34 protein-coding genes and 1 pseudogene are annotated in these 41,867 nt (G+C 70.5%); 15 read left to right on the plus strand and 20 right to left on the minus strand.

The annotated features are described in order from the left end of the window. The 9 genes from D7Y15_RS18365 to sppA form a co-directional block, all read right to left on the minus strand. Positions 1-417, minus strand: a 417-nt coding sequence (locus D7Y15_RS18365) for a hypothetical protein (protein WP_121753414.1), incomplete at its 3' end; no start/stop codon positions are given. A gap of 1 nt (position 418) precedes the next feature. Then, positions 419-1,195 carry an enoyl-CoA hydratase-related protein gene (locus D7Y15_RS18370; RefSeq protein ID WP_121753389.1) on the minus strand — a complete coding sequence of 259 codons (777 nt, stop codon included), beginning with the start codon at positions 1,193-1,195 and terminating at the stop codon, positions 419-421. Between the two features lie 23 nt (positions 1,196-1,218). Further along, positions 1,219-2,067: a 3-hydroxyacyl-CoA dehydrogenase family protein gene (locus tag D7Y15_RS18375; RefSeq protein WP_121753390.1), complete on the minus strand. Its 849-nt coding sequence runs from the start codon at positions 2,065-2,067 to the stop codon at positions 1,219-1,221. Positions 2,068-2,126: 59 nt separating this feature from the next. After that, positions 2,127-2,582 (minus strand): hypothetical protein, encoded by a 456-nt coding sequence (locus D7Y15_RS18380; RefSeq protein ID WP_169827851.1) that lies wholly within the window; start codon positions 2,580-2,582, stop codon positions 2,127-2,129. A 4-nt stretch (positions 2,583-2,586) separates the two neighbouring features. Continuing rightward, on the minus strand, positions 2,587-3,096 hold the full coding sequence (locus D7Y15_RS18385) for a hypothetical protein (protein WP_121753391.1): 510 nt from the start codon (positions 3,094-3,096) through the stop codon (positions 2,587-2,589). Between the two features lie 27 nt (positions 3,097-3,123). Then, positions 3,124-4,209 (minus strand): iron-sulfur cluster carrier protein ApbC, encoded by a 1,086-nt coding sequence (apbC, locus tag D7Y15_RS18390; RefSeq protein WP_120579926.1) that lies wholly within the window; start codon positions 4,207-4,209, stop codon positions 3,124-3,126. A gap of 154 nt (positions 4,210-4,363) precedes the next feature. Further along, a complete protein-coding gene (locus D7Y15_RS18395) occupies positions 4,364-4,966 on the minus strand; it encodes a hypothetical protein (RefSeq protein ID WP_121753392.1) in 603 nt (200 codons plus the stop codon). A gap of 83 nt (positions 4,967-5,049) precedes the next feature. Then, the gene (locus tag D7Y15_RS18400) at positions 5,050-5,799 is read right to left on the minus strand and encodes a zf-TFIIB domain-containing protein (RefSeq protein ID WP_158627141.1); all 750 of its coding nucleotides are present in this window, start codon (positions 5,797-5,799) and stop codon (positions 5,050-5,052) included. A 52-nt stretch (positions 5,800-5,851) separates the two neighbouring features. Then, positions 5,852-7,543 (minus strand): signal peptide peptidase SppA, encoded by a 1,692-nt coding sequence (gene sppA / locus D7Y15_RS18405; protein WP_121753394.1) that lies wholly within the window; start codon positions 7,541-7,543, stop codon positions 5,852-5,854. Positions 7,544-7,622: 79 nt separating this feature from the next. Here sppA and D7Y15_RS18410 point away from each other — a divergent pair, with 79 nt between their 5' ends. Next, complete coding sequence (locus D7Y15_RS18410) at positions 7,623-7,976, plus strand: hypothetical protein (RefSeq protein WP_121753395.1); 354 nt, start codon at positions 7,623-7,625, stop codon at positions 7,974-7,976. Positions 7,977-7,994: 18 nt separating this feature from the next. On the opposite strand, the gene D7Y15_RS18415 is transcribed toward D7Y15_RS18410, so the two are convergent. Then, the gene (locus tag D7Y15_RS18415) at positions 7,995-9,071 is read right to left on the minus strand and encodes an RNA 3'-terminal phosphate cyclase (RefSeq protein WP_121753396.1); all 1,077 of its coding nucleotides are present in this window, start codon (positions 9,069-9,071) and stop codon (positions 7,995-7,997) included. Positions 9,072-9,174: 103 nt separating this feature from the next. Further along, on the minus strand, positions 9,175-11,109 hold the full coding sequence (locus D7Y15_RS18420) for a CocE/NonD family hydrolase (protein ID WP_121753397.1): 1,935 nt from the start codon (positions 11,107-11,109) through the stop codon (positions 9,175-9,177). 295 nt (positions 11,110-11,404) lie between these two features. Between D7Y15_RS18420 and D7Y15_RS18425 the strand changes: the two genes are divergently transcribed. Continuing rightward, positions 11,405-12,997, plus strand: coding sequence for an ADYC domain-containing protein (locus D7Y15_RS18425; RefSeq protein ID WP_121753398.1), 1,593 nt, complete (start codon positions 11,405-11,407; stop codon positions 12,995-12,997). Between the two features lie 9 nt (positions 12,998-13,006). Here D7Y15_RS18425 and D7Y15_RS18430 read toward each other — a convergent pair whose 3' ends face one another. Both D7Y15_RS18430 and D7Y15_RS18435 read right to left on the minus strand, forming a co-directional pair. Beyond that, positions 13,007-15,631: a bifunctional serine/threonine-protein kinase/formylglycine-generating enzyme family protein gene (locus D7Y15_RS18430; RefSeq protein WP_121753399.1), complete on the minus strand. Its 2,625-nt coding sequence runs from the start codon at positions 15,629-15,631 to the stop codon at positions 13,007-13,009. After that, complete coding sequence (locus D7Y15_RS18435; protein WP_233605001.1) at positions 15,628-17,412, minus strand: sigma 54-interacting transcriptional regulator; 1,785 nt, start codon at positions 17,410-17,412, stop codon at positions 15,628-15,630. Before D7Y15_RS18435 ends, D7Y15_RS18430 begins: the two co-directional genes overlap by 4 nt. Before the next feature lie 127 nt (positions 17,413-17,539). On the opposite strand from D7Y15_RS18435, the gene D7Y15_RS18440 reads away from it, so the two are divergent. From D7Y15_RS18440 to D7Y15_RS18460, 5 genes are all read left to right on the plus strand, one after another. Further along, positions 17,540-18,034, plus strand: coding sequence for a peroxiredoxin (locus tag D7Y15_RS18440; protein ID WP_120578434.1), 495 nt, complete (start codon positions 17,540-17,542; stop codon positions 18,032-18,034). A 123-nt stretch (positions 18,035-18,157) separates the two neighbouring features. Continuing rightward, complete coding sequence (locus D7Y15_RS18445; protein WP_121753400.1) at positions 18,158-19,633, plus strand: hypothetical protein; 1,476 nt, start codon at positions 18,158-18,160, stop codon at positions 19,631-19,633. A gap of 113 nt (positions 19,634-19,746) precedes the next feature. Beyond that, on the plus strand, positions 19,747-21,201 hold the full coding sequence (locus D7Y15_RS18450; RefSeq protein ID WP_233605002.1) for a hypothetical protein: 1,455 nt from the start codon (positions 19,747-19,749) through the stop codon (positions 21,199-21,201). A gap of 105 nt (positions 21,202-21,306) precedes the next feature. Then, positions 21,307-21,948, plus strand: a complete 642-nt coding sequence (locus D7Y15_RS18455; RefSeq protein WP_120578437.1) for a hypothetical protein — start codon at positions 21,307-21,309, stop codon at positions 21,946-21,948. Positions 21,949-21,953: 5 nt separating this feature from the next. After that, positions 21,954-22,430, plus strand: coding sequence for an SMI1/KNR4 family protein (locus D7Y15_RS18460; RefSeq protein WP_121753416.1), 477 nt, complete (start codon positions 21,954-21,956; stop codon positions 22,428-22,430). A 130-nt stretch (positions 22,431-22,560) separates the two neighbouring features. Here the strand turns inward: D7Y15_RS18460 and D7Y15_RS18465 are convergent, their stop codons facing one another. After that, the gene (locus D7Y15_RS18465) at positions 22,561-24,861 is read right to left on the minus strand and encodes a S8 family serine peptidase (protein ID WP_121753402.1); all 2,301 of its coding nucleotides are present in this window, start codon (positions 24,859-24,861) and stop codon (positions 22,561-22,563) included. 236 nt (positions 24,862-25,097) lie between these two features. Between D7Y15_RS18465 and D7Y15_RS18470 the strand changes: the two genes are divergently transcribed. From D7Y15_RS18470 to D7Y15_RS18485, 4 genes are all read left to right on the plus strand, one after another. Beyond that, on the plus strand, positions 25,098-26,516 hold the full coding sequence (locus D7Y15_RS18470; protein WP_121753403.1) for a hypothetical protein: 1,419 nt from the start codon (positions 25,098-25,100) through the stop codon (positions 26,514-26,516). A 69-nt stretch (positions 26,517-26,585) separates the two neighbouring features. Further along, positions 26,586-27,398 (plus strand): STM4013/SEN3800 family hydrolase, encoded by an 813-nt coding sequence (locus D7Y15_RS18475; protein WP_121753404.1) that lies wholly within the window; start codon positions 26,586-26,588, stop codon positions 27,396-27,398. Next, positions 27,395-28,708: an STM4012 family radical SAM protein gene (locus D7Y15_RS18480; RefSeq protein ID WP_121753405.1), complete on the plus strand. Its 1,314-nt coding sequence runs from the start codon at positions 27,395-27,397 to the stop codon at positions 28,706-28,708. The genes D7Y15_RS18475 and D7Y15_RS18480 overlap by 4 nt, the downstream gene beginning before the upstream one ends. Then, a complete protein-coding gene (locus tag D7Y15_RS18485; RefSeq protein WP_121753406.1) occupies positions 28,705-29,604 on the plus strand; it encodes an STM4011 family radical SAM protein in 900 nt (299 codons plus the stop codon). Before D7Y15_RS18480 ends, D7Y15_RS18485 begins: the two co-directional genes overlap by 4 nt. Here D7Y15_RS18485 and D7Y15_RS18490 read toward each other — a convergent pair. The 3 genes from D7Y15_RS18490 to D7Y15_RS18500 all read right to left on the minus strand — a co-directional run bounded on the left by D7Y15_RS18490 (position 29,571) and on the right by D7Y15_RS18500 (position 33,346). Further along, the gene (locus D7Y15_RS18490) at positions 29,571-30,707 is read right to left on the minus strand and encodes an STM4014 family protein (protein ID WP_121753407.1); all 1,137 of its coding nucleotides are present in this window, start codon (positions 30,705-30,707) and stop codon (positions 29,571-29,573) included. The two genes, D7Y15_RS18485 and D7Y15_RS18490, sit on opposite strands and share 34 nt — an antisense overlap. A 9-nt stretch (positions 30,708-30,716) precedes the next feature. Next, on the minus strand, positions 30,717-32,060 hold the full coding sequence (locus tag D7Y15_RS18495) for a WGR domain-containing protein (RefSeq protein WP_121753408.1): 1,344 nt from the start codon (positions 32,058-32,060) through the stop codon (positions 30,717-30,719). Positions 32,061-32,122: 62 nt separating this feature from the next. After that, a complete protein-coding gene (locus tag D7Y15_RS18500; protein WP_233605003.1) occupies positions 32,123-33,346 on the minus strand; it encodes an OmpA family protein in 1,224 nt (407 codons plus the stop codon). A 298-nt stretch (positions 33,347-33,644) separates the two neighbouring features. Between D7Y15_RS18500 and D7Y15_RS18505 the strand changes: the two genes are divergently transcribed. Continuing rightward, positions 33,645-34,367 carry a biotin/lipoyl-containing protein gene (locus D7Y15_RS18505; RefSeq protein WP_158629069.1) on the plus strand — a complete coding sequence of 241 codons (723 nt, stop codon included), beginning with the start codon at positions 33,645-33,647 and terminating at the stop codon, positions 34,365-34,367. A 7-nt stretch (positions 34,368-34,374) separates the two neighbouring features. Next, positions 34,375-34,938: a hypothetical protein gene (locus tag D7Y15_RS18510; RefSeq protein WP_121753410.1), complete on the plus strand. Its 564-nt coding sequence runs from the start codon at positions 34,375-34,377 to the stop codon at positions 34,936-34,938. On the opposite strand, the gene D7Y15_RS18515 is transcribed toward D7Y15_RS18510, so the two are convergent. Both D7Y15_RS18515 and D7Y15_RS18520 read right to left on the minus strand, forming a co-directional pair. Beyond that, positions 34,926-36,503, minus strand: coding sequence for a ribonuclease H-like domain-containing protein (locus D7Y15_RS18515; protein ID WP_121753411.1), 1,578 nt, complete (start codon positions 36,501-36,503; stop codon positions 34,926-34,928). The two genes, D7Y15_RS18510 and D7Y15_RS18515, sit on opposite strands and share 13 nt — an antisense overlap. Before the next feature lie 16 nt (positions 36,504-36,519). Beyond that, entirely contained in the window at positions 36,520-38,940 is a 2,421-nt protein-coding gene (locus D7Y15_RS18520) for a DEAD/DEAH box helicase (RefSeq protein ID WP_199745944.1), read from the minus strand. A gap of 184 nt (positions 38,941-39,124) precedes the next feature. Between D7Y15_RS18520 and D7Y15_RS18525 the strand changes: the two genes are divergently transcribed. Beyond that, entirely contained in the window at positions 39,125-40,372 is a 1,248-nt protein-coding gene (locus tag D7Y15_RS18525; protein WP_121753412.1) for an SLC13 family permease, read from the plus strand. Here the strand turns inward: D7Y15_RS18525 and D7Y15_RS18530 are convergent, their stop codons facing one another. Continuing rightward, positions 40,373-41,203, minus strand: coding sequence for a hypothetical protein (locus D7Y15_RS18530; RefSeq protein ID WP_172808442.1), 831 nt, complete (start codon positions 41,201-41,203; stop codon positions 40,373-40,375). Positions 41,204-41,294: 91 nt separating this feature from the next. On the opposite strand from D7Y15_RS18530, the pseudogene D7Y15_RS18535 reads away from it, so the two are divergent. Beyond that, positions 41,295-41,867 (plus strand): annotated as a pseudogene (locus tag D7Y15_RS18535) (hypothetical protein); the annotation flags it as partial.

The following is a 41,867-nucleotide window of genomic DNA, read 5'->3' on the forward strand; positions in this document are numbered from 1 at the left end:
CTTCCCGTCTCCGCCCCACACGCCCGCCCCCTCGGCCAGCACGCCGAAGCGGTACGCGTCCGGGAAGGCATACACGCGAGCCCCGGCGAGCATGCGGAAGGTGGACGGCCGCAGCCTCAGTTGGGGCTCCACGAAGGGCGACAGGATGAGCGTGGGACCCAACACACCGGGTACGTCCAACGGAGGCGTGGCCCACGGGTGGATGGGCCAGGACAGCACCCAGTGGGCGCCATCGCCCCACTCGCGGCGCAGGTCCGGGATGGCGGGCTCCAGGAAGCACAACGTGTAGAGACACAGCGTGCGCTTCCAGGACACCAGGGCCGGGGCGCGGGGCTCCTGCTCGGAGACCTCCTCCGCCCGGGCCGGCGGCGCGGCCAGGAAGCACATCAGGCTCCCGGCCGCGACCGCGTGCTTCACGTCACTTGCCCTGGAAGTTGGCCGGACGCTTGGCCAGGAACGCGGCCATGCCCTCGCGCTGATCCTCCGAACCGAAGAGGACCGCGAAGCCCTGGCGCTCCAGCTCATTGGCGGCGCGCAGGTCCTGATCCGCGCCGTACTCCACCACGCGCTTGGCCTGGGCCACCGCGAGCGGGCCGTTCTTGAGGATCTTCGCGGCCACCGCCTTGCAGTGCTCCATCAGCTTGTCCGCGGGCAGCACCTCCAGGACCAGGCCGATCTCCTTCGCCTTCGCCGCGTCGATGCGGTCCGCGGTGAAGAGCAGCTCCTTCGCGCGGGCACGTCCCAGCAGGCGCGTGAGGCGCTGCGTGCCGCCGAAGCCCGGGATGACGCCCAGGGTGACTTCGGGCACGCCCAGCCTGGCCTTCTCCGACGCGTAGATGAGGTCGCAGCCCAGGGCCAGCTCCAGTCCTCCGCCCAGCGCGAAGCCGTTCACGGCCGCGATGGTGGGGATGGACAGGTTCTCCAGGGACGCGAAGACGTGGTGCCCCAGCGCGGAGAACTCACGGGCCTGCGCGGCGCTGATGGTGGACATCTCCGCGATGTCCGCGCCCGCGACGAAGGACTTGTCCCCGCCGCCGGTGACGATGAGCGCGCGCGTGTCCTCCTTCAGCGAGCGCAGCGCGTGGTCCATCTCGTGGAACGTGGCGCTGTTGAGCGCGTTGAGCGCCTTGGGCCGGTCCACGGTGAGGATGGCGAGCGCGCCGTCCTTCTCGAACTTGATGTTCTGGTAGTCCATGTGCGTGTGGCTCCTGAAGAGGGCTAGTACTTGTAGAAGCCGCGGCCGGACTTCTTGCCGTACCAGCCGGCGTCCACGTACTGACGCAGCAGCGGGCACGGGCGGTACTTGGAGTCACCCAGGCCCTTGTGCAGGACCTCGGCGATGTAGAGCACCGTGTCCAGGCCGATGAAGTCCGCCAGCTGCAGCGGGCCCATGGGCTGGTTGGTGCCCAGCTTCATCGCGGTGTCGATGTCCTCCGCGGTGCCCAGGCCCTCCATCAGCGCGAAGCAGGCCTCGTTGAGCATGGGGATGAGGATGCGGTTGACGATGAAGCCCGGGTAGTCCTTGGAGACCACCGTCGTCTTGCCCATGCGCTCGGCCATCGTGCGGATGGTGGCGTAGGTCTCGTCACTGGTGGCGGCGCCGCGGATCAGCTCCACCAGCTGCATCACCGGCACCGGGTTCATGAAGTGCATCCCGATGACGGACTCGGGGCGCTTCGTGGCCGCGGCGATGCGGGTGATGGGGATGGAGGAGGTGTTGGTGGCGAGGATGCCGCCCGGGCGCACCACTTCGTCCAGCTCCAGGAAGATGCGGCGCTTGAGGTCCTCGTTCTCCGTGACGGCCTCGATGGCGACGTCCACGTCCTTCGCGTCGCGCGCGTTGGTGAAGGTGGCCAGGTTGGCTTCCGCGGTCTGCTGCTTCGCCGCGTCCAGCTTGCCCTTCTCCACCAGCTTCTTCAGGCCGGCCTTGATGCGGTCCGCGCCCTTGGCGAGTCCGTCCTTGTTGACGTCCACCAGCGACACGCGCAGGCCCGCCTGGAGCGCCACCTGCGCGATGCCCGCGCCCATCTGCCCTGCACCGACGACGACGATGTGTTCCGTTGCCATGGCGTCTTCTCTCCTGTGCCGGCGGCCATAACGCACGCCCCCAGGAGGGTCAACGCCGGTCAACGACTGGCGGCGGGCAATCGCAGCTGGCGGACGATGGCCTCACCCTCGCCCACCGTGAGCCGCTCCTCCAGGCGCACGCGCGGCTCGCGCCCCTCCACCTTCACGAACAGGAGCGCGCGGACGGTGCCCTCCGGCAGGCGCATCTTGAACGTCACCTCCGGGGGCGGGCCGTTCGCGAAGAACAGCTCCTCGCGCTTGAGGATGTGCTCCTCGTCGTCCACCACCTGGAGGTCCACGGCGCGCACGCTGCTCCAGCCGTCGCCGGTAAACTGGAAGATGAGCTGACGCTCCGGCAGGTCCGTGGCCTTCCACAGCCACAGCCCCACCGCCACGATGGCGATGAGCGCCAGCCGCTTGGGCAGCGGGTGTGTGCGCCAGCCAGGCCGCGGCTTCTCTGGAGCGGGAGGCGCTGGGGCTTCCGGCGCGGGCGATGCGGTGACTTCCTCCGCCACGTCCTTACTCCCGCTTCGAGCGCTTGGAGGCCGGCCGGCGCGCGTTCACGTCCGTGATGACCACGCGCGCGGTGGGCGCCTCCGCGGCCTTCTTGCTGGCCTTGGGGGGATGCTCCGGCGCGGGCGCCTCTTCCGCCTTCTCCGACGGCACCAGGCGGATCTGCGCCTTGACCTCCACCGTCATGCCGGAGAGCAGCTTGAGGAACTCGTCACGCAGCTTCTCCGACTGCATGAAGCGGCGCAGCTCCTCCGTGACGACGCGGCTGATGTCGTCCTTGGTCTTCTCCGCCTGGGACAGGAGGAAGCCCAGCGCCTCCTTGGGCAGCTTGAGCTGGCCGGCGAGGGCCCGGATGCCCTCCTCGCCCATGAAGACCGCGCCCATGCCGGCCACCGCCATGCGCCGCACGAAGTCCGGCACGAAGCCGCCCGAGCGGTTCTCCCGTCCGGACTGCTGCTCCGAGTCGTCATCGAACAGCGGATCAGGCGGGAGGTCGTCGTTGCCGGCCGGGGCCATGCGGTCTCCTTACACTTCGGTTGAGCCCTACCGGGCCTGCATCACCGGCAGGGGCACGCTCTTCATGGACTGCGCGGACACGCGGCCCGCGATCGCGCGAGCGACGTCCTGGAAGGCCTTCGCCTCCGGGCTGTCCTTGTGCCCCACCACCACCGGCACGCCGGAGTCTCCCGCCTCACGCACCTTGAGGTCGAGCGGGATCTCCCCGAGGAATGGGATGCCGAACATCTCCGCCGCCTTGCGCCCGCCGCCGTGGTTGAAGATGGGCGTGCTCTTGTTGCAGTGCGGGCAGATGAACTGGCTCATGTTCTCCACGATGCCCAGCACGGGGATGTGGACCTTGTCGAACATCTGCTTGGCGCGCACCACGTCCGCCAGCGCCACGTCCTGCGGCGTCGTCACCAGCACCGCGCCCGCGGCCCGCACGGACTGGGACAACGTCAGCGCCACGTCGCCCGTGCCCGGGGGCAAGTCCAGGATGAGGTAGTCCAGCTCCCCCCAGTTCACGTCGCGCACCAGCTGCATGAGGGCGCCGTGGAGCATGGGGCCGCGCCAGATGAGCGCCTGATCCGCTTCCACCAGGAAGCCGATGGACATGATCTTCATGCCGTGGGCGACCAGCGGATCCAGCGTCTTGCCGTTGGGGCTCACCGGGCGCTTGTCCGCGGTGCCCGTCATCAGCGGCACGGAGGGGCCGTAGAAGTCCGCGTCCAGCAGGCCCACCTTGGCGCCGTGCTGCGCGAGCGACGTGGCCAGGTTCACCGCCACCGTGCTCTTGCCCACGCCGCCCTTGCCGGCGCCCACGAGCAGGATGTTCTTCACGCCCGGCAGCAGCGCCCCGCCGCCGGAGCCCCCGGCGACGCCGCGCACCTGGGCGCCCCACTCGATGTCGAAGGACTTCAGGCCCGGCACCGCCTTGAGCGCCGCCTCCGCGTCCGCCTGGATCTTCCCCTTCATGGGACACGCGGGCGTGGTCAGCTCGATCTTCAACTTCACCGTGTCGCCGGTGACGCGCACGTCCTTCACCATGCCGGCCTTCACCAGGTCGACGTGCAGCTCGGGGTCGATCACCTTCGACATGGCCGTCATCACATCGGCCTGGGACACGCTCATCGGAACACCTGAAACCTTTTGAAAACGGGCGCTTGCACGCTCGAAGGGGGGCGGAGATTGCCAGCACTCCGGGGGCTGTCAACGTCGTTTAACGCACATGTCCGGAGGCCGCCCGGCCTTCCTCCAGCACTGGATCGCGCCCGGCTTCTGGCCCTCATTCGATGGCTGCCACCCGGTACTCGCCATCCTCCAGCACCAGCCGCACCGCGCGCTCGCCCCCCAGGGGGAACAGCGCTTCACCCGCCGCCACGCGCACGTGGGTGTTGAGGGCCAGCCGGGCTCGGCGCAGGCGCTCCCGGGCCAGGGGCTCGCGCTCGAAGTCCTCTTTCAGGCGCTCCGGGGTGTAGCGGGCCCTCAGCGGCGAGGCGAGCAGGCCCCATGCGCCCTTCCAGTCGCGGGACTCCACCTGGTCCAGGAACCTCTTCAGCGCCGCTCGGGGCACGTCCGCGGGGCGGGACTCCACCACGCGCCAGTCCTCTCCCTGGCGGGCCAGCGTGACGGACGGGGCCCGGGCCTCCAGCACCCCCGAGCCTGCCCGGACGGCGGCGGCGCGCTCCTTCCGGGCGGCCTCGACGGAGTACTCGTCCAGGAAGGCCCCCTCGCCCTCCGGGGTGCCGGTCGTCAGGCGGTAGGCGTCCGACAGCCGGTTCTCCTCCAGTGCCTTGGCGTACGCCTCCGCGACCGAGGCCGGTTCACGGGACATGGTGGCACAGGCGGTGCCCAGCAACAGGAGGCTCAAGGGGGCAAGACGGGTCATCACTGGCGCGGCAGGGTAGACGCCGGCTCCGGGGCCGGCAATGCCCGGACGTCCGCCCCGTTGGTGCTCCCGCGGACGAACGGTCAGCGGCGCAGCAGCCGGAATAGCCAGACGACGATGTCCGCCAGGTCGACGCCGTCCGACGCGGCTTCCAGGTTCGGGTAGTTGGACGGGTCCCGGTCCCTGGGAAGGCTGTTGCCCGACACGGCGCCCTTCGGGCGGTGCTCGCGGCAGTAGAGGTCGCCGTTGAACGCGTACGCCTGGGGCACGGAGACCTGGATGCCGCAATGGACGCAGGCCAGCGGGGAGAGCACGCCCAGTCCGCCCGTGGGCGAGTCCGACGGCGGCAGCGCGGCCGTGGAGCCTGGACCCTTCCATGGGTCCGCGCCCCCATCCGTCGCCGCGGCGACCTCCCAGCCCCTGGACGTCGCGGGCGTGGGCTTGGGGGCCGTCACCTCGGCCTTCTCCAGGGCCTCGAACTTGCCCGCGTCCAGCCAGGTGCCGCCGCAGTGAGTGCACAGGTCCACGTTACACACGCGTGCGTTGACCATCGCCAGCCGCGCGCCGCAGCCGGGACAGCCCAGGGGTGCGCCGGAGCAGGTGGCACAGACGGCCATGGCGCGCGGGACGAGGTGCCCGCCGGTGCGGCAGCGCGATGCGGCCTGCCTCGCCGCGGTCAGCAGCGGCTTGAGCGAAGGCCGGTCCGGAAAGCGCTCCAGCTCTCCCCGGTCGAAGTACAGACCGTGGCAGCGCGGACAGACGTCCACCTCCACGTCGGAGGCATGGACGACGTTCATGGGCTGGCTGGGGCAGACCGGGCAGGAGCGGGCCATGCCGCGCATGCTAAAGGTCCGACTCTCCCAGTGAAAGGGCGCGACGCCGCTCTCAATCGTCGAACCGGCGGAAGGCCCTGGAGCGCTGGAGGCTCCACGCCGTGGTGCAGAAGGCGTACGTGGCCGGGTGCGCAGCGCCCATCAGCAGCTTGAGCAGCGACAGCCTCGCGCGAGCGTCACCGTAGCGCACCAGCTCGAAGTCGTCCGACGGGACGCGCGCCTCGTCCAGCGCGTGGCGGCAGACCTCCTCGAAGCCTCCGATGCGGTCCACCAGCCCCGCCTCCTTCGCGCGCAGCCCCGAGTAGACGCGCCCCTCCGCGCGCTGGTGGATCTCCTCCTTCGTCCGGCCGCGTGCCTGGGCCACCAGCTCCAGGAAGGACTGGTAGCCCTCCTCCACCTCTCGCTCCAATGCGGCGCGCTCGTGCGGCGTGAAGCCCCGCGACGAGGAGAAGAAGGCCGCGTTCTCGCCCCGCGCCAGCGTGGTGCGGTGGATGCCCAGCTTCTCCAGCAGCTCGCCGTACTCGAACTTGCCCACGAAGATGCCGATGGAGCCCACGACGGCATGGGGCGCGGACCAGATCTCCTTCGCGCCGATGGCCGCCATGTAGCCGCCGCTCGCGCAGATCTGATCCACGTACGCGATGACGGGCTTCTGCTTCGCCACGCGCTTCACCGCTTCCAATATCTGCTCGGACGCGAGCGCTGATCCGCCGGGGCTCCCCACAGCCAGCACCACCGCCTTCGCGCGCGGATCCCTCCCCGCCTTCCGCAGCGCCTTCACCACCGAGTCCGCCGCCGCGAACCGGCCCGCGCCGCCGCTGCCCGGGATGATGATGCCCGCCACGTCCACCACCGCCAGCCGGGGCTTGCGGCGCAGCCGGCGCCACTTCACCGGCGGGAACGCGAGCGTCGCCAGGTACGCGTCATACGTGGGCACCGGGGGCTCCTCGTCCTTCTTCGCCTCCAGGCCCAGGTGGGCGCCCAGGTCCGCCTCGTGGACCAGCCCATCCACCAGCCCCGCCTCCAGCGCCCGCTTCGCGCTGTAGGGCCCCGAATCGATGAGCGCCCGCGCCTCCTCCGGCGTCTTGCCCCGGTCGCTGGAGATGGCCTCCACCAGCACGGCGTAGCGCTCGTCCAGGAAGGACTCCAACGTCTGGCGCTGGATGTCGGACACCTTGCCGTCCGTGAAGAGCTCCGGCGCCGTCTTGTAGTCGCCGCGCCGCGCGAAGTGCGCGTGGATGCCCACCCGTCCGAAGGCCTCGCCCAGCACCGTGGCCTCGGCGGCGTAGCCCACCAGCTCCACCCGGCCCATGGGGGCGAGCAGCACCTCGTCCGCCGCGCCCAGCACGGGGTAGGCGTCCGTGTCCACCATCACCGCCCAGGACACCACCCGCTTGCCGGCGGCCTGGAAGTCCGACAGCAGGGTGCGGAGGGCCTCGCGCTTGGCGTCCGGGATGCCCAGGCCCTCCAGCTCCAGGAGGATGCCCTCCACCTTCGGGTCAGCGGCCAGCACCTTGAGTGCACGGCCCAACGCTTCCAGTGACGTCACCGTGGCGGGCTCCACCGTGGCGCCGCCGAAACGAAATCGTTGCACGGGGCGCGGGCGGTACGGGAGCTCGCCCGCGAGCCGGAAGCGGATCCACGTGGGTCTTTTGCGCGCCGCCATCAGACGAAAGGGCAGGCCCAGGAGGAGTCGCAGCCCCAGGAGGAGGTTCGCCAGGAGGAGGAAGGGAAGGCGGAGCATGCGCCGCCCGTAACGCCCCGCGCCGGGCGAAGCAACCCCTGTTCACCCGCGCCGGGAGGCTCTGTTAGGCTGAAGGCCCATGCCCTCCCCCTCCCTCCCCCGGCTTGTCCTCGTCCTCGCCCTTGTCTGGGGCGGCGCTGTCCTGGCGCAGCCCCAGCGCCGGCAGCCTCAGGAGTTCCAGAACCGCAAGGAGTTGACCCAGGAAGAGAAGGACGCCGCCAAGGCGCGCGCCATGGGCAACAACCTCAACGGTTACGGCAAGGACGTGCAGATCAAGGAGACGCCCATCCCCTGGATGGCCATTGGCCTCGTGGGCATCGTCTTCCTCGTCGCCGCGCCCTTCGCCATCCGCGCCTACCGCGGCACCGTCAGGGACATGTCGGACACCAACACCTTCGGCGCCCGCGGCAACGCCACCGAGGACGAGGCTTAAGCGCCTCGCCCTTCCCCCTCACCCCGGGCGGACCTCCACGCTTCCGCCCGGATCCACCTGAAGGTGCACCGGCAGGAAGCGCCGCAGCACCTCCGCCTGGACCGTCAGCTCGTCGGTGATGCGAGCGGCGGTGAAACGCGTGGTGCCCGGCGTCACGGCCCCCAGCCTCCCTGACGCCAGGAGCGCCGCCGGCAACAGCAGCTGTTCCGCCAGGTGTTCGTCGAGCGCGCCGCCCGTCTCCATGAAGCGGGTCAGCGCCTCCGCCGCCTCGCGCCCCACCCCTTCGGCGTCCAGGCCCCGCTCGCCCAGCGACGTGAAGCCCGCCACGGTGTGCTCGAACTGCGCCAGCACGAGCGTCGCGGAGCCCTGTGAGCGCGTCACCGCCAGCGGCCGGTTGTCCGCCTCCGCCAGGATGCCCCGCTCGCGCAGCGCGGCCACCGCGGCGCGGGACTGACGCTCCGCCACCGCGAAGGGCAGCCCGCCCACGACGGACATCACCCGCACCTCCCGCAGCACGCCGCGCGCGGGCAGGTCCACGCGCACGGGCGGTTCGGCCGGGGCGCCCACCTCCGCGGTGAACTCGCCCGCGCCCTCCGGAAGGAAGCCCGCGTGGGTGAGCGACAGCTGAACGGGCAGCCCGTATGCGCGCGCCACCGACTGCCACGCGCCGACGAGCTCGTGGAAGCTGGGCCCGCCCCTCAGGTGCGTGGCGCCTCGCAGCGTGAGCCGTCCGCCGCCCGCGAGCGCCAGCGGGTACACCAGACACTGGAAGAGCCGGGGCGTGCTGCCGGACGCGCCGGCCTCCAGCAGGTAGTCCCCCGCGCGCACCGGGCCGGGCGTGAAGCGCAGCTCCGTGGAGCCCACGGAGGCGCCCTCGCTGGTGCCGCCGCTCAGCGCGTCCGCGCCGCGCACGTAGGCCAGGTGATGGGGACGCAGCCCCGGCGGGTCGCGGTGCCCGCGCAGCCCGCTGAGATGGAAGGGACGGCCGGTGATGAGCGACAGGGACAGCGCGGAGCGGAGGACGTGGCCGCCCCCCTCCCCCAACTTTCCGTCGAGCAGCACCCGCCCGGCGTCGGGCCGGTCGTGACCGGTCATGTCCCTCCCGTCATGGCGTGTCGTGGCGCGCGGCCCGGTGAAGGGCCACCCGCGTGGTGGCGGGCGCGCAGCCTAGCAGACCGCGCGCGAGCGAACCGGGGATCTACTCGTCCAACGCGGGCAGGACGTTCACCTTCAACGCACTGGGCTGGGCCGCCGTGTGGTGCAGCCGGTGCATCGCACGCACGAAGTCGGTGGGCTTCGCCTCGTAGATGCTGGACACGTAGGTCTGCGGGTTGCGGTCGATGAACGGGAACCAGCTCGACTGCACCTGCACCATCAGCCGGTGGCCGCGCTGGAAGGTGTGGAACACGTCGTTGATGACGAAGCGCACCTTCGTCACCTCGTTGGGCGTGAAGGGCTTGGGCTGGGAGTAGCTGTCGCGGAAGCGGCCGCGGAACGGCTCCCCTCGCACCAGCGTCTGCTGCGCGCCCCGGTTGTGCTCGCCGGACTGTTCCTGCTCCTTCGTCCAGCCGGGCACCTTCCCGGGGTTCACGTCCACCAGCTTCACCACCCAGTCCGCGTCACTGCCCGTCGTGGAAACCCACAACTCCGCCTCCAGCGGGCCCGCGAGCGTGAGGTCCTGGGTCAGCGGCTCCGTCTGGTACGTGAGCACGTCCGGCCGGCGCGAGGCGAAGCGCTGATCCTCCGTCATGTACGACTTGGACCAGCCGGGGCTCAGGTCCTGCGTGTACGGCACGGGCTTCGCCGGGTCGCTCACGTATTCGTCGAACGACGGCGCCGCCGCCTTGGGGGCCTGGAACGCCAGCGCGCCCTGGGGCTGGAAGTACAGGCGCGCCTCCTTTGTGCCCTTGGGCGGCCAGGCGTCCAGCTGGCGCCAGCGGTTGGCGCCGCCTTCGAAGACGAGCGCCTCCGGCACGGCCGCGTCCGGGCCTCCCTTCAGGTGCTGCTTGAAGAAGGCCAGCACCAGGTCCTGATACGTGGCGCTGGTGGGGAAGCCGAAGTCCGCGTCTCCCAGCGACGCGCCCTCCCCGCGCATCCATCCGCCGTGGGGCCACGGGCCCATCACCAGCGTGTTGGCGATGCCGGGGTTCTGCTTCTCGATGGCGGCGTACGTGCGCAGCGGCCCGTAGAGGTCCTCCGTGTCGTACCAGCCGCCCACCACCATCACCGCCGCCTTGATGTTCTTCAGGTGCGGCAGCAGGTTCCGCGCCTGCCAGAAGGCGTCGTAGTTGGGGTGCGCGGTGATGTCCTTCCAGAAGGCCACGTCCCCGTGGAAGTGCTTCGCGTCCGCGTTGGCCACCGGGCCCAGGTCCAGGAAGAACTGGTAGGCGTCCGGGGTGCCGAAGTCGAAGGGCTTCCACTCCACGTCATCCGTGGGCGCGGGCCGGGGCTTTCCGAAGACGGAGAAGAAGCTGAACGCCAGCTGGAGGTTGAGGGCGCCATGCCGGTGCATGTCGTCCCAGAACCAGTCCGCGATGGGCGCCTGCGGCGACACCGCCTTGAGCGCGGGGTGCGAATCGATGGCGCCCGCGGACGTGTAGAAGCCCGGATAGGACACGCCCCACATGCCCACCTTGCCGTTGTTGTGGGGCACGCGCTTCACCAGCCAGTCGATGGTGTCGTACGTGTCGCTGCTCTCGTCCACCTCCTTGCCCTTCTTGGTGTCGCGGTGGGGGCGCACGTTGACGAACTCGCCCTCGGACATGTACCGGCCGCGCACGTCCTGGAAGGCGAAGATGAAGCCCTCCTTCTCGAAGCCGGGCAGGCCCAGGGTCCTGGGATAGCGTCCCGCGCCGTAGGGGTTGATCGAGTACGGCGTGCGCATCATCAGCACGGGGTAGCGCTTCTGGGGGCTCGCGTCGTTGGGGACGTAGAACGTCGTGAAGAGCTTCACGCCGTCGCGCATGGGGATGCGCACCTCGTACTTCGTGAAGTGCGACCGGACGAACGCGGCGCGTTCATCCTCTGGACTCGCGGGCGGCTTGGGCGGCGCGGCGGGGGCCTGCGCGAGGGCGGGACCGGACAGCGAGAACAGCGCGAGCGCGGCCACGAGGCCGCGGGGGTGGAAGGCCATGCTCCCCTCCTCTTTGCGGAAAATGCGGGGGAAATTCGGAAGGAAATGCATCTTGGGCGATGCCGACCGGGCACGGAAGCTGGATCGCCCGCCGCATCGCGCCGCGCTCGGAGCGTGCAAGGCTTGCACACGCTCCTCGCATGCGCGGCACGGCAATCCTTGCATGCACGGCAAGGTTTGCGCGCTCCGCACAAAACAGAAATCCGTAGCCAACTTCACGCGCACGGTCCGTTCCATATGCAGCGGGGACGCGATGGTGCGCCCCACGGATTCGAAGGCCTGTGGAGATGGACACATGAAGGCGAGCGGCAGGACGTTGACGCGGTGGTGCCTGGCGATGGGGCTCCTGACGGCCCTGGGCGCAGAGGCGGATCCGCCGCCGGTGAACAGCGCGCAGGGAACGAAGCTGCACGGCTCGGGGCGCTTCGAGAACGTGAACATCCCGTTGAACTCCATCGAGGTCTCCGCGCCTCCCACCGGGCTGGTTTGCGAGCCACCCATGGCGGCGATGTCTGGCGGGCGGCTGGTCGGCGTCCAGATCTGTACGGGTGGCAATCCCCCGATGCCGGTGCGGGTCCTGGAGGGGGTGGGCCTCGTGGGCACGTCCTTCCGCGCGCCCTTCGAGGGGCGCTCGGTGAAGCTCACCATCGATCAGGTCCGGTGCCACGTCGGCATCACGGCGCCCACCTTCCCGTGCACGGACCAGAACGTGGCTGACGGCAAGGCGTTCTGGGAGTACCGCGTGACGGCGTCCACGGAGGACGCGGCGCCCCAGGCGCTGTGCCCCACGGGCAGCGGATTCGCGCTCGCGGTGCCGCATGCGTGGTCCACGGGCGGCGAGCTGATCCCCAACTACGAGTACTTCACCTTCGCCTGCGCGCCGAAGGACGAGGGCACGAGCCAGCCGTTCTTCGTGGGCGGCGGCGTCATCGCCAAGTGCATCGACTGGGGCTATCCGCCCTGGAACGCGACGTCCTCGCAGGGCGTCGCGCGGGAGTACCACCAGCTGTGCACTCGCATGGCCACGGCGGACTACTGCGGCGAGGGCCGGAGCAACACGCTGGACGGGACGCCGCTGAAGTTCATGGGCCCGAACGACGCGATCCAACTGGACGGAGGAAAACTGCCGGTCGCCCTGGAGGGATACTCCCTGGAGGCCGTGTGGAAGGTGGATGACTGCGGTGGTGTGCGGCCGCTGTGCCTGAGCAAGAAGCGCTGGGACACGCTGCCCCTGGAGGCCACGTGCGTGAACCGCAAGCTCCTCCTGGCCCCGCGTGCGACGCGGCCCTGCGAATCGATGAACCTGTCGGCCTATGCCAGCTCGACGCTGCTCGTGTCCTATTCGCTCTTCATCGACCGGTCGCTGGTGATGTTCAAGGACGTCGCCAACAACAGCTACGTGACGACCACCGCGGTGACGGTGGATGAGTCGACCATCGAAGGCGGCAGCAGCGTGACCGGCGTCCACCTGGACCTGGATGCGGACGGAGCGGCGGACGTGACGCCGTTCACGCCGCAGCGCAAGGAGGGGCCCATCCTCTCCTCGAAGCTGCCGGCCGACATCCGGACGCGCATGGGCAGCCTCATCAAGCCGCTGTACCGGTGCGCGAACAGCAACGGGCGCTACCTGCTCACGGACGATCACCAGTGTGAACGCCTCGCGGGCTTCGCCCTCCAGCCCCTCAACGGAGACCAGGGCATCGAAGGCTTCGTGTACAGCTCCGTGGACGTCACCAGCGCGGGTCAGCGCCGGCCGCTGAAGCTGTGGCGGTCCCTGCTGACGCCGGGCGTCTTCGCGACGTCCACGCAGGCCCAGCCCGGGTTCATCCTCGTCCGGGAGCTGGGCTACCTGCCGGCGGTGGGACAGCTGCCGGCGCGCGATCTCTGAGTCATGGCGTCAGGGCATGGACGCGCACACGCGCATCCCGATGAAGGGGAAGCGTGTGCGCGGTTCGCCGTCGCCGTGGTTGAGGGCGCGGGCGGTGAGCGCGTCCTGGTAGAACGAACCGCCGCCGTACGCAGGCGTGCTGTTCGTGTCCGTCACCAGCCATTCCCACACGTTGCCGGACAGGTCGGCCACGCCGAAGGGGCTGTCCGACGCGGGATGCGAACCCACCGCGTCCGGCCCGAAGGCGCGCGGCTTGCGGCCGTAGGTGGCGTCGAAGTTGGCGTCATCCGGCGCGAGCACCGGGCCGTGCGGGTAGTCGCGTCCATCCGCGCCCCGGGCCGCGCGTTCCCATTCGCGTTCGGAGCACAGGCGTGCACGGGGCAGCCGGCCGGTGGCATCCAGCCACGCGGTGTACGCGCGGGCGTCCTCCCAGGAGATGCCGGACACGGGGAAGCGGCGCCAGTCCTGTTCGGCGCGCAGGGTGCGGTCCTGGTAGCGCAGCGGCTCCCCTTCCCTCGCCTGGTACGTGACGCCTTCGTGCTCCAAGTGGAAGGTCCAGGTGCTGTCGTTGGCCGGGCGCAGCTCGATGGTGCCGAAGTAGTTGGTGCCCCGGGGCCTGCGCGCGGCGCGCTCGGAGGCGGGCAGTTCGCGCAGCCAGGCGAGCCAGTCCGCATAGGTGACTTCGTGGCGCGCGATGAGGAAGGCGCCGGTGGTGAGCCGGTGCATCGGGCGCGTGCGGATGACGGTGCGGCGGATGGTCTCGTCGTCGCCGCTGCCGTAGAGGAAGCGGCCGGGGGGCACGTAGACGTAGCCGTCCGGGACGCGTTCGGGGATGGGGACCTTCGCCTGGAAGGTCTCTCCGCGCGTGAGCATGACCGGGTAGTGGACGGGCGGCCGGTCCGGGAGCGTGAAGGTCAGCCGGTGCGATCCGGCCTCCAGCGTGAGGCCGGAGGTCATGGGCGTCTTGTCGAAGGCCCTGGGCTCGGACCAGCGCGGCGGGCCGCCGGGCTGGGGCTCGAAGGATTCAACCTGGATGACGGCGCCAGGGGGTTCGCTGTCCAGCTCCATCCGGACGGGGGCGGTCAGCTTCCGGCTCGTGCGGGCGCTCGGGTCCAGTTCGTTCAGGCGTTGGGTCAGCGTGGTCTGGACGCCGGCTTCGCGGTCGCGCTCCGCGAAGAGGATCCGCTGGAGGAGGACCTCCGCGACGCGTTGATCCAGGGCGAGGTTCGAGCCCCGGCCCACGCGTGTCTGCGCGGCTTCGAGGACGGTGCTGGCGTCCTCGTAGCGGCGGGCCTGCTTCGCGCCCAGCTCCAGGGCCTGGGCCCAGGAGGCCTCCGCTTCGGAGGAGCGGTCGGTGTCGAACGCGGTGAAGGCCTCCGTGCGGAGGACTTCGATGCGGGTGTCCAGGGCGCGGCCTTCGTCGAGGATGGAGGAGGCGGAGGCCATGGCCTTCTCCGCGTCGATGCGCCGGGAACGTTCGCCCCACCAGTTGCCGCCAGCGAGGATGGCCACCGCGAGCCCCGGGAGCGCGAGCACGCGGGTGATGCGCAGCCACCGTGGACGCGGGGGCGCGATGGCCGGAGTGGCGCCGCGCGAGGTGATGGACTCCAGGGCTTCGCGCAGGGCGTCCGCGGATTCGAAGCGCGCGAACGGATCATGCGCGAGGCAGCGGGCGAGGATGGCGGCGAACGTCGCATCGGCGCCGGGGACCACGACGTCCAGGGGCTCGAAGCTCCGGGGGAGTCGCGGGGCCTCCGCGAGCGGTCCGGGCGTGGGGCCGCCGCACAGCTCGTAGAGGAGCACGCCCAGCGAGAAGAGATCGCTGCGGACCGTGGCCGGTTCTCCTCGCCAGACCTCCGGGGCCATGTAGAGCGGTGTCCCGATGCGGCCCGTGGCCAGCAGGTCCGCGGGACCGAGGAGGCGCTCCGGTGGGAGTGGCGTCGACGTCGCGGTCCGCAGTGCGAGGCCAGGATCCGAGGCCGCCGTCCCTGGACGGCCCGTGGCGGCCCCCTGCCTCGGCACATCGACGGTCGAGGTCCGTCGCGAATCCTCCACGCCGGGCAGATCCACCGTCGCCGCACCCTCCACGAGCAGGGCACCTGCTCCTTCCGGTGGGCGCACGGGCCCGACGGGCGCCATCGCCACGTCGAGCAGCTTCGCCACGCCGAAGTCGAGCAGCTTCACCTGACCGTCCTCGGTCAGCAGCGCGTTCGCGGGCTTGAGGTCCCGGTGCAGCACCCCCTGCCGATGCGCCGCCGCGAGCCCCTTCGCCAGCCCGATGCCAATCTCCAGCACCCGCGTCCAGGGCACCGGCCGGGCCAGCCGGTCCAGGCTGTCCCCTCTCAAGAACTCCGAGACGAGATAGGGCCGGTCCTTCACCTCGCCCACGCGGTGGATGCCCACCACGTTCGGATGCTGCACCCTCGCGATGGCCCGCGCCTCCGTGCGGAAGCGCTCGCGCTGCACTTCATCCGGCGCGACGCCCGCGATGAACTTCACCGCCACCAGCCGGTCCAGCACCGTGTCGTGCGCGAGGTACACCTCCCCCATCGCGCCCCGCCCCAGCGGCTGCAACAGGCGGTACTCCCCGAACGTCGCGGGCGGCTGCCAGGCTGGAAGCGGCTCGCTCCTCATTCACCCGCCGCGCCCCGGCCTCGTGAGGGTGAGATGCGGTGCTGCTTCAGCTTGAACGCGAACGTGCGCAGCGGCATCCCGATGAGCTGCGCCGCACGCGTCTGCACCCCACCCGTCGCCTCCAGCGCCTCCACCATCCGCTGCCGCTCCAGCGTCCGCAGCTCCTCCGCCAGGTTCTGGAACACCCTCGGCGCCTCCGTGCCGCCCTCCTCGGCGCGCACCGCCTCCGGCTCGGGTGGAGGCAGCGCCCGCAGGGACTCCGGCAGGTGCGATGGCTCCACCACCGGCCCCGGAGACGTGGCCACCGCGTACTCCACCGTGTTCTTCAACTCGCGCACGTTGCCCGGCCACGCGTGCGCGCCCAGCACCTCCATGGTCGCGGCGGACAGGTGCAGCGGCGGGCGCCCTGCCCTCGCGCAGGCGTCCTCCAGGAACGCCCGCGCCAGCAACGGCAGCTCGCGGGGCCTGTCTCGCAACGGCGGCAACATCACCACCGCCGCGGACAGGCGGAAGAACAGGTCCTGCCGGAAGCGCCCCGCCTTCACCTCGTCCGCCAGCACGCGGTGCGTGGCCGCCACCACGCGCAGGTCCACGGGCCGCTCGCGCGAATCGCCCAGCCGGGTGATCACCTGCTGATCCAACGCGCGCAGCAGCTTGGCCTGGATGGGCAGCGACAGCTCCGCCACCTCGTCCAGGAACAACGTGCCGCCACTGGCCCGCTCCAGCAGGCCCGCGCGCGCCCGGTCCGCGCCTGAGAACGCGCCCCGCTCGTGGCCGAACAGCTCCCCTTCCACCAGGCTCTCCGGCAGCGCCGCGCAGTTGAGCGCCACGAAGGGCTGCGCCGAACGCGGCGACCAGTGATGCACCGCCCACGCCGCGTTCTCCTTTCCCGCCCCCGTCTCGCCGTGGATGAGCACCGGCAGGGGGCTCGCCGCCAGCCGGCGCAGCAATTCGAACAGACGCATCAGCGCCGCGTCCGCCACCACCACTGAACGCTCCCCCAGCGCCAGCCGGTACATCGAAGGCCCGCTGACCCGTGTCTCTCCGGGCGCCGCCGCCAGGGCCGCCGCCTTCGCCGAGCCCAGCAGCGCGTCCCCCTGCATCCCGCCCCCCGGCGCGGACGCCAGCCCCGCCCGTCCCCGCCCGGCCAGCGGCGTGAGCACCGACACCAGGTGCGCCGCCGCCGCTTCCGCTTCCTCGCCGGACAGGTCCGGCAGCAGCACCATCAGCGTGCCACCCACCTGTCCCACCCCGTCCATCAACCGCAGCGCGCCGTGCAGCGCCCGCACCAGCTCCACCTGCGGCACCCGCGCGGACTCCACCTCCAGCGCGAGCACGCTCACCGCCAGACCCGAGCTGTGCACCCGGTCCAGCTCCTCGGAGAGCCGGGCCCGCAGCCCTTCGGTCTCCAGCGCCCGCCGCTCCGGCAGGGGCCGCTCGCCCCGGTGGAACACCAGCGTCACGTTGCCCAGCGTCACCACGTCGCCGCCGTCCAGGGGCCGCGTCCCCTGCACCCGCTCGCCGTTGACCCGCACGCCGTTGTGGCTGCCCAGGTCCGCGATGAACGCCTCGCCCTCCGCCACGCCCACCTTCGCGTGCTGGCGGCTCACCGACGCGTCCTCCACCACCACGTCCGCCCCCACCGCGCGGCCAATCACCACCGACCCTTCCCGGGGCAACGGCACCAGCGTGGAGGTGTTCCCCTGCAGGAGCAGCAGGTACAGCCGGTCCGCCGGGGCGGCGCGGGAGGGCCCCCTGCGGGAGTCCTCGGTGTCCATCATGTCGCGTGGCTCCATTCCTCGAAAGAATGCCCAGGCCCTTGAATTCCGGGCAACCCGGTTGCCCTGATTGATTTGCGGGTCAGGCCGTGCGCGGTCCATGCTCCCACCCGGGAGGAGAGGGACTTTCATGGCCAAGATGCTGAAAGAAGGGGATGCGGTTCCGGATGTCACACTGCAGGGGCCGGGCGGCGCGCCGGTGCGCCTGCGCGACCTGCTGGGTGACAAGGCGATGGTCATCTACTTCTACCCGAGGGACGACTCCCCGGGATGTACGGTCCAGGCCTGCAGCCTGAGGGATCAGTACCAGGACTTCACGGACGCGGGCGCGGACGTGGTGGGCATCAGCAGCGACTCCGCGGAGTCCCACGAGAAGTTCGTCGCCAAGTACCGCCTCCCCTTCCGGCTCCTCAGCGACCCGGATGGCGCGGCGCGCAAGGCCTTCGGGGTGGGCACCAACTTCCTGGGGCTATTGCCCGGCCGGGTGACGTTCGTCGCGGACAAGGGCGGCACCATCCGCTACGCGTTCGAGTCGCAAATCCAGGTGAAGAAGCACGCCGAACACGCGCTGGATGTCGTCCGCTCGCTCACGGGCCAGGGAGCCGCTCCCACCCGTTCTGCCTGACACACGTGTTTGCCGTGCGTTTCCCGGTAGACTGATTCCCGTCGTCCCGGCCGTGGGAGCCGGGACGCCGCACCCCCGCCGCTAGCAACATCGGAGCACATCGGGTGGGCCGGAGGTCATGCCATGCGGTTTCACTGGTTGCTGGGACTGTCGTTGTGCGTCGGCGGCTGCGCGAGCCTGACGAAGGACCTCCATGACGACACGCCGGAGGACGAGGAGGTCCCCACCGAGGAGACGGTGTACCTGGTCCCGCTGGACGAGGCGCTCTTCACCATGCGGCGCGTCTTCGAGTCGCAGCGCTACGACGTCTTCGAGCGCGAGGGCCACCACGAGCTCTACACGTCCGCGCACGAGCCCGGGGTGAACCTGCCCGGCAACCGCACCTACGAGCGCTACTTCGTGAAGGGAGCGTCGCTGGGGCCTCGCCAGTCGGTCATCCGCGTCTTCCGGCTGAGCTACCGCGAGCAGGACACGATCATCGAGGTGAAGCCCAAGTGGCTCAACGAGCGCATCGCGGACGAGGAGAAGTACCTCTCCCGGAAGACGTTCGAGCGCTTCACGTTCGAGGGCGTGCCGGACATGGAGGGCTTCAAGATGGTGCGCGGCACGCGCGACCTGCCCCTGGAGCGCAAGCTGCTGGCGAAGCTGGAGATGGTGCCGTCGCTGGAGCTGGTGGGCGGCAGGACGAACGCGCCCGTGCGCGCCGTGCAGGTGGAGGGCTGGGATGACGACACGGCCCAGCCGCCGCCGGTGAAGTGCGGGGCGCCGCTGCAGGGCGTGGGGCCGCTGCTCACGGCGGGGAACACGGTGCTGGTGGGAGATCCACTGGGCACGCGTGAGCTGCCGGAGATCGCCACGCGGATGCTCTGCGACGCGGTGGAGAAGAAGCTGTCCGTGGCGTTGGCGCTGTCCATGCCGTCGGAGGATCAGGGCGCGCTGGACGACTACCTGGCCAGCGAGGGCCACGGCCCGGACCTGGAGCGGCTGCTGGTGGTCAGCTCGTTCTGGCGCCGCGTGTATCAGGACGGCCGCAGCAGCGGCGCCCTGCTCCGCCTCATCGAGCAGGCGCGGAGGCTGCGTGCACAGGGGCACTCCGTGACGGTGCTGGCGTTCGATTCGAACAACGCCTCTGGCAACGCGCGCGAGGCGGAGATGGCGAAGAATCTCATCGCGTACCGCCAGGCGAATCCGGACACGTGGCTGCTGGCGCTCGCGGGTGACGTGCACGTGCGCACGAAGCCGGTGAGCTGGAACAAGGACTTCGAGCCGTTGGGCTGGCGGCTGACGAAGGCGCTGCCCGCGTCGCCGGTGAAGGCGCTGGAGGTGGGCTTCGCGCGAGGTTCGCAGTTCTCCTGCCGGTTCAACGTCTGGGAGCAGGTGGACTGCAACGTCTTCGCGCTCAGCCCGACCCCGGAGCTGCGCCAGGAGCCGGGCACGCCGCGCAAGGTGGCCATGTTCGATGCGCCCAGCGACACGGGCTTCCACGGCCGCCTCTGGGTGGGAGCCCTCAACGCCTCACCCCCGGTCATCCAGCGCGCCGCGCCGCCCGTGGCCCAGCAACAGCAGGGCGCCGCGAAGCCCGCGGACGCGGAGCACTGATACGGGGTTGCGCAATTTCCATACCCGGAGTGCTAGACTCAGGCGTCCGGGGATGGTGCTGCCTTGGGCCGTCCCCTTCCACGAAAGGGGGCAGGACCATGCGGATGCACTGGATGCTGGGACTTCTGTGCATGACGGGTTGCACGGGCATCTCACGTGGGCTGGATGGGGATCCTCTGGACACGGAGCCCATCCCCACCGTGGAGCGCGTGTACCTGGTGCCTCTGGATGAGGCGATGTTCGTCGCGCGCCGCCTGCTGGAAGAGCAGCGACTGGACATCTTCGAGAACAACACCACGCATGAGCTGTACTCCCAGTCCTGGGAGATCGGCGTGAACGTGCGCGGCAACCGCACCTTCGAACGCTACCTGGTGCGCCCCGAAGAGGTCGGCCCGCGCCAGTCCATCGTGCGCATCTTCCGGCTCCAGTACCGCGAGGCGGAGGACGCCGTCACGCAGCAGACGCCCGAGCCGGGCAGCCAGAAGCGGAACGACCACTACTACAACCACAACCGCGAGGTGTTCGCCCACGAGACCTTCGAGGCCGTCCCGCAGATGGAGGGCTTCCGGCTGCGCCGCGGCATCCGCGACCTGCCCCAGGAGCGCAAGCTGCTGATGCGCCTGGAGATGGCCCCCTCCCTGGAACTGGTCGGCGGCAAGGCCTCCATCCCCGTGCGCGACGTGAAGGTCGCCGGCTGGACCCCGGAGACCCCGGAAGCCGCGCCCCGCTGCGGTGACCCCGTGGAGGGCGTGGACGCGCTGCTCACGCAGGGCGGCACCGTGCTGGTCGCGGACCCCATGGGCACGCGCGAACTGCCGGACGCCGCCTCGCGGATGCTCTGCGACGCCACGGCGAAGAAGCTGCCGGTGGCGCTGGCCCTGTCCGTGCCGTCCGTGGATCAGGGCGCGCTCGACGAGTACCTCACCAGCGCCGGCACCGACGCGGACCTGGAGCGGCTGCTCGTGCTGAGCGACTTCTTCCGCCGCGTGGATCAGGACGGCCGCAGCAGCGCGGGCGTCATCCACCTGCTGGAGGCCGCGCGACGCCTGCGGCACCAGGGCCACGCCGTGTCGGTGGTGGCGTTCGACTCCAAGCAGGCGGCGGGCAACGCGCGCGAGGAGGAGATGGCCGCGAACCTCATCGCCTTCCGCAAGGAGAACCCGGACGCGTGGATGCTCGTGCTCGCGGGCGACGTGCACGTGCGCACCGGTGGCGTGAACTGGGATTCGAAGTTCGAACCCATGGGCCACCGCCTCACCGCCGCCCTGCCCTCCTCACCCGTGCGGGCCCTGGACGTGGGCTTCGCGCGCGGGGCCCACTTCGCCTGCCGCTTCAACGTCTGGCAGCAGGTGGACTGTGACGTGCACGGCATCAACCCGGCGGCGGACGCGCGCCAGGAGCCGAACACGCCGCGCAAGGTGGCCCTCTTCGACGCGCCGGGCGAGACAGGCTTCCACGGCCGGCTCTACCTGGGCACGCTGAGCCCGTCCCTGCCCGTCCTCCAACGCGCCGCGAAGCCCGTGGTCCAGCAGCAGGCCCCGGCGAAGCCCGCGGACGCCCCGCACTGACCGCGACGGCGCGGGCCCCGGACCCGCCGGAGCCCGCGCACGGAAGCGACCAACAGGGCACGCCGCGCCTCTCAACCTCAACTTGCCGTGTTGTCATGGATTGCAATGGCAGCCACTTTCACCATCCGCAGCCTCGCGAGCGCAGCCGTGTTCCTCGCCCTCGTCGGGTGCGGCTCGGCAACTGTCGGTGGGGGCGGCAGTCCGGCGCGCGCGAAGTGGGTCGGGTCGGTCGTCAGGACGCCGGACGGAGGGCAGCTCCGCACGACCATCTACTACGGGCCCTGGCAGTGCAGCGCCGCGTTCCTGTCCCGGTGCGAGTCGAAGTGCGCAGCGCAGGGCTACCCGCTCATGGGCTGCATGTGGCTGGCGGACATCAAGGGGGACTGGCAGGGGCGCTACCTCTTCATGCCCGCGGAGGCCGGCGGCCGCCTTGCCATCACCCACTGCTGCTGCGACTACCCGAAGGTGTCGGACGGGAAGTGGCGCCGGGACACATGGAAGAACTCTCGTAACGCGTTCCGCGATGAGTGGGGCCGCGAGTTCGGCGGCTGGCCATCGACGGGCGGTGCCAACTGGCAGGGGCACCATATTTTTGACCTGGGGCACGGAGGGGCGCCGGTGGCCCGCGACAACGTCCTCCCGGTGCCCGACAACGTGCACGGCGTGCTCAACCGCGAGTATCCCGCCTGCTACGCGCCGGGTGGCCAGTGGCTGAAGCCGGGCCCCGAGCGGCCCTACGTGGATTGACGGCCATGCCCATGGACCCACTCCTGGCCGAAGTCTCCCGGCTCCACTTCCCCAACGCGCCCGCGACGCTCGCGCAGTTGGCCGCCTTCGAGGCGCGCGTCGGGTGGGAACTGGACGAGGACCTGCGCGCCTTCTACCTGCACTGCGACGGGTGCACGCTCTTCGCGCCACGGGTCGATGCCCTCTACCGCGTCTTGCCGCTCGCGGAGATCCGCCGCGCCCGCCTGGCCATCCGAGCCAGCGACGAGGACCGGGACGGGGCGCCGTCCGTATTCACGCTGGTGGACATGCAGGACTCCGACTACGTCGTCCTGGACAGCACCCAGCGCGAGGCGGGCCAATACCCGCTGTTCGACGCCTTCCATGAGACATTCCCGGAGGAGATGGAGCGCATCGCATCCAGCTTCGCGGAGTTCCTGGAGCGGGCGCTGCGCAGCGGCAACCGTGCATTCTGGTTGAGCGGCGAGTCACCGAGTCGCTGAGATGGGCCTGAAAATCCAGCGCGCCGCGAAGCCCTTGGTCCAGCAGCAGGCCCCGGCGAAGCCCGCGGACGCCCCGCACTGACCGCGACGGCGCGGGCCCCGGACACACCGGAGCCCGCGCACGGAACGACTACGGCGCCTTCGCGTTGAGGTTCACGCCGCTCACCACCAGGGCGTAGTTGGCGTCCACCGCCGCCGTCGCCGTGTGGGCGTCCTGGACCACCTCATCCGCCAGGACCTCCACCTTCCACGTGCCCGCGGCGGGGTTCGCGAGGAAGACGTTCTCCACGGTGTCCACCTTGTTGGACACGCCGCCGGACGTGGAGACGTTGCCCGCGGTCAGGCCGTTGTTGCCCCAGTACACGGTGCCGTTGGGCGCCGTCACGCGCAGGGACAGGTCGTTGATGCGCGCCCGCGCCGCACCCACCGTGCCCATGGGATCCGTGTAGACCATCGTGACGTTGAGCTCCGGCTCGCCGCTGGCCACGGTGAAGGAGTACGTCCTGGAGCCGAGCGGCGCGAGCACATCCGTCTCGTCCACGACGAACGTCTTCGCGGCGCGGTCATACAGGCGCTTGACGTCAGACGTTCCCCAGCCCTGCTTGTTGCGGTCAATGTCCGCGTTGGCGCCGCCAGCCAGCCAGTTGTACTTGGACGCGCCGTTGATCATCAGCGCCTTGGCGGTGGCCATCTTCGGGCGGCTGGTGAAGACGTCCGCCTTCTTGCCGTGGCCGGCCCACACGCCCTCGTGCCACATCTGGTGCAGCAAGCCGAAGAAGCCCGCCGTCTGCGGCGTGGCGGAGCTGGTGCCGCTGAACTCCGTGTACGCGGTGTCCGAGGAGCCGTACGCGCCCCGGACGTTGTCGTAGTAGAAGGCCAGGTCCGGCTTGATGCGGCCGTCCGCCGCCGGGCCGATGCTCGCGCCCGACGACCAGCGATCATCCGTGCGCGCCTGCGTGTTGTAGTGCCGGATGCCGCCCACGGAGACGATGTTCTTCGCCCACGCCTGCGGCCGGGAGTTGCGTGAGCCGTTGTTGCTCTGCGACTGCGTGCTGAGGAGGGGCGCCTTGAACAGGTAGTCGTCCACCTCCGCGGAGATGGTCGTGTACGCCGTCGTCAGCGTGCTGCCCACGCTGGAGGTCTGGAACACCGCGCGGTAGGGGCCGTTCGGGTTGAGCAGCTCCTGGTTCATCGCGAGCCGGGACTTGGTGCCGCCGAACTGCGTGGACTCCGAGTAGAGGAAGAAGATGCCCTGCCCGCCCGGCAAGATGCCCTTGGCCAGCGGATCCACTCCACTGGCGAAGTTGTGGCTGTAGCAGCTGGTGCCGTGCAGCGAACCGGAGGACGTGCCCGTGCTGTGGATGATGGGCGTCGTCGGCCACTCACGGTGGGTGGTGCGCAGCTCGGTGTCGAAGATCTCCCCGCGCACGCCCTGCCCGTTCCAGCCCTTGAGCCCCTGGACGTAGTTGGCGCCGCCCGTCTCGCGCACGATGTCCATGTCCACCTCGCCGGGGCCACCCCAGCGGTCGATGAACTGCACCTCGTTGGCGCGCGCGACCGAGGCCAGCTGCTCCTGGTTGAGCGTGGCCTCCACGCGCAGGCCGCCCGGCTCCACCAGATCCACCTTGCCGCCCAGCCGCTCCACCAGCGCCGTCACGCGGGCCTGGCGGGCCGCGCCGCCCTCACCCAGCATGATGGAGTAGCGTTGGGGCGCCAGCGCCGCCGCCCGTCCGAGCAGCGCGTCCCGCAGCACCGGCTCCACGCGCCACTCCGGGTGGTAGTCCCCCACCCAGCGCACGGCCGGAAGCTGGGACACCCGGGCGCGGACCTCCGACGGCATCTCCACGAGGTACGTGTGGTCCGACAGGAAGCGCAGCACCTTGCCGCCCGCGTTCTCGATGGTCTCGCGGTACTCCGGCAGCGGCGTGCCGTGGAACTGCACCAGCGACAGGGTGTTGTCCCGGTCCGCCACCAGCGCGTTGCCCAACAGCGGCGCGGTGCGAGCCAGCGGGTCGAACGACGCCTCCGCCAACCGGATGAGGTACTCCTCCTGCTGCACGCGGCCCAGCAGCTCCGAGCCGCCGCGCGTGTACGCGGAGAAGGCGCGCTCCGTGCCGTCCGCCTGCCGCTCACGCCAGACGTGCAGCTGCACGCCGGTGTCCCGCACCACGTCCAGGCTGCGCAGGCCGCTGACCGGTCGCGCCGTCTGGTGGAACACCCGTCCCGACGGCGTCGCCAGCGTCGTACCCCCTGCCTTGAGCGCCGTCGCCACCGCCGCGCCCGGCGCCGCCGGAGCCCGCGTGGCCGATGAAGGGGTGCGCTCCGCCGCGAGCGCTCCAGCCGGAACCGCCAGGGTGCAGCCCAGCACCAGCGCCGTCACCGGCCGCCAGCCACCACGAGACGTCGAGAACTGCTTCCGCATGTTCTGCATGTCGTGCACTCCCTTCAAAGTGAGAATAACCTGTAATACACATTAAGACTGTATTTCAAGTCCTTGCCACTCAGTTGCAATAGGGCGTGCTTTTTTGCGTCCGGGGCGTTCGCTCCTAGTAGGTCCAAGTGGTTCTGGATGGGTGGAAGTAGCCCGAATCTCTCAACAATCAGGAGTGTAAGAGCCACACACTGAGCGGAAACAAACCGCCGGAAAGGTCGATAACCTCAATACACATGACTTCCATCAATCCGAACCGGCCCACTCCGACCTTCCAGCCGACGCAGTCGACGGTTCCCGCCAACCGCCCCGCGAGCGCGCCGCAACCGCAGGCGCCCGCGCAGCAGCCGCCCGAGGCGCAGGCCGCGGCGGAGCGCAACCGCGACTCGTTCTCGCCCGCCGCCGCGCTGCGCCCCTCGGGCCGCGCCCGGGTGACGACGCAGGGTGACAACTTCGTCCTGGAGGCCCAGGGCCAGGTGGGCAACCGCGGCTCGACGCCCCGGGGCGGCGTTCCGACGCGCCTGGGGACGGCGAACGCGAGTGGTTCGTTCGGGCTACAGGGAAGCCTGCGCGTGGAGGTGCCGCGCGAGGCCGCCACGGACGCCATCCGCAATGGCCAGCTGCCCAACCCCGCCTCCCCGGAGACGTGGCCGGTGGGCACCCGCGCCCGGGCGGAAGTCCAGGGCCAAGCGGGCTTCAACGCGGGCCTGCGCGCGGGCCCGGGCCGGCTGGGCGAGCGGCTGGGGCTGAGCACGTCGTATGACCGCACCCAGACGCAGCGCTACGAGGTGCAGCGCACGTCGGAAGACACCGTGCGCGCCACGGTGACCAGCGACGGCCGCCAGCGGGACGCCACCAACATCCGCGGCCTGGAGGGCCGGCAGGATCAGCGCCTGGGGCACACCCAGTCCGCGGACTTCAACATCCGCACGCCGGAAGGCCGCGCTGCCTATGACGACTTCATGCGCACCGGCCAGCTGCCCCGCGAGAACGGTGCGGGCGTGAGCAACGTGAACCGCACGGACACGCTGGACCAGACCCGCGAGGGCCGCGTGCTGGGCCGCGAGGTGGCCACCACCGAGCGCCAGACGCGCCTCACCGCGGACGGCGCGGGGGATCAGACCGTGCGCCAGACGGACCGCAACGTGGCGGGCAGCACGCAGACCACGGACATGCAGGTGGGCGCGGACGGCAACGGCCGGGCGCGCACGGCCATCAACGACTCCGTGGTGGCGACCACCACCACGCGTCCCGGCCAGCCCCCGGAGACGAGCTACGAGCTGACCTTCACGGATCCGAACGCGGCGGCCATGGCGCGCGGCGCCTTCTCCAGCGACGACGCGGCGGCGTCCGGCTCCGGCCCGTTCACGGCGCGCCTCAACGAGCAGCAGGCGCGCGCGCTGGTGGAGCGCACCATGGGCCAGGGCCTGCAGGGCGGCCAGCAGGCGCTGGACCGCGCCTTCCGCACGCTGTCCACCAACGGGCAGCAGACCTTCGCCACGACGCTCTACAACTCGACCGTGGACACCCGGAACCCCAACGCCGCGCGCCGCCCGCTCGAGTCCATGCCGCCCGAGGCCGCCGCCCCGGCGCAGCCGCGGACCCCGGCCCCGGCGCAGCCGCGCCCCCCGGCCGAGACCGTCCCGATGTCGTAGTCCCGCCGTCCCGGGCGGGGTATGGGACCTCCCATCGATGAGGTCCCCTCCCCGCCCCGCTTCGTCCGCATGCATGACCTGAACGCGCTGGTCGACACGCACGACCTGCTCTTCCTCACGCTGGACACGCTCCGCTACGACGTGGCCCGGGAGGAGTTGGAAGCAGGCCGCACCCCCACCCTGGCCGCGTTGCTGCCTGGCGGCCGGTGGGAGGAGCGACACACCCCGGCGAGCTTCACCTACGCCGCGCACCAGGCCTTCTTCGCGGGCTTCCTCCCCACCCCTGTCACTCCGGGCCGGCACTCGCGCCCCTTCGCCCTGCGCTTCGAGGGCAGCGAGACGACGGGCCCCGGCACCTGCGTGCTGGACGCGCCGGACCTCGTCACGGGGCTGGCCGGGCGCGGCTATCACACGGTGTGTATTGGCGGGACGGGGTTCTTCAACCAGAAGAACCCCCTGGGCCGAGTGCTCCCGGGCCTCTTCTCCGAGGCGCACTGGGCCCCGGAGCTGGGCGTCACCGATCCCCAATCCACGGAAAACCAGGCATCACTCGCAGTGAAAATCCTGGAGTCACTGCCCCGGGAGCAGCGGGTGTTCCTGTTCATCAACGTCTCCGCGCTGCACCAGCCCAACCGGCACTACGTGCGCGGGGCGACGGAGGACTCCAAGGCGACGCACGCGGCGGCGCTGGCGTACGTGGACAGTCAGCTGCCCCCCCTCTTCCAGGCGCTGCGACGGCGCGGCCCGGCGTTCTGCATCGTGTGCTCGGACCACGGCACGGCGTACGGCGAGGACGGCTACACGGGACACCGGCTGGGGCACCCGGTGGTGTGGACGGTGCCCTATGGCCAGTTCGTGCTGCCGGTAGACTCCGCGCCATGACGCGCCTGGAGTCGATGCTCGAAGGGACGCCGTACGTGGCGTACCTGTACGGCTACCCGCACAAGACGGCCTACCGCCCGCTGACGCCCGCGCTGCCGTTGGAGGACGTCTGGGCGAAGGAGCGGCGGGACGCGCTGTTCCTCTACCTGCACGTGCCCTTCTGCGAGATGCGCTGCGGGTTCTGCAACCTCTTCACCGCCGCGGGCCCGAAGGAGGACGTCGTCGAAGCGTGGCTCGCCGCGCTGAAGCGCGAGGCCCGCCGGGTGAAGGAGGCGCTGGGGCCGTCGACGTTCGCTCGGGCCGCGATTGGCGGTGGCACCCCCACCCTGCTGGACGTCGCGGGGCTGGAGACGGTGTTCGACCTGGCGGCGGAGCTGGGCGTGAACCCGCGCGACGTGCCCATGTCCGTGGAGGTATCGCCGGAGACGGTGGACGCGGACAAGGTCGCGCTCTTGAAGGCCCGGGGCGTGGACCGGGTGAGCATGGGCGTGCAGAGCTTCCTGGAGTCGGAGGTCGCCGCGGTGAAGCGGCCGCAGAAGACGGCGCAGGTGGAGGCCACGGTGGAGCTGCTGCGGAGCGCGGGCTTCCCCACGCTCAACCTGGACCTCATCTACGGCATCGAGGGCCAGACGGTGGAGACGTTCCTCCACTCGCTGGAGGCGGCGCTGCGGTACGCGCCCGAGGAGCTGTACCTCTACCCGCTCTACGTGCGGCCCCTCACCTTCCTGGGCAAGAAGTCGCGCGCGTGGGACGACCTGCGGCTGTCGCTCTACCGGACCGGCCGGGACTTCCTCCTGTCGCGCGGCTACACGCAGGTGTCCATGCGGATGTTCCGCGCGGCGCATGCTCCCGCGGCTCGCGGCGCGGTGTACCGCTGTCAGGAGGACGGCATGGTGGGCCTGGGCGTGGGGGCACGCTCGTACACGGGCGCGGTGCACTACTCGTCCGAATACGCGGTGGCCTCGCGAGAGGTGCGCGGCATCATCCAGGCGTACAGCGAACGGGACACGGCCTCTTTCGGTGAGGTGCGCTACGGCTTCGTGCTGGACGCGGCAGAGCAGCGCCACCGGCACCTGGTGCTGTCGCTGCTGGCGGAGGGCGTGGACCCGGGCGTGTACCGCCAGCGCTTCGGCACGGAGGCGAAGGCGGACTTCCCGATGCTCGCGGAGCTGGAGGCGCACGGGCTGGCGCGCGACGTGGACGGCGTGTTCCAGCTCACTCCCGCGGGCGTGGAGCGCTCCGACTTGATTGGTCCCTGGTTGGACTCCGAGGCCGTGCGCGCGCGCATGACGGAGTACGCCTGGCGATGAAGCTCACCGTGCTCTACCGGGGCCCGCTGTCCGGCTGTAACTACGGCTGCGAGTACTGCCCCTTCGGCAAGTGGAAGCAGAGCGAAGAGGAGCTGACGAAGGACCGCGCGGACCTGGAGCGGTTCCTCCAGTGGGTGGAGTCGCGCACGCAGGACACCGTGTCCGTGTTCTTCACGCCGTGGGGCGAGGCGCTCATCTGGCCCTGGTATCAGCAGGCCCTCGCGCGGCTGACGCACCTGCCCCACGTGGAGCGCGCGGCGGTGCAGACGAACCTCTCCTGCCGGTTGGATTGGCTCACGGACTGCCGCACGGAGAAGCTGGGCATCTGGGCCACGTACCATCCGGAGTGGATGAAGCGTTCGCGCTTCCTCGCGCAGTGCGAGCGGTTGTCGGAGCACGGCGTGCGGCACAGCGCGGGCATGGTGGGCTTCCGGCGCTTCGCGGACGAGGCCGAGGCCCTGCGCCGCGAACTGCCCGAGGACACGTACCTGTGGATCAACGCGGTCAAGGACGGCCTGGACGCGTACACGCCCGAGGACGTGGAGCGCTTCACCCGCATCGACCCGCTCTTCCCCATGAACAACACCCGTCACCCCAGCCGGGGCCGGGCCTGCCGTGGCGGCGAGTCCGTGCTGTCCGTGGACGGTGACGGCACCGCGTACCGGTGTCACTTCATCAAGGAACCGCTGGGCAACCTGTACGCGCCGGACTTCGACGCGGCGTTGAAGCCGCGCCCGTGCTCGAAGGACACGTGCGGGTGTCACATCGGCTACGTGCACCTGGAGTACCTGGAGCTGGATCGCGTGTTCGGCTCCGGGCTGCTGGAGCGCGTACCGGCGACGCGGCTGTGGACGGGCGGCGCTCAGCGCAGCGCTTCGCGGATCTCCCAGTCGTAGACGGACAGGCCGTCGCGAGTGAGGCCGGGGAGCAGGTCCCCGAAGGCGTTCGCCTCCAGCACGCGGTGGCCGTGGAAGAAGTCCTCGAACATCAGGTCGATGCCCACGTGGAGGCAGTCGTGCGCGCGGGCCACAGCGCGGCAGCTCTCCATCGCGGCCTCCATTTCGGCGGGGGGTACCGCCGCGTGGAAGGCGTCCAGGTCTCCCCGGTAGCCGCCCAGGTGCAGGTTGGTGATGGGCAGGCGGCTCTGGCGCACCACGGTGAAGACGGGCTCGCCGCGCACGGTGAGGACACGGCAGTCGAACAGGTCCCCACCCAGCCGTGCCTTGGGCCGGGCCTCCTCCACCTGTGAGCCCTCGCGCAGGAGGAAGGTCAGCACCGCGTCCACCTCCCGAGCGTCCGTCACACGGCGCACCTTGAGGGAGTTGAACCAGCCGGTGGTGCCTCGATGCAGGCTGGTGAGCAGCGAGCCATGCGCCAACCCAGGCCGGTACACGGCGAGGCACGACGCGGACGAACCACAGGACAGCTTCACGAATGCTTCGCGGAAGTTCGCTTCGCGCAACGCCTGGCGCAGGGCCTCCGGCGTCGTGCCCGGAGCCACGTCCAGGAACGGCGGCACGGGGATGCCCAGGGACGAGTACCGGCGCGACGTGATGCGCTTGTCGAACAGGTCCGCGATGGCGCGGGGTGAGGACAGCACGCGCCATCGGGGACGCTGGGCGAACCGCGCGGACAGGTCCTCCAGCACGCGCAGGAAACCCAGGTGATGCTGCCGGGGGCACAACACGCGGCCGTGTTCATCCGGCAGCGCTTCCAGTGCCTCGGGCGTAATGGTGTCACAGCCGGCGCCGAGCGCATCCGCGTAGCCGCGCTGAAGGAAGTCGCGCTCCACGGCTGCGTCCTCCCCCGCCGCGTCGATACGGACGAGGCGCTCCGTATCGGGCAGCTCCAAGAGGACGTCGGGCGCGCGGGCCACCGTCTCCCATGGCACCACGTGCGCGGGAGGCAGCCCGGCGCGGAGCAGTGCCTCCTGGAAGAGCGTGACGCGCCGGTTCCCGGGATTGCCGATGATCAGGAACGGCGGCGCGGCGTACGGCATGGGGGTGGGCTACTCGCCCACGGCGGCGTAGCGCGACTCCTCGTCGTAGGGCGTGCGCTGGTTGCCGCTCGCCACGGACTTCGCGACGTTGGCCACGGTCTTCTGCCCGGCCTTCGTGAGGAAGTTCTGGGTGACGTCCAGCGTCTTGAGGTGCGCGAAGGCCTTGGCGTTCTGGGCCAGCGTGTCCGCGCCCGTGTCGCTCATCGTGCCCATGGACAGATCCAGCTCTTCAATCTGGGCCAGGATCTTCGACTTGAGCAGCGCCGCGCACAGCTCGTCCGTGAACTCGGAGTTGCGCAGCCCCAGCTTGCGCAGGGCCGGCACGCCCTCCGCGTCGAGCAGCGGCTTGAGGTCCTTCACGCCGCCGCTCGCGCCGTAGTTCTCCTGGCCGAACCAGACCTCCAGCGACTCCAGCTTCGGCCACTTCGCCTTCACGATCTCCTTCACCGCGCCCTGGTGGAGGCCCCCGGTCTCCACGGTGAACGAGCGCAGCTCCGGCAGGTCGATCTTCCCGAACCCGATCTCACCGCCGCGCACGCGCAGCTCCTGGAGCTGGGGGTAGACCTTGTAGAGCGGCTTGAGGTCGCCCACCTGCGTCCAGGAGATCTCCGTCTCGTCCGGGAACTCGAAGTCGCCGATGAACAGCGAGCGCAACGGCGGCGCGGGCTTCGCCTTCGCGAGCACCTCCAGCGTTTCGTCGTAGTCGTTCTCGCCGTCGAAGTTGGCCATGCCGAGGGTCAGGCGGCTCAGGAACCGCGCGGACGGATGGGCCAGCAGCTCGGCCAGCAGGTCCGGGATGTTCGCCGAGGAGTCGTAGTCCACCTGACCCAGGCGGGCCTCTCGGATGAAGCCCAGGTGCCATTCGAGCTTGAGGGTCTCGTCGGAGACGGCCTCCGAAAGCGATTCGCCCAGGAGCTCGTTGGCGTGGTCCTCGATGAGCGTCGCCACCTTCTTGCGCGTGGCCGCAGGCGCTTCCAGCGCGGAGTGCTGGAGGAGGATCAGCTCAGCGCGTGGATCGCCCTCGCCCTTGAGCCATTCGGCGTACGCGAGGTAGCCCTTCGCGTCGTCGGGCTTCGCGAGGATGGCGGCCTCCAGGTCCGGGTTGACGGCGGACTCGGCGGTGGCCTCCGCGCCGTCGCTGTCCCCGCCCTCGGCGCGCGTGTAGCCCTTGCGCTCCTTCTCGTGGACCTGCGCTTCGTAGGCCTTCTTCGCCTCCGCCTTGGAGTCGAACTCCTCGACCTTCTCCTGGCCGTCGGAGCCGATGCGGCCCCAGCGCTTGGTCAGCGTGGTGCCCTCCAGGGTGATCTCCCAGAACTTGCTGGAGCTGCCTTCCGTGAACTCGTAGCGAGGCATCGCGCGTCCCTTTGGCGAAGAACGCACGGGACGCTAGAGGAGCCCTCCAGCAACCTCAAGGCTCAGGGACGCAGCAGCACCAGCTCCACGCGGCGGTTGAGCTCACGTCCACGAGGAATCAGGTTGGGAGCCTTGGGATTGCGGTCGCCCAGACCCACGGCCTCCACGCGGGACGGGGCCACGCCGGCGCGGACGAGCATGTCGGCCACGGCGCGGGCGCGGGCGTCGGAGAGGCTCTGGCGCGCGGGCTCGGGGACCTCGCGCGAGTCGGTGTGGCCCTCGACGCGCAGGCGGGCCTTCGGGTCGCGCACCAGCAGGTCCACCGCCAGGTCCAGGCCCGCGAGCGTGGCCTTGGCGGGCACGGGCTTCTTCTCGTCGAAGCTCAGGGGGTCGGGCAGCTCGATGCGGCCCTCCTGCACCTTGGCGGCCTTGGCGGCCTTGGGCGCGGGCACCAGCGCGAAGGCGAGCGACGAGTCCGCCCCGGCGGCCAGCTCCACCTGGCGCGTCTGCGCGAGGAAGCCGTCGGCGATGAGGTCCACGGTGTACGCGCCCGCGGACAGGGGCACGTCCTGCGGCTTCTTGCCGGGCACGGTGAGCTTCAGGGGCTCGCCCGTGCCGCGCACGAAGGCGGTGGCGGAGGTGGGCTTCTTCGACGTCACCTGGAGGCGCAGGCGGCTGGGCGCCACCGGCGGACGCTCCACGGGCGGCGTCACGGAGACGACAGTCGTCGTGGGCTTCACGCCCGCGTCCGTCGGAGGCGTGGGCTGGACGACCTTCACCGGGGCCCCGGCATCCACGGGCGCGGGCTTCACGGGCGGCGGCGCGGTGACGACGGCGGGCTCGTCCTGCGGAGGCTTGATCATCTCCGCGGTGACGGCGTGGGTGAGCTTGAGCTTGAGGCGCGGATCCGGCGCGTTGGGCACGACGCTGGGGGACGCCTTCACCACGACGCGCAGACCGCGCTGGGTCTGGAAGCCGACGGAGGCGGTGATCTTCCAGAGGAAGCCGTTGGTCTCGCTGAACAGGCTCCAGGAGCCGTTGGTGTACGTGACGCGCGAGACGAGGGTGTGCTCGCCCGGTTCGACCTTCAGGACCGCGAGCCGGTGCACGCCGGGCGCGTTGAGTTCCTTCAGTCCCGGGACGGCGAGCGGTTCGCCATCCAGGAGGAAGTCGGTCTCCACGAGCCGGTAGCCGTCCTCGGGCTTGAAGCCCGCGAAGAGCACCTGCACTTCGGAAGGGGACTCGGGGACCATGTCGCGCAGCTGGCGTTCCAGCTCCGCGCGCACCTGTTCCTCACGCGTCGGCTCAGCCGCGAACGCGCCCGGAGCAAGGAGTCCGGCGAGGACCAGGGACCCGAATCTGAGGAAGGAAGAATCCACGAGGCGCACGCAGCATGGCACAAGGCGCCCCGGGGTGATGCAGGGATACATCCCTGTAGGGCGAGCAGGCGTGCGAGTCCGTCAAGTTTCAGGGACCCGGTTGAAGACCTCGCGGTGAATCCCACGTTCCAACCAGTCCTGGCGCAGGGAGGCCGGGATGGATCATCCTGCTCCGCACATGGATCCGCGGCCTGAATCCCCTCCGATGCCTGTCTCCTCCCCACCCAAGCCGACGTCCCGCTTTTCACGGCGGGCATGGACCTGGAGCGCGGTGGGAGCGGTGGTGACGCTGGGAGTGCTCGCGGGGAGGGTGCGGGTGGACCGGTCCGCGCGAGGGCAGGTGCTGCTCCAGCAAGGCGAGTGGGTGGACGTCCCTGCTCCAGCCGCGGGGCGAGTGATGTCGGTGGACGTGGGGCTGAGCCAGCCGGTCAAGGCCGGGCAGGTGGTGGCGCGGCTGGAGACGGCGACCGGGGCAGCGGAGGTGGTGGCACCGCTGGAGGCGATGGTGGGCCAGGTGGCGGTGACGAAGGGGGCCCAGGTGGAGGCGGGCCAGCCGGTGGCGGCCCTGATGAACCGGAACGTGCTGCCGTCGCTCAACGTGCTGTTCCCGGAGGAGTACCGGCAGGAGCTGGCCCCGGGGATGACGTTGGAGTTCCAGATGCCGGACATGCGCCACCCGCTGGAAACGGTCATCGAGCAGGTGGAGGGTCCGGAGGAATCGCTCCAGTTCGCGAAGGTGCAGCGGCGAGCCGAGGCGTACCCGAAAGGCGCGGTGCTGATCCGGGCGCACGTGCCGGCCCGGACCTACGAGCGTGACGGCAAGAAGCGCGTGTACCAGGACGGCGAGTCGGGCCGGGCCTTCGTGAAGCTGGGCACGCAGCGGTTGCTCGTCGCGTGGTTCCCAGGCTTGCGTGATGCGTTGCCGTGAGCCGGCCGTGTTGCTGTTTCTGGGGATCGCCGCCGGGTGTGCACGCGAGTTCGTGGCGGGCGCTGCCCCGGTGAAGGATGACCGTTCGATAGTCTTCCCGCAGTTCTTCGATCAGACGCAGATCCAGGTCAGCACATCCGAGCAGCCCGTCGTGCTGGATGGAGCCGTGATCCGCGCCCTGACCTTGGCGGCGAATGATTATCTGCCTCCGGACCGGTCTGAAGCGCCGTGCACCGACAGGCGCATGTCACATGTCTTCAGGGTCATTCAGCGTGAAGACATCGTCTTCGTGCGCATCGATATGGACCCGTCGGCATGCGGCGGATCCCAGCCGGGACTCGACTCTGGGGTCCGGTATGCCATCAGCCGTGATGGCCGCATCCTTCGCCGGATCCTGGATGGGCTGGAGCCGTACATCCCTTTCGCGGACGGCGGTGTCATGGAGAAGGCCGCCCCTGGCGTCTCACCCTCCTTCGACCCGGCGCATCCGCGGCCCCTGCCCTTCCTGGACGCATCTTCGGACGCTGGCGTTGCCCCAGACGCAGGGGGAGCTGATGCTCAGGCCCCCTGACGCGACAGGCGCCGCTCCAGGCGCTCCAGGCGGAGCTGGTGGTCCTCCGGCAGCTCCACCGGGGCGGCGAGCCTGGCGTGGTACAGGGCCCGAGGCAGGTCCTTGAGGGAGTGCTCGTAGAGCTTCGTCAGGGACAGGTGCAACACCGCGCCCTGTCCGGGCTTCGCGAACGTGAGCGCACGCTGCAGGTGCGCCACCGCCGTGTCGCAATCCCCCGAGCGGCGGCAGAGGCGCGAGGCCAGCACCAGCGCTTCGATTCCCACCGGGCCTCCGCTCTCCGCGGCGGCCTTCGCGAACGTCAGCGCCCGCGCCGCGTCCCCTGCCCTCTCCGCCACCTGCGCGAAGCCCAGCAGATCCCGGGGGTCCTGCTGCTCCGAGCCTTCGGACTGGAAGCGGCGCACCAGATCGCCCATCAGCGCCGCCAGCAGCAGCAGGTCCTTCTGGTTGTGCTCCAGCACCGGCACCAGCTCCGAACCGTCCGTGCCGCGCAGGAAGCGGAAGTACAGCTCCGGGATCTGCGAACCATCCACGTCCCCGACCCGATGATGCCCCAGCACCTTTGACTCCAGGTGCACCAGCCGCGCGCCCTCGCCGCGGTGCTTGAACACGCGCCGCGCGCAGTGCAGCAGGTCCAGGTGCGGCAGCTCCTTCGGCACTGGCACCCGGTTGAGCACGAAGCGCGTGCGCAGCAGCGGCCAGTCGAAGCTCTTGCCGTTGTACGTGACCAGGCAGGACGACGACGCCATGCGCTCGGCCAGGAGGCGCAGCATGGGCGCCTCTTCTCCCATGCGCCTCAGGAAGAGCTGCTGCACGCGCATCGAGCGGCCTTCGAACCAACCCAGGCCCACCAGGAACGGCACCGTTCCCGTACCGCCCGCGAGCCCCGTCGTCTCCGTGTCCAGCATCAACATCCGCGTGAAGTCCACCGACTCCAGCTCCGGATGCAGCGCCAGCCCCGCCACCAGCCGCGCCTCCACGTCGAGCGCCGCCGCCACCGGTGCCGTGCCGTGACGATGGTCCGGCGCATACACCTGCTCGGCCACGTGCACCGTGCCATGCGGCGTCGCCCTCGCCTCCACGGGCAAGGCACGCGGCTCGGGGGCCGGCGCCACCGCCTTCCGAGCGGACGCCGTACCCTGACGCTCCGCCCAGAACGACAGCATCTGGCGCAGCGCTTCCACCCGTGGATCCGCGGGACCGTCCGCCGCACCGCCGCGCTTCGCCGCGAGCCGCCGCCGCGCCTCCTCGCGCAGGTCCACGAGACCGTCCGCCCGCGTGGCCTCGCGGTCAGCGACCTCCGCCTGCGCGGTACGCAATGCGGTCTCGGGAGGCTGCCCGCCGTCAGTCCCCTCCCCGTCCATCGACATGCGCTTGCGCAGCGCCTGGACCAGCACCTCCGCGATGGTGGTCGTGCCCGCCTCTTCCACCGGCGGAATCGGAGCCACCGCCGCGTCCTGCGCGCGCGCCTCCACCGCCGGTGTCTCCACGACGGTATCCACGGGCGCCCGGGCCTGACTGCCGGGGCCCGCGTTGGTGAGTCGGGACAGCTTGCGCTTCAGGTCCATGCCGCGCCCGTGCTCCTCACTGCACCCCGGCGACGCCGAGCGCCGCCAGCAGGTCCAACGCCAGCCGCTTGCGCGGATGCGACCCCGACGACGCGCTCCCCGGCTGCCCACCCGCCGCCGGCCCGATGCACGCCGGACACCCGTCCTCGCACGGGCACGACTCCAGCAACTTGCGCCCTCGCAGGAGCAGTTCCTCGCGCTGATCGTACAGCCGCGCCGCCAGTCCAACGCCACCGGGCACGTTGTCGTAGAGGAACAGCGTCGGATCGAAGCCCACGCCGCCTTCCTTGCGCGGCGGACCGTCCGGCTCGTCCTTGCTGCCCAGCGTGCGGCCCAGGTCTCGCGGGTCGCTCATCAACCCCACGCACGCCACCGTGCGCAGCGCGGAACCCAGGCCTCGAAGCGCGTCGATGACCGCGGGCCGGGGCGCGTCCATGCTCCGCACCACCGCCTCCGGCACCGTCAGCCACAGCGCCGACGTGTGCATCTGCATCTCCGGCAGCCGCACGTCGCCGTAGCCCACGTTCTCGTGCGTGTGGAACTTGATCTTCTTGTAGCCGACCACCTTCTCGATGACGGACACCTCGCCCAGGCCCGCGTGCAGCGAGGGCCCCAGCGGCGCTCCCTGGTCCTCCTGGATGACGCTCACGCGCACGTTCGTCATCGCGTCCGTGAAGTAGTCCGGCGCCACCTTCCGCACGAACGCCTTGTGGTTCTCCAGGTCCAGCATCTCCACCTGGTACTGCTCGGAGTCGTGCTGGTAGATGGCCTGTTCGTGCAGCTGCGTGTGCGCGGAGCGGAAGTCCATCTCCGCCAGCGTCTTGTCCGTGCCGCGCTCGATGACCACCACGTTGTCCCAGCCCACGCTGCGCAACGACACGTGGTGCGCCGGATACGCGTCCGACGACCAGTGGAACATCCGGCGCCCGCCCTCCGGCGCCTGCGACGGGTGCACCACCTGGTGCTGCGTGAGGAAGTCCAGCGCCTCCGTGGTGTTCTCCACCGGCACGTCGCCGAACGCGTCCCCTTCCTCGAAGGGCAGCTCGAACGCCGCGCACTTCAGGTGCTGGACCAAGATCTCCACGTTGTCCGGATCAATCCGCGCATGCTCCACCGGCGCTCCCGTGAGCGCGCGCGGATCCGCCGCGAAGTACTGATCCAACGGCGCGCTGGACGTCACCAGCAGCGCCAGGCTCCCCATGCCTCGCCGGCCCGCGCGGCCGAAGCGCTGCGCCAGCGCCGCCACGGAGCCCGGGTAGCCCGCGCACACCACCGCGTCCAACGAACCGATGTCGATGCCCAACTCCAGCGCGTTGGTGGCCACCACGCAGCGCACCTCGCCCGCGCGCATCGCGGCCTCCGTCGCGCGGCGGGTGCCCGGCAGGTAGCCGCCCCGGTAGCCCTGGATGAGCGACGGATCCAGCTTCTCCTCCACGAACCGGTCGCGGAGGTACTTGAGCATCACCTCCACGTTGTTGCGCGACTGGCCGAACAGCAGCGTGGACACCCCCGCGCGCACCAGGTCCGAGGTGAGCCGCACCGCGCTCTTCAGATAGCTGGCGCGGATGCCCAACTCCGCGTTCACCACCGGCGGGTTGTAGACCAACACCCGGCGCTCACCGGACGGCGCCCCGCTCTCCGACACGAGCGCCACCTCGCGCCCCAGCATCCGCTCCGCGTGCGCCTTCGGATTGCCGATGGTCGCCGACGCCAGGATGAACGTGGGCGATGCCCCGTGGAACCGCGCCACCCGCTGCAACCGCCGCAGCACGTTCGCCAGGTGCGAACCGAAGACGCCCCGGTACGTGTGCAGCTCGTCGATGACGACGTAGCGCAGGTTCGAGAACAGCCGCGCCCAGTTCGCGTGGTGCGGAAGGATGCCCGTGTGCAGCATGTCCGGGTTGGTGAGCACCACGCCCGCACGCTCGCGAGCCGCCCGGCGCGCGTCCCCCGGAGTGTCACCGTCGAAGGTGATGGCGCCATGGCCCAGGCCCGCCTCACGCATGAAGGCGCGCAGCGACTCTTCCTGATCGCGAGACAGGGCCTTGGTGGGGAACAGGTAGAGCGCCCGCGCTTCCGGCTCGCGCGCGAAGCGATCCAACAGCGGCAGGTTGTAGCAGAGGCTCTTGCCGGACGCGGTCGGCGTGGCGATGACCAGGCTCTCCCCGTCGCGGGCCCGCTCGAAGGCTTCGGCCTGATGGGAGAAGAGCTGCTCCACGCCCCGGCGCTTGAGCGCGTCCCGGACCTGGGGGGCCAGCCCCTCTGGCATCGGCGCGAACACGCCAGCGCGGGCGGGTGTCACGGCGTCATGGACGATGTTCGGCCACACCTGCCGGTCCGTCCGCCATCCCTGGAGGACGGCGTCCAGCCCGCGAGCCCCTGACCACGGCGTGCGGCGCGGGCCGGAGAAGGCCTCGGTTTCCTTCTCGGGCTTCATAGGGCCGGCCACTGTACAGACGTGTACCCGGAAGGACAACGCGCGTCAGGACCCACCACGGCGGTCTTTTGGGGGCCCATCACCCACATTCCCACCCGACAGTAGCCGGCTCGATTCCCTGCTGGACAGGCGGCTCCAGGGGACCTCGACGGGTCCGAGGAGCGGACCCTAGTGTCCCGCGCCCGTGGCGCTCGCGATCTTCCTGTTCACGTACATCTTCATCGCCGGGGCGAGGCTGCCCTTCATCAAGCTGGACCGTCCCGGAGGTGCCCTGCTGGGCGCCACGCTGATGGTCGTCGCCGGGGCCGTCACGCCCACGGAGGTCTTCGGTCACAGCGCGGACCGGAACCAGCAAGCCATCGACATGGACACCATCGTCCTCCTGCTGGGGATGATGCTGCTGGCCGTGTACCTGGCGCAGGCGAACTTCTTCCGCGCCGCCGGAGCCAAGGCCCTCAAGGTGGCTCACACGCCGCGGCTGCTCCTGGTGGCCGTGACGTTCGTGAGCGCGTTCCTGTCCGCGTTCCTCGTCAACGACACCGTGTGCCTGTTCCTCACGCCGCTGGTGCTGGTGGTGGTGGAGGACGCGCGCCTGCCACCGGTGCCGTACCTGCTCGCGGTGTGCATGGGCAGCAACAGCGGCTCCGTGGCCACCTTCACTGGCAACCCGCAGAACATGCTGATCCAGGGCGCGTCCGGACTGGGCTACGCGCGGTTCGCCGCGTACATGGCCCTGCCCGCCATCCTCTCCACCGTCATCGTCGCCCTGGCGCTGCTCTACCTCTTCCGCAAGGAGCTGCCGTCCGCGCGCTTCGACACGCACCCTCCCCCGCTGGAGGTGGACCGCCGGCTGCTCTCGCTGGGGCTGGGAGTCCTGCTGGGCGTGGTGGTGGCGTTCTTCGCCGGCCTGCCCATGAGCTGGAGCGCGCTCGCGGGCGGCGTGCTGGTGATGTCCCTGTCCGGGCACGAGCCGCGCGAGGCCCTGGAGCGCGTGGACTGGGTGCTGCTGCTCTTCTTCGCCAGCCTCTTCGTCGTCGTGTACGGGGTGAACAAGGCGGGCTGGGCGGAGGCCATCCGCCACGTGTTCTCCCCGCTGATGGCCGGGCCGCCGTGGCGCGAGACGCTGGGCTTCGCATTCCTGACGCTCGTGGCGTCCAACCTCTTCAGCAACGTGCCGTTCGTGATGCTCGCGCGCGCGTGGGTGCCGACCATGCAGGAGCCGGAGCTGGCGTGGCACGTGCTCGCGCTGGGCTCCACGCTCGCGGGCAACCTCACGCTGGTGGGCAGCGTGGCGAACCTCATCGTCTTCGAGGCCGCGCGCGGCAAGGTCCGCATGGGCTTCATGGACTACCTGCGCGTGGGCGTGCCCGTGACGTTGGTCAGCTTCGTCGTGGGCCTGGGTGTGCTCCTGGCGGAGCACGCCCTCTTCTAATCAAGCATCCGGATCCGGCAGCTCGCCCGGGGGCAGCTGGTGCTCGGGCGGAGTGGGCGCCGCCGCGGCGGGCGTGACAGCGGAGGGCACGGTGTCCGGCGCGGTGCTGCCCGAGGGGGCCGCGCCCTTGCGGTTCGCGGGCGTCAGGTCCTTCACGAACATGTCCGCCACCTTGTCCAACAGGGCCGTCATGGCCAGGCGGAACAGCTCCGGGTCCTTGCCGACCTTGAACGGATCCAGGTGCGGGGCACCCTGCTCCACTGCGTCCATGTCGAACGGCCGGTGCCACAGCTCCCAGCGCCCGTCCACCCGGAACATGCGCCCGTAACCCTTGAGGTAGGCCCCGGCGTGCCCGTCGTCGCTGCGCATGCCGTAGTCCTGGATGACGAACTCCACGATGGTGTCCGCGCCCAGCGGGGCCATCAAGTCGTAGTCCGGCGCGTTGGCGGGCACCTCCTCCACCAGGAAGCTCTCCAGCGCGGAAGCCACGCGGGCGGGATCCACCGCGTTCGTCCAGGGGGCCTCTTCCGGCAGGCGCGACAGGGTGGTCACGCGCAGGCGCTCGGAGAGCTCGAAGCGCGTCACCGCCTGCTGCAGCTTCACGGTGAGCCGGCGGTCCGCCTCCTTGGGCTCCAGCTTCTTGAGCTTGTCGGAGTACGCGCTGTCCTCCTGGAACACCTTGCTCTTGGGCCCCGCGCCGTCCTCGATGCGGGAGATGAATGCGGGCCGCTGGACCCGGTCCAGGTCCGCGCCGGAGAGGCGCTTGGAGGCGCAACCGGCGGTGAAGGCGACGAGGACTGCGGCGAATAGGACGCTTCGGCTTCGCACCATGGGGCCCAGGCTAGCCCATCCCCGCCCCCCTGGCCTGTTTGTGACCCACCGAAGGCCTGGGGAGTGTCCGGCACTGATATGCTGCCCGGCCGTGAATCCTCCCCCTTCTGTTCCTCCCGGCCCGGGCCCCAACCGCAAGCGGCGGTTGGGTGAGATCCTGATGGACGCCGGCCTGCTCACTGAAACCCAGCTGCGGACGGCGCTCGCCGAGCAGCGCAAGTGGGGCGGCCGGTTGGGCCTCACCCTGGTGCAGATGGGCGTCGTGGACGAAAGCTCCATGGTGCACGCCCTGTCGCGGCAGCTGGCCATCCCCACCGTGAACCTGGACACCCATGTCCCCGTTCCGAACGCGCTCCAGGCGCTGCGCGTGGACATCGCCGAGCGCTACACCGTCTTCCCCATCGCCTACGAACCCGGCTCCAAGACGCTCACCGTGGCTACGTCGGATCCCACCAACGTGGAGTCCCTCCAGGAGCTGGCCTTCCACTCCGGCCAGAAGCTCCAGGTGGTGGTGGCGACGGCGTCCTCCATCGAGCGCGCCATCCGGCACCACTACCACGGCGAGATCACCTCCACGGCCGCCACGCCGCTGAGCTTCGGCATGGACGAGGCCACCTTCGAGCTGTCCCCGCCGCAGCAGGCCGAACCCGCCGCGCCCCCGCGC

Origin of the sequence: Corallococcus sp. AB030 (assembly GCF_003668965.1) — a bacterium.
In the GTDB taxonomy this organism is placed as follows: domain Bacteria; phylum Myxococcota; class Myxococcia; order Myxococcales; family Myxococcaceae; genus Corallococcus; species Corallococcus exiguus.

Coding starts and splice junctions, on each gene's coding strand:
- D7Y15_RS18370 (WP_121753389.1), bottom strand. CDS start 1,195: ATGGACTACCAGAACATCAAGTTCGAGAAGGACGGCGCGCTCGCCATC.
- D7Y15_RS18375 (WP_121753390.1), bottom strand. CDS start 2,067: ATGGCAACGGAACACATCGTCGTCGTCGGTGCAGGGCAGATGGGCGCG.
- D7Y15_RS18385 (WP_121753391.1), bottom strand. CDS start 3,096: ATGGCCCCGGCCGGCAACGACGACCTCCCGCCTGATCCGCTGTTCGAT.
- apbC (WP_120579926.1), bottom strand. CDS start 4,209: ATGAGCGTGTCCCAGGCCGATGTGATGACGGCCATGTCGAAGGTGATC.
- D7Y15_RS18395 (WP_121753392.1), bottom strand. CDS start 4,966: ATGACCCGTCTTGCCCCCTTGAGCCTCCTGTTGCTGGGCACCGCCTGT.
- D7Y15_RS18400 (WP_158627141.1), bottom strand. CDS start 5,799: ATGGCCCGCTCCTGCCCGGTCTGCCCCAGCCAGCCCATGAACGTCGTC.
- sppA (WP_121753394.1), bottom strand. CDS start 7,543: ATGCTCCGCCTTCCCTTCCTCCTCCTGGCGAACCTCCTCCTGGGGCTG.
- D7Y15_RS18410 (WP_121753395.1), top strand. CDS start 7,623: ATGCCCTCCCCCTCCCTCCCCCGGCTTGTCCTCGTCCTCGCCCTTGTC.
- D7Y15_RS18415 (WP_121753396.1), bottom strand. CDS start 9,071: ATGACCGGTCACGACCGGCCCGACGCCGGGCGGGTGCTGCTCGACGGA.
- D7Y15_RS18420 (WP_121753397.1), bottom strand. CDS start 11,109: ATGGCCTTCCACCCCCGCGGCCTCGTGGCCGCGCTCGCGCTGTTCTCG.
- D7Y15_RS18425 (WP_121753398.1), top strand. CDS start 11,405: ATGAAGGCGAGCGGCAGGACGTTGACGCGGTGGTGCCTGGCGATGGGG.
- D7Y15_RS18430 (WP_121753399.1), bottom strand. CDS start 15,631: ATGAGGAGCGAGCCGCTTCCAGCCTGGCAGCCGCCCGCGACGTTCGGG.
- D7Y15_RS18435 (WP_233605001.1), bottom strand. CDS start 17,412: ATGATGGACACCGAGGACTCCCGCAGGGGGCCCTCCCGCGCCGCCCCG.
- D7Y15_RS18440 (WP_120578434.1), top strand. CDS start 17,540: ATGGCCAAGATGCTGAAAGAAGGGGATGCGGTTCCGGATGTCACACTG.
- D7Y15_RS18445 (WP_121753400.1), top strand. CDS start 18,158: ATGCGGTTTCACTGGTTGCTGGGACTGTCGTTGTGCGTCGGCGGCTGC.
- D7Y15_RS18450 (WP_233605002.1), top strand. CDS start 19,747: ATGCTGGGACTTCTGTGCATGACGGGTTGCACGGGCATCTCACGTGGG.
- D7Y15_RS18455 (WP_120578437.1), top strand. CDS start 21,307: ATGGCAGCCACTTTCACCATCCGCAGCCTCGCGAGCGCAGCCGTGTTC.
- D7Y15_RS18460 (WP_121753416.1), top strand. CDS start 21,954: ATGCCCATGGACCCACTCCTGGCCGAAGTCTCCCGGCTCCACTTCCCC.
- D7Y15_RS18465 (WP_121753402.1), bottom strand. CDS start 24,861: ATGCAGAACATGCGGAAGCAGTTCTCGACGTCTCGTGGTGGCTGGCGG.
- D7Y15_RS18470 (WP_121753403.1), top strand. CDS start 25,098: ATGACTTCCATCAATCCGAACCGGCCCACTCCGACCTTCCAGCCGACG.
- D7Y15_RS18475 (WP_121753404.1), top strand. CDS start 26,586: ATGCATGACCTGAACGCGCTGGTCGACACGCACGACCTGCTCTTCCTC.
- D7Y15_RS18480 (WP_121753405.1), top strand. CDS start 27,395: ATGACGCGCCTGGAGTCGATGCTCGAAGGGACGCCGTACGTGGCGTAC.
- D7Y15_RS18485 (WP_121753406.1), top strand. CDS start 28,705: ATGAAGCTCACCGTGCTCTACCGGGGCCCGCTGTCCGGCTGTAACTAC.
- D7Y15_RS18490 (WP_121753407.1), bottom strand. CDS start 30,707: ATGCCGTACGCCGCGCCGCCGTTCCTGATCATCGGCAATCCCGGGAAC.
- D7Y15_RS18495 (WP_121753408.1), bottom strand. CDS start 32,060: ATGCCTCGCTACGAGTTCACGGAAGGCAGCTCCAGCAAGTTCTGGGAG.
- D7Y15_RS18505 (WP_158629069.1), top strand. CDS start 33,645: ATGCCTGTCTCCTCCCCACCCAAGCCGACGTCCCGCTTTTCACGGCGG.
- D7Y15_RS18515 (WP_121753411.1), bottom strand. CDS start 36,503: ATGGACCTGAAGCGCAAGCTGTCCCGACTCACCAACGCGGGCCCCGGC.
- D7Y15_RS18520 (WP_199745944.1), bottom strand. CDS start 38,940: ATGAAGCCCGAGAAGGAAACCGAGGCCTTCTCCGGCCCGCGCCGCACG.
- D7Y15_RS18530 (WP_172808442.1), bottom strand. CDS start 41,203: ATGGTGCGAAGCCGAAGCGTCCTATTCGCCGCAGTCCTCGTCGCCTTC.